Source organism: Limnohabitans sp. Jir72 (assembly GCF_003063575.1).
Classification (GTDB): domain Bacteria; phylum Pseudomonadota; class Gammaproteobacteria; order Burkholderiales; family Burkholderiaceae_C; genus Limnohabitans_A.
Genome location: NZ_NESC01000008.1, coordinates 56,160 through 112,077, shown reverse-complemented (window position 1 = coordinate 112,077; position 55,918 = coordinate 56,160). Strand labels below are relative to the sequence as shown.

Here is a 55,918-nt window from a genome sequence, read left to right as displayed (position 1 = left end):
CCGGGTGACCGGTTGACGGTAAGCGATGATGGCCAGGGTTTCAAGGGCCGCACGCGTGTATTTGGGCGGTTTTTCCGGGTGCAGGCGTTCCAAGTATTCGCGCATTTCGGGGCGGCTCTGGAAGCGCCAGCCACTGGCCACGGCCACCAGATCCAGTCCGCGTTGAGCCCAATCGAGTTCAAGGTCTTGCAGCAATTGCCGCAGGGTGTCGGCCCCGAGCGCATCGCCAAACAGAACGCGCATGTCGCGCAATGACAAAGGCTGGCCTGCCGTGAGCAAGGCCGTTTCTAGGACACGCTTGGCTTGCGCCATATTCATGGTGTCAATCTTTCGGGAAAAAGACGCCTCACGGCGTCGAAAGTGCAGAGATGATGGCCATGTTGGCCACCGCGTTCTGAGAGCTTGGGCAAAACTGCCCACTCTGGATTTGCTCAAACCGGCGTTGCCGACTCATGCTCCCTGTGTAGGCTCATTGTAACTGAGGCCCAAATCGGCCAAAGCGCGCGCCATGTCAACGGGTAAGGCAATGCGCAGGTCAATGGCCTTGCCTGTGATCGGGTGCTCGAACGCCAGATGCCAGGCGTGCAAGGCCTGCCGCGTCATGCCGCCCAAAGGTGCGCCACCGTAAACCGCATCGGCCAGCAAGGGATGACCCAAATGCGCCATATGAACCCGGATCTGGTGGGTGCGCCCAGTGTGCAAAGTGCACTGCACCAGACAGACCCGATCAGCCTGATCAAGCAAGTCGATGGTCGTCGCTGCCGTTTTGCCGGACTGGTGTGTCAAATCCACCACCGCCATGCGCAAACGGTTCGCTGGATCACGCCCAATGGGCGCATCGATGGTGCGCAGCGAAGGCCCCGTCCAGGCCTTGTGGGCCAAGGCGAGGTACTGGCGGTGCACCTCCCGCGCCGCAATTTTTTGCACCAAGGCATCCATGGCCTGACGCGTGCGAGCTACGACCATCAGGCCACTGGTGTCCTTGTCCAGTCGGTGCACGATACCAGCGCGTGGCACATCTGCCGCCATGGGGTCCAGGGCCAGCAAACCATTGAGCAGTGTGCCCTGCCAATTGCCCGGCGCAGGATGTACCACCAGACCTGCGGGCTTGTGGATCACACGCAAATGCGCATCCTCGTAGACCACATCAATGGGCATGACCTCTGGCACAAAAGCCCGGGACTGGGGTGTGGCGCGCAGCGTGACTTGAACAGCATGGCCCAAGCGCACTTTGGACGATGCCTTTGTGGTCACGCGCCCATCGACCAGAACATCGCCTTGCTCGATCAGTTGCTGCAGGTAATTGCGCGAAAACTCAGGCACCAGTTGCGCCAGCGCACGGTCCAAGCGTTGCCCATGCAAAGCCACAGGCACCTGACTTTGGCGAACCTCTTCCTCAGCAGCGTCACTGACTTGTAAAACATCGTCTTGAGCCAAGGCCTCAGACACGTCGATTTCGGGGGGGCTCGATATAATCAATTCGATTGAACAGTTCAAGGATGTCAGAGATGCAAAGCAACAGATTATCGATGGTTCCAGCCGGCTTGGTGTTGGCAACGGGCCTGATGCTGGCTGCATGCTCCAACACGCCCAAAGACATCACCGTGGGCTGGTCTCCCGAAAAAATTTACAGCCAAGCCAAAGATGAAGCCGACAACGGCGCATGGGACAAGGCCATTGGCCTGTTTGAAAAGCTTGAAGGTCGGGCTGCAGGCACGGTGTTGGCACAACAAGCCCAAATTGACAAGGCTTTTGCACAATACAAAACCGGAGAAAAGGTCCAGGCGGCAGCCACGCTGGACCGCTTCATCCGACTGCACCCCACCAGTCCAGCCGTGGACTACGCGCTGTACCTCAAGGGCTTGGTGAATTTCAATGACAACCTGGGCCTGTTTTCGTCCATCATCAACCAAGATCTGTCCGAACGTGATCAGAAAGCCGCCAAGGATTCCTATGAATCTTTCCGGGAATTGACCTTGCGGTTTCCTGAGTCCAAATACAGCCCCGAAGCTCGCCAGCGCATGACGTACATCGTCAACTCCCTGGCGTCCTACGAAGTCCATGTGGCACGTTATTACGCCAGTCGTGGTGCCCACGTTGCTGCCATCAACCGGGCCCAGCAAGCCATTGCAGACTACCCAGGTGTTCCTGCCAGCGAAGAAGCTTTGGCCATTTTGGTCAGTGCTTACGATGCCATGGGCATTGACTCTCTGCGCGATGATGCCAAGCGGGTGCTGGAAAAGAATTTCCCGAAATCAGCTTATCTTCAAGGCTCAGGCCTGACTAAATCGAAGAACTGGTGGCGTTTTTGGTGAGTTCTGCCACGGCGTCCACAAACGCCTGGTGATCACTCAGGCGGCGCATGGGCGGCAAGCCCCTGACCAATCTGCGGCCATAAGACATGCTGCTCAGTCGGCTGTCGCACACCACCAATATGCCCTGATCGCTCTCACTGCGGATCAAGCGCCCAGCCCCTTGCTTGAGAGTCACGGCAGCTTCGGGTAAAGCATGATCGGCGAATGCACTGCCGCCTTCTCGAGTGATGCGTTGGCTGCGTGCCTCAAACAGCGGATCACCCGGCGGAGGGAAGGGCAATTTGTCGATCACCACCAGCTGCAATGCCTCGCCAGGTACGTCAAACCCCTCCCAAAAAGAAGCAGAAGCCACCAGAATGCACCCGGCACGCCCTTCACTGGCCCCTTCTCGAAAACGCTCCATCAAGCGGCGTTTGGGGCTCTGGCCTTGAACCAGCACCTCGATATGGATGCTGCCATCCAGGCGCGACTGCAAATGCTCGCCAATGCTGCGCATGGCGTTCAAGGTGGTGGTCAAAACCAAGGTGCGGCCGCCCAAGGCAGTCACGGCCTCGGTGACCAGCTGCGCCACATGCTGCACATGGGAGGGATCGCCAGGCTTGGGGAAATGTTCAGGCACATACAGGCAAGCTTGCGATGCATAGTCAAAGGGACTGCTGACCTGAAGGACACGGGCCGATGTCAGGCCGCAGGGCTGGGTAAACCAGCGCAAACTCGGTTCATCACCCAAAGTGGCCGAGGTGAAGATCCATGCTTTTTGACCAATACCCCCCTCACCTGTCCGCTGCCCAGCTGATGCATCGCTGTCCATGGGCGTGGTGAATGGTAAATCGGCAAGCTGTTCATTGGGCTCAGGCGTGACCGCCACCGGTGATTGCGTCAGCTTGATAAAGGCATTGGCAATGTCCAGGGGCGACTCGACCATGCGCAGTTGCGCGCTGACTTCCAGCCAACGGACCCCTTCGGGATTGGGAACATCCGAAAAGATCGCCACGCGCTGCACCAACTCACGTGTCCGGTCGCCTAGGCGTTGAAAGTCCGGTGCCAACTCGGCCACCATGTCCAGGCCATCGCGCAAGGCCTCAAGGGCCTGCGTCAGCACCCGCATCGCTTGCAGCCACTCGCCCGGTTCCACGCCTTCGGGCAAAGCGTCTGTCCAACGCAGGCGAACGGCCCCGCGGTGCATGCCAGCGGCCAAACGCAAGTCACGCGACGCTTTTTCCAGCTGGCTGCTCAAAACCTGCCAATCCACCAGCCCTCGCGCCAATTGCAAGCCTGTGGCCAACACGTCACGAGACAGTTCCAGCAATTGCACCGTGGACAACTGTTGTCCCAGAAAATTGACACCAATTTCGTTGAGCTGGTGCGCCTCATCAAACACCGTGACACGCACCGTGGGCAAGAGCTCGGCAACGCCGGATTCGCGCACCGCCACGTCGGCGAAAAACAAATGGTGGTTGATCACCACCACGTCCGAGGCCATGGCCTCTTTGCGCGCCAAGTTCACATGGCAAGCCTTGTAACGCGGACAGGATGAGCCCAGACAATTGTCTCGCGTAGAGGTCACCAGCGGCCACAAGGATGACCGCTCATCCAGGCCCGGCAGCTCGGCCATGTCGCCGGTGCGGGTGGACTGGGCCCAGACCTCGATCTTGGCCAAAGCACGTTGAGCGCCGGGCTGCTCCGACTCCGGGTTGTGACGTGCCTGCTCCATGCGGTGCAGACACAAGTAATTCGAACGTCCTTTGAGCAATGCCACACGAATGGGCAAACCCAGCACATCCACCAGACGGGGAATGTCACGCGAAAACAGCTGGTCTTGCAAGGCTTTGGTGGCCGTGGAGATCAAGGCGCGCTGCCCACTGAGCAGCACAGGCACCAAGTAAGCATAGGTCTTGCCCACACCGGTGCCGGCCTCGACCACCAGCTGGCCACCTTCTTCGATGGTCTCGCTGACCGCCAAGGCCATGTCGGTCTGACCTTCACGGGGATGAAAGCCGGCAATGGCTTGCGCCAAAGTGCCCTGGCCTGACAAGGTCTGCATCACCTTTTGCGAGAGCAGACTCAAGCGGGCTCCTTGGGGTCCAGCATGGCTTGCAGGTGGACCATCTGATCACGCAAAGCCAAGCGGCGCTTTTTCAATCTGCGCAAACTCAATTCATCGAGAGACTGTGCGAACGCGCTGGCCTGATCGATCAGCGCGTCCAGATCGGCGTGCTCAATTCGCAGCCCGATCAATCGCCGCTGTGGCGAGCGCAAATCTTCAAACAGGGCATCCATCATGGCTTAGCTGTGCTTTCAGATGGCTTATTTTTCAAGCGTTCATCGCGTTGCTGCGTGCGCCATTGACGCTCCCGATCATTGAGCGCCAGTTCAGCTTGGCGAATGGGCTGCAGATCTGTACGGCGGATGCGGCGAGCCTGGATGATGCAATTGTTGACGGCAAACTTTTGCCAGCAGTCTTGCGACCGCTCTTCAAAAACATCCAACACCCTCTGGCGCTGCGCCGCCAAGTCCTCCCGCTCTTTGGCGATCACGGCAGACGTGTCAGCAGCCGTTTGTGCCAACGCACAAGCGCTGGCGCACCACAAGACAAGAAAAAATTTCTTCATGTCAATTGCGTGTCCACAGTGCGATGCTCCAGCGCTAGGAATTCACTGGACTGCATCTCGTGAAGCCGCGAGATGGTGCGAGGGAACTCGTGCGACATCGGTCCTTGCAAGTAAAGCGCCTCAGGCCCCACAGCGGCCGACAGGATCAGTTTGACCCGGCGGTCGTACAGCACATCGATGAGCCAAGTAAAACGGCGCGCCTCGGACGCCATGCTCACGGGCATCTGCGGCACATTGCTCAGCAAGACCGTGTGGAACTGGGTGGCGATTTCGAGGTAATCGTTTTGCGAGCGTGGACCACCACAAATGGCCATGAAATCGAACCAAACCACATCGCCAGAGCGGCGACGCGACTGGATCTTGCGCGATTCAATGTGCAGCACAGGGTCTTCGTCCGGGCCGGTGGCCAGGCGGTTGAAGGCGTCTTGCATTTCGGCATCGGCGTGCGCTCCCAAGGGCGAGTGGTACAACTTGACCATCTCCAGTGTGCGGCGACGGTAATCGGTGCCGTTGTCCACGTTCAGCACGTTCATCCGTTGGTTCAGCAAGGCAATGGCGGGCAGAATGCGGTCGCGGTGCAAACCGTTCGGGTACAAACCATCGGGCATGAAGTTGGACGTGGTCACAAAGCCCACGCCATTGTCGAACAGAGCCACCAGCAAACGGTGCAGGATCATCGCATCGGTGATGTCCGCCACGTGAAATTCGTCAAAGCAAATCAAGCGATAGCGCTTGGCCATTTTCTTGCCCAGCACATCCAAGGGGTTGACCGTGCCTTGGATAGCCGTCAGTTCGCGGTGCACCTCTCGCATGAACTCGTGAAAGTGCAAGCGGGTTTTGCGTTTGATCGGGACGGCTTCGTAAAAGCAGTCCATCAGGAAACTTTTGCCGCGACCTACCCCGCCAAACATGTAAACCCCCTTCGGGATTTCGGGACGGTTGATCAGCTTTTTTAAAGCATTGGAACGTTTGGCGCGGTAGGCCGCCCAATCGCTGGCGCATTGTTCCAGCGCCTCGATGGCGCGCAATTGAGCAGGATCGCTCTGAAAGCCGCGTTTGCGGAGTTCTTCTTCGTAAACAGCACGAACAGACATGGGCGGATCGATCTTCGACTACAAAACAAAACCCGGGACAAAGCCCGGGTTTTCAGGGATTCAGAACTTTAACCCAACTCGCCGCCCAACACAGCATGCGGCGACGCAAGGGCTTAGAAGTTCAAGGTGCGCTTGTCCACAGCCAAAGCGGCCTCTTTCGTCGCTTCGCTCAAGCTGGGGTGAGCATGGCAAATGCGGGCAATGTCTTCTGCGCTGGCGCGGAATTCCATGGCCACCACAGCTTCAGAAATCAACTCCGACACCTGTGGGCCCACCATGTGCACACCCAAGATTTCGTCGGTCGTGGCATCGGCCAAGAACTTCACCATGCCGGTGGTGTCACCCAATGCGCGTGCACGGCCGTTCGCGAGGAACGGGAATGTGCCCGCTTTGTACGCCACGCCGTCGGCCTTGAGCTGCTGCTCTGTGCGACCCACCCAAGCGATTTCGGGGCTGGTGTAGATGACCCAAGGAATGGTGTTGAAGTTGACGTGACCGTGTTGGCCAGCGATGCGCTCGGCCACGGCAACGCCTTCTTCTTCGGCTTTGTGCGCGAGCATCGGGCCACGCACCACATCACCCACCGCCCAGACGCCAGGCACATTGGTTTTGCAATCACCGTCCACCACAATGGCGCCGCGCTCGTCGAGCTGCAGGCCAATGGCTTCAGGGTTCAAACCAATCGTGTTGGCCACGCGACCGATGGAGATGATGAGCTTGTCAGCATCCAACACAACCGCTTCGCCTTTGGCGTTGGTGTAATTGACGGTCACACCCTTCTTGCCATTGACGATCTCGCCGACTTTCACGCCGAGTTCGATCTTCAAGCCTTGCTTGTCAAACGCCTTCTTGGCTTCTTTGGCGATTTGTTCGTCCACAGCGCCGAGGAATGTAGGCAGACCTTCGAGGATGGTCACGTCAGCGCCGAGACGACGCCAGACAGAACCCATCTCCAAACCGATCACGCCGGAGCCGATCAGGGCCAGCTTCTTGGGCACAGCACCCAAGCGCAAAGCGCCGTCGTTGGACAAGACGTTGACTTCGTCAAACGGTGTGCCGGGCAAGGCACGGGCGTTGGAGCCTGTAGCGATGATGACTTGCTTGGCGGTGATGGCCTCTTCGGTCTTGCCAGCCACGTTGATGGTGTAACCGCCTTCGGCCTTGCCAGCAAAGCTGCCGCGACCGTGGAAGAAGGTGACCTTGTTTTTCTTGAACAAGTACAAGATGCCATCGTTGTTTTGCTTCACAACGTTGTCCTTGCGCGCAATCATCTTGGCCACGTCCATCTTCACGCCGGTGGCGCTGATGCCGTGTTCTGCAAAGTGGTGGTTGGCATGGTCAAAGTGTTCGCTGGACTGCAGCAAAGCCTTGGAGGGGATGCAACCCACGTTGGTGCATGTGCCGCCAGGGGCTGGACCACCGGCTGCGTTTTTCCACTCGTCGATACAAGCGACTTGGAAACCGAGTTGGGCAGCACGAATGGCTGCGATGTAGCCACCGGGGCCACCGCCGATGACGACGACGTCGAATTGTTTGCTCATGGTATTTGTCTTATGGATGAAAAACGCCCCCTGGGCAGGGGGCATTCAAAACAAGGAGATTTAGATGTCGAACAGCAAGCGAGCTGGATCTTCCAGCGCTTCTTTCATCGCCACCAGACCCAAGACAGCTTCACGGCCGTCGATGATGCGGTGGTCGTACGACATGGCGAAGTAGTTCATGGGGCGAACCACGACCTGGCCGTTTTCAACCATGGCGCGATCTTTGGTGGCGTGCACACCCAAAATCGCAGATTGTGGTGGGTTGATGATCGGGGTCGACATCATGGAGCCGAAGGTGCCGCCGTTCGAGATGGAGAACGTGCCGCCGGTCATCTCTTCGATGCCCAACTTGCCGTCTTTGGCCTTCTGGCCGAATTCAGCGATCTTCTTTTCGATGTCGGCAAAGCTCATTTGGTCAGCATTGCGCAAAATCGGCACCACCAAACCGCGTGGCGAACCCACAGCGATACCGATGTCGAAGTAACCGTGGTAGACGATGTCGTTGCCGTCCACCGAAGCGTTGAGCACAGGGAATTTCTTCAAGGCGTGCACCGCAGCCTTGACGAAGAAGCTCATGAAGCCGAGCTTGACGCCGTGTTCCTTCTCGAAACGGTCTTGCATGCGCTTGCGCATGTCCATGACCGGGGCCATGTTGATTTCGTTGAAAGTGGTCAGGATGGCGTTGGTCGACTGCGATTGCAACAAACGCTCGGCCACGCGTGCGCGCAGGCGGGTCATGGGCACGCGCTGCTCTGGGCGGTCGCCAAGGTTCACGGCAGGTGCAGCCACTTGCGCCAAGGTTTTGGTGGGCACGCCTGTGGGGATCACCGCGGCAGTGGACTTGACGCCACCAGCCACAGCAGACAACACATCACCTTTGGTGACGCGACCGTCTTTGCCAGAACCAGCCACCGAGCCAGCGGCCAGGTTGTTGTCTGCCATCAGCTTGGCTGCAGCAGGCATGGCCACACCGGCCATGTTGCCACCAGTGGCAGCAGCTGCAGGCACTGGTGCAGCAGCAGGAGCGGCTGCGGCGGCGGGCGCAGCAGCTGCAGCACCGGCCTTGCCTTCGGTGTCGATCTTGGCGATCAGCTGCTCGGCAGCCACGGTGCCACCATCGGCCACGATGATTTCGGAGATCACGCCTGCAGCGGGTGCGGGGACTTCTAGCACGACCTTGTCGGTCTCGATTTCGATCAGGATTTCGTCAGCAGCGACCGCTTCACCGACTTTTTTCTTCCACTGCAGCATGGTGGCTTCGGCCACGGACTCGGACAGCTGGGGGACTTTGACTTCTACGATAGCCATTTTGAATTCTTTCTCAATGATTGAACGTCAGTTTGTTCTGGTGGATCACTTGGTCAGCACGAAGCCCTTGAGCTTCGAGAAGGCCGCTTCGATCAATGCTTTTTGCTGGTCTTGGTGCAGGTGTGAGTAACCCACCGCAGGTGATGCGGACGCTGCGCGACCGGCATAACCGAGCTTTTGACCATCGAGCATGTTCTCGTGGATGTTGTGCTGGATGAAGAACCAGGCACCCTGGTTCTGTGGCTCGTCCTGGCACCACACGATGTCGGTGGCGTTGGGGTACTTCTTGATCTCGGCTGCAAAAGCCTTGTGCGGGAAGGGATAGAGCTGTTCGACACGGATGATGGCCACGTCGTCGGCGCCCTTGGCTTCGCGGTGCTTGACCAGGTCGTAATACACCTTGCCCGAGCAGGCGATCACGCGCTTGACCTTGTCGGCCTTGATGTCCTTGGTTTCGCCAATGACGGTCTGGAAACTGCCTTTGGTGAATTCGGACACGGGCGATGTGGCGTCTTTGTTGCGCAGCAGCGACTTCGGCGTGAAGATGACCAGCGGCTTGCGCAGGTCACGCACCATTTGGCGACGCAGCACATGGAAGATCTGGCTGGCCGTGGTGGGCTGCACGATCTGCATGTTGGTGTCTGCAGCCAGCTGCATGAAACGCTCTACGCGGGCCGAGCTGTGCTCGGGGCCCTGGCCTTCGTAGCCGTGCGGCAGCATCAAGGTCAAACCGTTCACACGGCCCCACTTGACTTCACCGGAGGCGATGAACTGGTCGATCACAACCTGTGCGCCGTTGGCGAAATCGCCGAACTGGGCTTCCCAGATCACCAGGGTGCTGGGGTCATTCGATGCATAGCCGTATTCAAAGCCGAGCACAGCTTCTTCGGACAGGATCGAATCGATGACGACGAACGGGGCCTGCTTGTCGGAAACGTTTTGCAGGGCGACATAAGTGCCGGTGTCCCACTTCTCACGCTTTTGATCGTGGATCACGGCGTGGCGGTGTGTGAACGTGCCACGGCCGCAGTCTTCGCCCGACAGACGCACAGGGTAGCCGCTGGCCACCAAGGATGCGAAAGCCATGTGCTCGCCCATGCCCCAATCCACAGGCGTATCGCCACGGCCCATGGCGGCGCGGTCGTCATAGACCTTCTTGACCAGCTGGTGTGGAGTGACCGACTCGGGGATGGTCGTGATTTTCTCGGCCAAACGCTTCCAGTCGGCCAGGGGGATCGAGGTGTCACCGGCGTCAGTCCACTTCTTGCCCATGTAAGGCGCCCAGTCCACCGTGAACTTGGTCTTGAAGTTGGTCAGCACAGGCTCGGTGGTGTTCTTGCCTGCGTCCAGTGCGGCGCGATAGGCCTTGACCATGTCGTCACCCAAGGTCTCGCCCAGGCCTTGCGTGGCCAGCTTGTCGGCAAACAGCTTGCGGGTGCCGGGGTGAGCGCCGATTTTTTTGTACATCAGCGGCTGGGTCAGCGCAGGGGTGTCCTGCTCGTTGTGGCCCAGTTTGCGGAAGCAGACCACGTCCAGCACCACGTCCTTGCGGAAGGTCATGCGGTACTCGAGGGCCAGTTGGGTGGCCAGCACGACGGACTCGGGGTCGTCACCGTTGACGTGCAGCACAGGCGCTTCGACCATCTTGACGATGTCCGTGCAGAACACGCTGGAGCGCATGTCGCGTGGATCAGAGGTGGTGAAACCGATCTGGTTGTTGATGATGATGTGGACGGTGCCGCCTGTGGAATAACCACGGGTCTGGGCCAGCGCGAATGTTTCCTGGTTGACACCTTGACCGCCAAATGCGGCGTCACCATGCACCAGCACGGGCAGCACTTGCTTGCCCAGGGGGTCGTCGCGGCGGTCCATGCGGGCACGCACCGAGCCTTCGACCACAGGATTCACGATTTCCAAGTGTGAAGGGTTGAACGCCAGCGACAGGTGGACGGGGCCACCGGCGGTGTTCACGTCCGAGCTGAAGCCCTGGTGGTATTTCACGTCACCAGCGGGCAGGTCTTCAGGGGCGGTGTGGTCAAACTCGGCAAACAAATCCGCAGGCAATTTGCCCATGGTGTTGACCAGCACGTTCAGGCGACCACGGTGGGCCATGCCGATCACAACTTCCTGCACGCCCTGGGCACCCGCGCCCTGGATCAACTCGTCCATCGCCGCGATGAAGCTTTCGCCACCTTCGAGCGAGAAACGCTTTTGACCCACGTATTTGGTGTGCAAATAACGCTCGAGGCCTTCGGCTGCGGTCAAGCGGTCGAGGATCTGCTTTTTCTTGTCGGCCGTGAAATTGGGCTTGCTGCGGATGCTTTCGAGCTTTTGCTGCCACCAGCGCTTTTCAGCCTGCTCGGTGGTGTACATGTACTCGGCACCCAAGGTGCCGCAATAAGTCTCGCGCAGTGCATTGAGCAGCTCGCGCAAGGACATGTTGTTCTTGCCAAAGAAGGTGTTGCTGGTGTCGAACACGGTTTCCTGGTCGGCATCCGTGAAACCGAAGAAAGCAGGGTCGAGGTCAGGAATGTTGGGGCGCTCAGTGCGCTTGAGCGGGTCCAGATCGGCCCAGCGCTGACCGACGTTGCGGTAAGCGGCAATCAGCTGCTGCACCGCGGTGCGCTTGCGGCCCATTTCGACGTTTTCGCTGGCCATGACGACCTTGGTGCCGCCCGCTTTGGCGCGCTCTGCGAAAGCGTTGATGACAGGCAGGTGCGGCACGTCTTTGGCGTTGGAGCCATCGACTGCGGGAACATGCTGGAGGGCGTCAAAGTATTCGCGCCAGGAGTCGGGCACGCTGCCTGGATTGGCCAGGTAGTTTTCATACATCTCTTCGACGTATGGGCCGTTGCCTCCGAAAAGGTGGGTGTTGCCTGAGTAGGCAGCGTAGACGGAATTAGTCTCGCTCATGATTCGCTGACCTCCGTTTCCCTCTGGGAAACATAAGTTGGTTGATATTTACCTTCCGCGACACGGCTGGACCGGTTGGCGGATGCGACTGTGGCATGGGAAGGGCCTGAGTAACTTGCGCATTGTGCCATGGCTTGTCCGATGTCTAACTTACAGGTGCCAGAAGTACCGATGAAAAAAGACCTCGCCAACGGCGAGGTCCAGGGTCATCAGCCTTTGATCAGATCGACAATCTGCTGCAAGGCGGCGGGGTCGTCCATGGTGGTCAGGTCGCCAGGATCGCGTCCTTCGGCCACCGCCTGCATCGCACGGCGCAGCAGTTTGCCGCTGCGTGTCTTGGGCAACGCCGACACGAAAAATACGCGCGACGGACGGGCCACAGCACCCAGCTGCGAGTCCACCACTTTCATGACTTCTGCCTCCAATGCCTTGCGCGCCGCATCGTTGGTCAAACCCGATGCATCTTTGGCAATGGCAAACGCCATGGCCACCTGCCCTTTGAGCTGATCTGCAACGCCGACCACCGCCACTTCTGCCACATTGGGGTGGCTGGAGATGCTTTCTTCGATCTCGCGGGTGCCCAAGCGGTGACCGGCCACGTTGATCACATCGTCGGTGCGGCCCAGGATGAAGAAGTAACCGTCTTCGTCGCGCACAGCCCAGTCGAAGGTGCTATAGACCATCTTGTTGGGCACGGTGTTCCAGTAGGTGCTGACGAAGCGCTTGTCGTCGCCCCAGATGGTTTGCAGGTTGCCGGGCGGCAATGGGCCTTCGATGGTGAGCACCCCCTTCTGGTTGGCACCGGTCAGTTCTTCACCCGTCTGGTCGTCGACCAGCTTGACGTTGTAGCCGTAAATAGCCTTGCCTGGCGAGCCGAACTTGCTGGGCGCTTTTTCCACGCCGTTGCAAATGCTCAGGATTGGCCAGCCGGTTTCGGTCTGCCAGTAGTTGTCGATGATCGGCTTGCCGTTCAGGCCCTCGGAAATCCACTTGGCGGTGGGTTCATCCAAAGGCTCACCGGCCAGGAACAAGGCTTGCAGGCTGGACAGGTCGTATTTGGTCAACAACGCAGGGTCCTGCTTTTTCAGCACACGGATCGCCGTGGGTGCGCTGAACATGACGCTGACCTTGTACTTCTCGACCAAGCTCCACCAGATACCGCCGTCGGGGCGAATCGGCAGACCTTCGTAAAGAATGGTGGCCATGCCGCCGATCAGCGGGCCATAGATGATGTAGCTGTGCCCCACCACCCAGCCGATGTCGCTGGTGCAGAAGAACGTACCGCCGGGCTTTCCTTCAAAAATGTGCGGCATGCTGGCCGCCAAGGCCACGGTGTAGCCCCCGGTGTCGCGCTGCACGCCCTTGGGTTTGCCTGTGGTGCCCGAGGTGTAGAGCGTGTAGCTGGGGTGGGTGGACTCGACCCACTCGCAAGGCACCACGGTGTCCATGTGCTTGGCGCGCTCGGTGGCGTAGTCCACGTCGCGCCCAGCCACGGGCGTGAACGGGGCCAATTGGCGGTCCACCATGATCACGTTGGCAGGCTTGTGGGCGGACAACTTGATGGCTTCGTCCAGCAGTGGCTTGTAAGGCACGCCCTTGCCGCCGCGCGAACCGGCGTCGGCGCTGATGATGACCTTGGGCGAAGCGTCCTCGATGCGGGTGGCCAGCGAGTGCGAGGCAAAACCGCCAAACACCACCGAGTGGATGGCCCCCAAGCGCACACAGGCCAACATGGCGAATGCCGCTTCAGCAATCATGGGCATGTAAATCAGCACACGGTCGCCCTTGACGACGCCCAGGTCTTGCAAGATGGCGGCCATGCGTTGCACTTCGGCGTGCAGATCACGGAAGGTGTAAGTTTTTTCCTGGTCGGTTTCGGTCGAGACGAAGATCAGCGCAGCCTGGTCGCCGCGCTCGGCCAGGTGGCGGTCCACCGCGTTGTGGCACAGATTGGTCTGGCCGCCGACGAACCATTTCGCAAATGGCGGGTTGCTGTAGTCGCAGATTTGTTGGGGCTGGACTTTCCAGTCCACCAGTTTGGCCTGCTCGGCCCAGAATGCGTCGCGGTCGTTGATCGAACGTGCGTGAAAGTCAGCAAAGCTGCCCATGGAAGACTCCTCAATACCTGCCAATAAGAACCCGTGAGGCACCCTCGCCGCGAACAGCCAGAGGTCTCTTTATGAATTCTTAATTATGGATAAGGGACTTGCAAGAAGCTGACTTTGTCTCACGCAAGACAAGGCGGACTGGCCGCCCGAACTCACTTGAACAAGCTTTGCATCAACTTGAAGTCGGGGTGCTCTGCAGTGCGAATCCACTCAAAGGCCACCATCTCGGCCGTCACCAACTCGGCACCAGCACCGGCCAAGCGGTCGTAGGCCGCGTCGCGATTGCGTTCGGTGCGCGAACTGCAGGCGTCGGTCACCACCCACACATCGAATTCATCTTCCAGCAGATCCAGCGCCGTTTGCAGCAAGCAAATGTGGGCTTCACAACCCGCCAACACAATGGTTTTGCGCTCCTGACTTTCTGGCTGGGGCTTTTGCAAGTGGCGTGGCAAGCTGCGGGCATTGCCTCGGGGCGGCTGAGCAGGCGCAGGCTGCAGCCATTCGCCCAAGCCCTCTTCCACTGCACTGAACTGCATTTTGGCCAAGACCTTGCGGCAGTGGCTGCGCAGCTCAGGCGGCATTTCACCCAAACGTGACGGGTTTTGCTCGGTGCCCCACACGGGCACTTCCAGCGCAGCAGCCAGCTCAGCCAGCTTGGCCGCGTTGGACCAAACGGCTTGCGCATCCAGCATCACCGGCTTGAGCTTGGGCTGCAAATCCACCAGCACCAATTGACTCTCTTCAACATCGATCAACATAGACAAATCTCACTTCTTTCCAGATGAACCTATTGTCGCAGGAGCGCTTGGCAGTCTGTAAAGATCCAGATATTGAATCATTTGGCATGACACCGAATGCCCATGATCAGTTATGCTCGAAAGTTATGCGTCAGTTATTCCTCTCACTTTGCTGCCTGCTCTTGTCTTGTGCGGTCATGGCTGTGCCGACCGACGAAGAAGTGCTCAGACCTTTGATAGACAAAGGTTTGATGACGCAATTCGCGGACCAACTGAGCACCGCCAAAGACAAGGCCAGCGGGCAAGCCACCGGTCTGATCACGCACGCTATGGACTTGCTGGGCGTACCTTACCGCCGTGGCGGTAACGCCGAATCAACGGGTTTCGATTGCAGCGGTTTTGTGCGCCATTTGTATGAAAGTTCCGTAGGACTGCTGCTGCCCCGACGAGCTGAAGAACAAGCCAACAGCACAGAAGTCATTGACCGCAGCGAACTCAAGCCCGGTGACCTGGTTTTCTTCAACACCATGAAGCGCGCTTTCAGCCATGTGGGCATCTATGTCGGCGATGGCAAGTTCATCCATTCCCCTCGCACCGGCAAGGCGGTTAAAGTCGATGACATGCGCAGCGCCTATTGGCTAAAACGGTTCAATGGGGCGCGGCGCGTTCCCCTTGACTCCGAAACATCCAAACCATGACATCTCAAATCGACCACCTCGTGGTCATGGCCTCCACGCTCGAAGCGGGCGTGGCCTGGTGCGAAGCCACCCTCGGCATCACCCCTGCAGCTGGCGGCGAACACGAAAAATACGGCACCCACAACCGCCTGTTCAAAATCGCGTCCCCCAAGCACCCGCTGGCTTATTTTGAAATCATCGCCATCAACCCCGATGCCGTCACGGCCAAACGGTCCAACGTGGCCCGCTGGTTCGACATGGACGACAAGGCGCTGCAAAAAGCCGTGGCCCAGGAGCCTCGCTTGGTCACTTTTGTGGCCAGCACCGATGACATCAAGACTGCACGCCACACACTCAGAACCCAAGAGATCGAGCGCGGCCAGATCGTGCACGCCAGCCGCAAATCGAACAAAGGCACTCTCAACTGGCAAATCACTGTGCGCGAAGACGGCGAACGGCTGTTCAACGGTTGCCTGCCCACACTGATCCAGTGGGGCAAGCTTGATGCCGCAGAGCCTCTGCGCCTGCACCCGCGCAACAGCTTGCCCCGATCGGGCGTGACCCTTCAAAGCATTGCCATCAGCCACCCCAGCGGCCCCAAGCTGCAAGCGGCTTACGAGGCCATCGGCCTGCAAGGCATCGCCATCGAAACGGGTCCGGCCAACATCACCGCCACCTTGCAAACACCCAAAGGCCTGGTGCAACTGCACAGCCTGGGCATTTGAAGCCCCCGATTTGAACCCCCCTCAGCCCTGCTCCTCATCGGGCAAGGTCGCCAAAAGCGCCATGCCCGCCGCCATGACGCCTGCCGTGAGCCATAAAGCCCCCTTGAAAGTGCCCGTGGCTTGCGCCATGGCCCCAGCCACCACCGGCGCAATCACCTGCGCTGCGCCATAACTCAAAGTCAGACGGGCCATGGCCTTGCCGGGGTTTTGGGGGGCACGGCGGCCGACCAAAGCCAGCGTCAAGCTGACGATGCCGATGAAGGTCGCGCCGTAGCCGATGGCTCCACCCAAAGCAGCGGCGAGCGAGCCCGACAAGGCAGGCAAGATCACCGACAGCGTCTGCAAGCCAAAGGCCAACAACAAAGCCCTCGTATCGCCCCAGCGCCGAGCCAACTTGTCCCACAAGAACACCGCAGGCATGGCCGCCAAGCCCACCAGCGCCCAGGCCAAGGCACCCTGCCCGGCCAACGCCGGTTCACGCTCCACAATGGCCACAGTGAAAGTGGCACTGATCACAAAGCCCCAGCCCGCCGCAAAGTAGCTGCCCGCCATGGTCAGCATCCAGCGGCGCGAGACTTTGTTGGGCGCATCGGCTGCGCTGCTGGCCACAGGCGAAGGCGGCACAGGTGGACGCCAAGCCCAAGCCGGCACAAAAAACACCACACCGATCGCTGCCATGGCCAGCCATTGCGATGACCACAAAGCCCAGACATGCGAGACGGCCCACACGCCCAGGGCAGACACCACAATGCCCAAACCGATGCCAATGAAATGCAAGCCCAACTCGGGCCTTCGCCCCTGACGCATCAACCAGCCCAGCACCAACCCCGCCCCCAGCAACATGCCTGTGGCACCGCACAAACCGCCCAGGTAGCGCCACAGCGCCCAAGCCGGCATCCAGGTCGACAGCGCCATGCCCGCCACCGTAAGCAAGGACATCCACAGCCCCATGCTGTAAAGCCGGTGACGCCAGCGGACATCGTCGATCCAAGCCGCGGCCAGCGCGCCCGAAATGTAGCCCGCGTAATTGATGGCGGCTAATGCGCCCGCACTGGCGTCGTTCAAGCCAGTTTGCAATTGCAAGACGGGCAGCAAAGGGGTGTAAGCAAACCGGGCCAGGCCAATGCTGAGCACCAGGCCAAAAATGCCGCCGATGATGACCTGCCAGGGCCGCAGTGCAGAGGTGTCAGTGCTCATGATCGCTTGTGGTGCAGCAACTCGCGGTTGCAATGACTTGCATTGTGGCCTCATGGTCTGCGCCAGGCTGTAGCCACGAAGACAGTGCCCCTAAGGATCAGCACCAAGGCGACAGATAGTGCGCCCGCCATCGCACGCAAAAAGACCATTTTTTGATCTAATGAAACGCCACAACACAGGAGACTCTGTATGAACTCATGGAAACGATCCACCCTTGCGCTGGCCTTGACGGCATTGGGCATCACAACTTGGGCACAGGAAGGGACGCGCAAAGAACTCAGCCGAGTGGACCTCACGGGGGCACCGGGCATGGAAGTCGTCAGCTCGTTTGGCGAATACAAAACCGGTGACACCCTGCCCCGCCACTTGCACCACGGCATCGAAGCGGCCTACGTCATCCAGGGCACCAAAATTCAGCCACCTGGCAAAGACCCGGTCGAACTGACCACCGGAGCCCCCGTGCTCAATTTGCGCGACGTCATGCACGGCGGCTACAAGATCGTGGGCGAGCAATCGCTCAAGCTGTTCACCGTTCACATCGTGGACAAAGGCAAACCGCTGTACGACGCAGGCCATTGAGCCACCAGGGCCCGCCAGACGGGCCCTTTGAATTTTTGCTGGTCGCAATTTTGATCGCTGCTCTGGATGCGGTGCAGCAGTGGCTGTTTATCTGCGCCCACTGCCCGGCTTGGCGAATTCGGCATCCACCCACGCTTGGGCGGTCTGGCGGTTAAGCTTGAAGCCGGCCTCCACCTTGAACTCTGCCAAGGCATCGCCGCCCTCGTCTTGGGCGCTGAGCACCGCATAAGGGTTGTCATCGTCAGGCACGATGCGCAAGCACACCGTGACACGGCTGTCTTGGCCATTCACGGTCACGCTCTGATTCAACTGAGCGTGCAGTTGCTGTTCGCTGCGACGCACAAACTCGCTGGCTGTTTTCACCAAGGTGATGAAGGCCGTGCCATCCAAGGGCTTGGGGTTCTTTTTGTCACGACCCATGGTCCAGGGACCCACCAGCGCAGGCTCGGAGTCCCCGGCCTTGAACATCGCCACCGCCCAACCGTCGTCATCTTCATTTTTGATGACCTTGGCGGTCCAGCGCTCGTCTTGCCACAGGCGGGGTTCTTGCAGCAGCGGCGTGTCGTGTGTGTCGTCGGTCATGGTTCGTTAGAAAAAAGGAGGATGGCGATCATGCCTCATGAATTCAGCTTCTTGAAGTCTTGAGCATCAGGCATGGGATAAATTTTTTGCAGGAGCCCAAACCATTGACCGCATGGGGATTTTTTGTAGGAGCCCACCCCGTGGGCGATTTCACAAACACCACAAGGCAAGCCATCGCCTACAGGGATGGGCTTGCACAAATACAAAACCACCGGCTGCAGGGGGATTTTTTGTAGGAGCCCACCCCGTGGGCGATGCGCGTGGCTCATGCCCTGAAAACCATCGCCCACAGGGGTGGGCTCCTACATGGGCAAAACAATCGCCCACAGGGGTGGGCTCCTACATGGGCAAAACCATCGCCCACAGGGGTGGGCTCCTACATGGGCAAAACCATCGCTCACTGGGTGGACTCCCACAAGGTATCAGTTCAAGGCTGCAAATGCAAAGCCAATACAAGCACCTGGCTTGCGCCTTGCTCGCGCAAGAGCGCCGCTGCCACGGTGGCGGCCCAGCGGGTGCGCACTGTGCTGGCGATCAGCAGTACGGGACCGTTGGGCAGCTTCGCATCGTCAGCCAAACGAATGGCCGACTCCAAATGCGCCACCACCGGGGTCGAGGCGGTGTCGTCGGGCGCTGGCCCACCGCGCCAGCTGAACACATCGTGCAGCGGCAAGCGCCCCTTGCGCGCAATGTGCTCGGCCAGCACGCGGTTGGCGGCCATGTCGGGCGCAGGCAGCGGCACCACACACACCGGACGCGCAGGCCAGGTCTTGGCCCAGCGCCCCAAGGTGGCGACCGCGCCCGCCAGCAGTTCGGCCGGCACATCACCCGGTGCGGCGGTCCGCAGGGCTTGCAGCTCGGCCACCCAGCCCGGATCGTCGGCAAACGAGACCGCACGGCCCACATCAAAGCCCTGAATGCTGCCTTTGCGGCGCACCCCGGCTGGCCAGCGCTTGCGCGGTTCGATGTCCACGTCCACACCGCGCAAGAAGTTGCGGGCGGCCAACAATTTGTCTTGGGATGGCATAAGCCCCGGAAGCGGCACATGCCCCGTGCAGACCGAACACCGCCCGCAAGGCGCAGGCGACGGGTCGTCCAGCGCGGTTTGCAAATACGCCATCAGGCAACCCGCACCGCGCGCGTACTGGCGCATGATGCCCGCCTCTTGCTGGCGCACCTGGGCCAGCGCCGTCCACTTGGCCGTGTCGTGCACATAAGGCACACCGGTGGCGCGCCAGGCTGAGCCGTCTTTGTCCACCACGCCTTCGACCGCCAAAATTTTGAGCAGCGCCTCCAAACGCCCTCTTCGCACGCCCGTGTCGGCTTCGATCTCGATCAGGCTGCGTGAATCACCCCCCAGACTTTGCAACACCTTGGCCGCCGTTTGCGGGTCAGGAATCGACGCGGTGGCAAAGTAATCCCAAATCCGCTCGTCCGCATCGGACGGCAGCAACACCCCTTCGGCATGCGCCACCGCCCTGCCCGCCCGGCCAACCTGCTGGTAATACGCCACCGGGGTGGACGGCGAGCCCACATGCACACAAAAACCCAAGTCGGGCTTGTCGTAGCCCATGCCCAGCGCCGAGGTGGCCACCACCGCCTTGACATGGTTGTGGCGCAAACGGTCTTCCACCTTCAATCGGGTGTCGGCGTCGATCTGCCCGCTGTAGGCATCGACCGCATGGCCACAGCTGCGCAAAAACGCCGTCAACCGCTCGGCCTCGGCCACCGTCAGCACGTACACAATGCCCGAGCCGGGCAGCTGCTCCAGCGCGTCAGCAATCCAGGCGTAGCGCTGCAAGGGCGACAAACCCGGCACCACCGACAGCGTGAGCGAGGTGCGCGCCAGCGTGCCGCGAAAAGTCACCGTGCCCGCACCCAACTGCTTGCCAATGTCGTGCGTCACCCGCTCGTTGGCTGTGGCCGTGGTGGCCAACACGCTGGCGGTGGGCGTAGACAAGAGCGCCCGCGCCAGCCGCTGGTAGTCAGGTCGGAAGTCAAAACCCCAATCGCTGATGCAATGGGCCTCGTCGATCACGATCAGGCCCACCCGGGCCAGCAAAGCGCCTAGCCGCGCCGCAAAGCGCGGGTTGCCCAGCCGCTCCGGCGAGACCAGCAACACATCGATGGCATCCTCGTCCAGCCGTTGGAACACCTCGTCCCAATCGTCGATGTTGGTGGAGTTGACCGTGGCCGCCTTCAGCCCTGCCCGCTCGGCAGCACTCACCTGGTCGCGCATGAGGGCCAGCAGCGGCGACACGACCAGCGTGGGCCCAGCGCCTGTGCTGCGGATCGCATGCGTCGCCGCCCAGTACACCGCCGACTTGCCCCAGCCCGTGGCCTGCACCACCAGCACGCGGGACGCGGGCTGCAGCACGGCATGCACCGCGTCCACCTGGTCGGGGCGCGGCGTGGCACCGGGCCCGGCCAAGCGGGCCAGCACGGTGTTCATGTGGGTTTGCGCAAAGGCGCGGTCTGTGGCGTGGCGGGTGTGCATGGCGTTCTCCCTGGGATTTTGTTTGTGGCATTTTGCGGCCAAGTGGCACCGCCGGGAAGTCGACGACAATCACTTTCTTCGACACATCTGGTCTTCAGCAGCTCTCTATGGCGATTCAATGGTTCCCCGGACACATGCACCTCACGCGCAAGGCGATCGGGGAGCGCATCAAAGAGATTGACGTCGTCATCGAAATGCTGGACGCCCGCCTGCCCGGCTCGAGCGCCAACCCCATGCTGGCCGAGCTGATCAAGGGCAAGCCCGCGCTCAAGATCCTGAGCAAACAAGACCTGGCCGACCCGGCCCGCACCACGCAGTGGTTGGCCCACTACAACGCCCTGCCCGGCGTGAGCGCCATGGGCTTGGACACCAGCATGGTGTCGCCCACCAAGGCCTTGATCGACGCTTGCCGCCAACTGGCCCCCAACCGGGGCGGCATGGTCAAGCCCATGCGCGTGCTGATCTGCGGCATCCCCAACGTGGGCAAGTCCACCCTGATCAACACCCTCAAGGGCAAACGCGCCGCCAAAACCGGCGACGAAGCCGGTGTGACCAAACAAGAGCTGCGCATCGCCCTGGCCGACGACTTTTACCTTTACGACACCCCCGGCGTGCTGTGGCCGCGCATCATCGTCGAGCAAAGCGGCTACAACCTGGCCGCCAGCGGCGCGATCGGCGTGAACGCGTTTGACGAAGAAGAAGTGGCGCTGGAGCTGCTGAACTACCTGATCCCGCATTACCCGCAAGCGCTGGCCGAGCGCTACAAGATCACCGACGTGGCCAACCACACCGACGAAACCCTGCTCGAAGCCATCGGCCGGGTGCGCGGGGCCATGCAAAGCGGCGGACGCGTCAACACCACCAAAGCCGCGCACATCGTGATCCACGACTTCCGATCGGGCGCTCTGGGCCGCGTGACCATCGAAACCCCCGAACAATTTGCCCAATGGCTGGCCGAAGGCAAAAAAGCCGACGCCGAACGCGCCGTGCGCAAAGAAGCCACGGACAAGACCAAAAAATCGCCCCGCAAATGACCGATCGCTGGACGGCCACGTCGCCAGCGCCCGGCCATGAGAGCCATTGCGCTCTTCGCGCCGACACAGCCTCAAGCGTGACACGGCAGTCTTGGTTTTTCCTCTAGGATTCTTCGAGGCAGATCCACTGCCCAGGAGACGCTCCGTGAAAACTTCGCTCAAACATTGGCTGGCTGGACTGGCCTTGGCTGCCAATGCCGCGCAAGCGGCCTACCCCGACAAGCCGATCAAGCTCGTGGTGGCCTTCCCGCCCGGCAGCTCCACCGACATCGTGGCTCGAGCTTTGGGGCAGCCCCTGTCCGAGGCCATGGGCCAACCGGTCCTGATCGAAAACCGCCCCGGCGCTGGCGGCAACATCGGCACCGTGGCCGTGGCCCGATCGGCCGCAGACGGCTACACCCTCCTCATGCACAGCGTGGCTTATTCGGTCAACCCATCGCTCTACAGCAAAGCGGGTTACGAAGTGGGCAAGGAGCTGACCGGCGTGGCCATGGCCGCTGTCTCGCCCAACATCATTTACGTGCACCCCTCTGTGAAAGCCAACAGCCTCAAAGAACTTTTGGCTTTGGCCCCCACCGAAAAACTCAGCTACGCCTCTTCGGGCAACGGCACCACCACCCACCTGGGCGCTGAACTGTTGTTCCGCAACCTGGCCAAGGTGGACATCTTGCATGCGCCCTTCTCGCCGGCCGCAGCGGCCAATGCGGTGGTCAGCGGCCAGGTGCCGGTGGGCTCCACCTCCATCCCGCCCGTGGTGCAACTGGCCAAGGCTGGCAAAGTGCGACCCCTTGCAGTGACCAGCAGCAAACGCAGCGGCGCCCTGCCCGATGTGCCGACCGTGGCCGAGCTGGGTTACCCCGGCTTTGAAGCCAACACCTGGTTTGCCATGATGGCCCCGGCAGGCACGCCCAAAGAAGTGCTGGACCGGCTCAACACAGAGGTCAACAAAATCCTGCAGAACAAGGCCTTGAACGACGGCTTTGCCGCGCAGTCGCTGGAGACCGTGCGCATGGACCGCCCCACGCTGGACACCTACCTGGGTGCCGAAGCCAAAAAATGGGGCCAGGTCGTGCAACAGACCGGCGCCAAGGTGGACTGATCCACTTTCACCCACATCCCCACTGAATCACAGAAAGAAGCCATGAGACTCATCAGCTACACGCACGACCACTTCACCCGCTACGGCGTATTGCAAGGCCAGGGCGTGGTCGACATGCGCCACTGCATGGACAAGGCCCCCGACAACATCAACGACTTTTTCGCACAAGCCAGCGGCAACGCGGCGCTGATGGCCAGCATTGCACAGCGTGCGGCCAACGCCGCCGCCACGCCGCTGGACCAAGTCAGCCTGCTGCCCTGCGTGCCCCGCCCCAGCAAGATCATCTGCCTGGGCGTGAATTACCACGACCATGCCGCCGAAGGCGGCAACAAGGTGGCCGACTACCCAACCATCTTTTTCCGTGGCCCATCGTCTTTGCTGGCGCACGGCGGCACCATCCCGATCCCGCCGATTTCCACATCGCTCGACTACGAGGCAGAGCTGGCCCTGGTGATCGGCAAGACCACCCGCAACGTGAGTGAAGACCAAGCGCTCGACTCGGTGTTCGCCTACGCCTGCTTCAACGACGCGACCTTCCGCGACTACCAGCGCAAAACCACCCAATGGACCGTGGGCAAGAACTTTGACCAAACGGGCGGCTTTGGCCCCTGCTTGGTCACCGCCGACGAATTGCCCCCCGGCTGCGTGGGCCTGCACATCGAATCGCGCTTGAACGGCCAGGTCATGCAAAGCGCCTCCACCACCGACATGGTGTTCCATGTGGCGCCGACGATTGCCATGATGTCGGCCTGCATGACGCTCGAGCCCGGTGACGTGATCGTGATGGGCACGCCTGCTGGCGTGGGCTATGCGCGCAAGCCCCCGGTGTGGATGCAGCCGGGCGACACCATCGAGATCGACATCGAAGGCATCGGCATTTTGAGCAACCAGATCGGCCTGCTGGCCCGCTGAACCGGACACATCACTTCATGACGCAAACCCTCAAGGTCGATGTTCTGATTGCGGGCGGTGGGCCTTGCGGCCTGATGCTGGCCATCGAGCTGGGCAAACGCAACATCCGCTGCCTGCTGGTGGACGCCAAGCCCGGCACCGCCTTCAACCCGCAAGCCAATGCCACGCAAGCTCGGACCATGGAGCATTTCCGGCGCTTGGGGTTTGCGCATGAAATCCGCAGCATGGGCTTGCCGCCCGACCACCCGACCGACATCGCCTACCTGACCCGTTTTGCGGGCACCGAGCTGGCCCGCTTGCGCTTGCCCACCGCCGCAGCAGCGCCACAAGCGGTCAAAAACATGTCGGGCTCTTGGAGCGCCGCCGAATTGCCGCACCGGGTGTCGCAAAAGTTTGTCGAAGTCAGCTTGCACCGGCATGCGCAGCAGCAAGCCAGCGTCGAGATGCGCTATGGCTGGCGCCTGCAGGCCTTCAAGGACACCGGAGATGGCATTTCAGCGGTCGTTCAGTCGGTGGACGGCGGCGAAGCCTTGAACGTGCAAGCCCAGTACATGGTAGGGGCCGATGGCGCCCGCAGTTTTGTGCGCCACGAGCTGGGCATTGCCTGGGGCGGGGCCACGGGATTCAAACGCAAATTCATGGGCGGCAAGATGCTGGCGGTCTACCTGAAGGCCCCCGATTTTTATGCCCGCAACCCGAACGACCGGTCCTGGATGTACGTGGTGGTCAACCCCGAGTTGCGCGCTTTCATCATGTCGGTCGACGGCGTGAGTGAATTCGCCTTCCACATCCAGATGGCCGACGACGACGCCACCGAGGCCCTGACCGAAGCCGACGCGCGGCGTCTGTTTGCCCAAGCTTATGGGCAGAGCATCGACATCGAGATTTTGTCGATGGCCACCTGGATGGCAGGCCACGCGCTGGTGGCCGAATCCTTTCAACAGGGCCGCGTGTTTTTGGGCGGCGATGCCTCGCACCTGTTCACACCCACCGGCGGCTTGGGCTACAACACAGCGGTCGAAGACGCGGTCAACCTCAGCTGGAAACTCGCCAGCGTGCTCAAAGGCCAGGCCCCAGCCGCCTTGCTGGACAGCTACCACCTAGAGCGCCACCCGCTGGCTGTGCGCAACACCGGCTATGCAAGGCAGTTTGCCGACTCGATCGGACTGTTCGAGGCCGCGCCCGAGCTGGAAGAGAACAGCCCGCAAGGCGAAGCGGCACGGACCCTGGCCTCGGACTACCTGAACGGCCATGTGCGCCGTGAGTTCAACATCCCCGGCGTGACCTTTGGCGGGCGCTACGACACCAGCCCCATCATCGTGGGCGACGGCACCACCGCCCCGCCCGATGCAGCCAACACCTATGTGCCTTGCGCTACACCGGGCGGCAGGCCCCCGCATGCGTGGCTGTCCGATGGCCGCTCGCTTTACGACAGTTTCAACTTTGAATGGACGCTGTTGGTCTTGGGCCCCAATGCGCCCGATACCCAAGCGTTCGAGCACACCGCGCAGACCATGGGGCTGGATTTGAAAGTGGTGCGCCATGCAGACCCGGCTCTTTTGGCGCTGTATGAAGCGCCTTTGGCCCTGATCCGTCCTGACCAGATCCTGGCCTGGCGGGGTCACCACGCCACCCAGGCCCAAGCCATCCTGGCGCAAGTGCTGGGATATGGCGATACAGTCCATGGCTCGACCACGGACACCGCCACCACCGCATGAACACCCGCCACGCCACACCCGACAAAGACGCCATCGCCCTGCTCCCACCCTTTGAAAGGCTGGGGCTGGACCGCATCACACTGGTGAGCGCAGGCCCTCAAGCCCAAGAGGCACAAGCGCAATTGCTCAAAGCCACGGCCTGGGGCTTTGACACCGAGTCCAAACCCACCTTCAAGGTCGGCGAGCAGTCAGACGGGCCCCATGTGCTGCAACTGTCCACAGCCGAGCGGGCCTGGGTGTTTCAGCTGCACGACCCTGAATGCCGCGCCGTGGCGGCAGCGCTGCTGGCGCATACGGGCATCGTCAAAGCCGGGTTTGGTCTGGGCGATGACCGCAAACGCATCGTCCACAAACTGGGCATCGAACCCCAGGGCATTCTGGAGCTCAACACCCTCTTTCACCAACGCGGTTACCGCAAGGACATGGGCGTCAAAGGCGCGGTGGCTGTGCTGTTCAATGAGCGCTTCATCAAGTCCAAAAAAGCCGCCACCAGCAACTGGGCCAATGCCCACTTGAGCGAATCACAGCTGGTGTATGCCGCCAACGACGCCTATGCGGCCATCCGGGTCTGGCAAGCGTTGGGGCTGTGAGGTCGAACAACGACACACGCACCAGAGAGGAAGAAATCATGGCGAATCAGAAGCCAGCAAGCTCGCCAGGGCAAGGTGATTGCCTTCGCGGGCAAGCGCTTGTGCGGTTTTGCCTCGGTTGTCCTTGGCTGTGCGCTCTGCCCCTTGGGCCAGCAAATACCGCACGGCCTCTTCTTGGCCGTAGGCTGCGGCCCACATTAGCAAGGTCAGATCGTTTTCCAGCTTGGCATTCACATCGGTTTGCGCTTTGACGAGTTCTTGCAAACAGGCGGTGCAACCGTGTGCTGCGGCATAGGTAGCGGCATTTTTCTTCACACGGTCCAAAGGTTCGGTCTTGGCACCTGCGGCCAACAAGGCCCGAAACGACTGCGCATCGGCCATGAAGGCGGCCCCCATGAGGGGTGTGACGCCTGACAAGTTGCCCAGATTGACATCGGCACCGGCCTTGATCAAGACCTGAACCAGCTCGGTATTGCCCTTGGCGGCAGCCATGTTGAGCGGCGTGTCGCCATTGCGATCGCGCGAATTCACCTGCGCACCTTGGTCGAGCAACGCTTGGACGCGTTCGACCTTGCCCACACGGCCAGCCATCACAAACTGGCCATTGATGTTGATCTGGTCCATGCCCTTTTGAGCGTAAGCCACGCCTTGGGCCAACAGCAAGGCCACGATGATCAAAGCGAGTTGGTGGGTTTTTTTCATGCGTCGTCTCCTTGTAACGGTCCCATCATGCAGGAATTTTTCGCACACGCTTGACCGTAGATGTCGCGGTAGTTACTGGATTAAATGAACATTTAAGAGTAAATTGAATGCGCAGTAATCGTTTTTTTGCACTCATCTGCAACACCCCTCCACTTCCTAGGATCAACGCATGAAACGCATTTTCACAACCAAGCGAATCGCAGCGGCATCGGCGCTGTTGTTCTTGACCGGCATGGCCGTTGGTGAAGAAATTCAAGGCCAAAAAGGCATGAACGCCAGCGGAGCCAACATCGACAAAGGCATCAACGTCACGCAAGACCAGCTCAACAAAGCAGGCGGTCAAACGACCAACTGGTTGCACACCAACGGCGACTACGAACAAACGCGCTTTTACAAAGGCACGCAAATCAACGCGGGCAACGTGAAGAACATGCGCCCTGAGTTCACCTTCCAAACGGAAGTGCGCGAGTCCATGGAAACCGCCCCCATCGTGGTCGACGGCATCATGTACATGACGACCTCTTACAACCACGTGTACGCCCTCGATGCCGTGACCGGCAAAGAGTTCTGGCACTACAAACACAAGATGGGCCCCATCACCACGTTCTGCTGCGGCCCCAACAACCGCGGTGTCGCGGTCGAAGGCGGTAAGCTGTTCATGGGCACGCTCGATGCACGCTTGGTCGCTTTGGACGCCAAAACCGGCAAGCTGCTGTGGGACACCGAAATCGCTGACCCAGAAAAAGGCTACAGCGAAACCATGGCCCCCACCGTGGTGGACGGCAAAGTGCTGATCGGCACCAACGGCGGTGAGTACGGCATTCGCGGTTTCGTCAAAGCCTTCGATGCCAACACCGGCAAACTCGCTTGGACCTTCCACACCATTCCCGAAAAAGGCCATGAAGGCGTGTGGGCCGTCAACGACGCCACAGGTCGCAACATGCACCGCGACATTGCCGCTGAAAAAGCAGCGTTTGCGCGCGACAGCTCCTTCTTCCAAACCTTGGGTGGCGGCGTGTGGATGAACCCTGCGGTGGACGTCAAATCACGCACCATTTTCTTTGTGGTCGGCAACCCCTCGCCTGACCTCTATGGTGCTGAGCGTCCTGGTGACAACCTTTACACCGACTCGCTCGTGGCTGTGAACCTCGACACCGGTGCCTACAAGTGGCATTACCAATACATCGCCCACGACGTGTGGGACTTGGATGCTGTCAGCCCGCCCATCTTGATGGACGTGAAAGACAAAAACGGCAAGATGGTGCCCGGCGTGATCCACGGCGGCAAAACTGGCCATGTGTATGTGCACCACCGCGACACCGGCGAGCTGATCCGTTTCTCTGAGGCCATGGTGCCCCAAGAAAACATGTGGGTGCTGCCCACAGCCCAAGGCGCTCGCATGCTGCCTGGCGCGAACGGTGGCGTGGAATGGTCACCCATGGCCATCAACCCCAAGCTGCGCATGGCTTACGCTTTGAACCTGCACCAGCCCATGACTTACCACGTCGAGGCGGCCAAGTACCCCGGCGGCAAACTGTGGTTGGGCGGTGCCTTCAAGGTGATCGAGGGTGAAAAGCAATGGGGCCGCTTGGCTGCCGTGAACGTCGACACCGGCAAAATGGCTTGGAAATTTGACACCGAACAACCCCTGATCGGCGGCGCTTTGGCCACGGCAGGCGACTTGGTGTTTTACGGTGAAGGCAACGGTTTGTTCCGCGCCCTCGATGCCCGCAACGGCAAAAAACTGTGGGAATACAACTGCGGCGCAGGTGCCAACGCCATGCCCGTGTCCTACACCGTCAAAGGCCGTCAATACGTCGCCATGGGTTGCGGTGGCAACACCCAACTCGACTTCAAGCGCGGCAACTCGATGGTCGTGTTTGCATTGCCTAAGTAATCTCACTGATCTCACTGAAGCTCAGCCTTGAAAATGGCCACCCTTTGTGGTGGCCATTTTTTCATTTTCAAAACTTGCCACATACCGCCATGAATTTGCGCATCACCTCTCTGCTCTTGTGGGCCCTGTCTGCTTTGACGTTTCAAGCACAGGCCCAGCCCTCAGAACAAGACATTCAAAACGGCAAAGCCAAAGCCCAAGTGTGTGCCGCCTGCCACGGGGTCGATGGCAACTCAAGCCATGGCGAATTTCCAAATTTGGCGGGCCAATCGTGGCGCTACATCTATGTTCAGCTCAAAGACTACAAAGAAGGCCGCCGCAACCATGCCGTCATGACCGCCATGGCGTCGCCCTTGAGCCGTCAAGACATGATCGACATCGGCAACTACTTTGCAGCACAAAAAGCCAAGCCCTCCACCTACAAAACCGACGACGCCAAGATCGCCCTCGGACGCGCCAAAGCCGATGAAACCCTGTGCGCCATGTGCCACTTGGGTGGCTTTGCGGGCCAAAACGAAATTCCACGCGTGGCGGGTCAGCAATACGAGTACATCGTCAAACAGATGACCGATTTCAAAGCACGCACCCGCACCAACGACGCTGGCAACATGACCAGCGTGGCGCAAACCTTGTCCGAAAAAGACATCGAAAACCTCGCGCACTTCATCACCAGTCTGCGTTGATCTACGCACCTGAAAGCTGGCCCTTCAATTGAAGTGAGACAGGCCAAAAACGCCAGCTAAAACACATTCAACGCCGCATTGGAAGCTGTACCTGGTCAGGCGGCCAATGCTCACGACGTGACCTGAGCGACGAATCACGCACCTGAACTGTCCCCAAAGTCCGTGCCCAAAGGTGTGGACAAGTGCAGGGATAAGCTGCAAAAACCACGCCCCGCTTGGGCTGGCGGGGCGTGCTTAAAAATTAAGCAAGAAGGGGGCTCTGCTTCAACCCGTCACTCCACCCGCGTCACGCGGTTCGGCTTGAAGCCCAAGTCCGCCACGCGGCCCTTTTTGGCCCGTGCCGCTTTGGCGTTGTTCAGGCTGCGGATTTCCAGCGTTTCTTCGCGCTCTTTGCCGCCTCGGCCAATGCCTTCGATCTTCACGCTGCGGGTGTAGGCCGCAGCACCGGCCAAAGTGTCTTTGGCTTCCAAGTCGATGAGCATGAGGCCCCGGCCGCCTTTTTCCATGGTCTTGAGTTCGCTGATCTCAAACGTCAACACACGACCGCCGGTGCTGGCGCAGCAGACGCTGGTGGCAGCGGGCATGGGCTGCTTGTCGGCAGGCACGGTGGCACTGCTGCCACTCACATGGCTGGGGGCGCACACGGTTTCACCCTCGCCCAGGCTGATGAAGGCTTTGCCCGCTTTGTTGCGCGAGATCATGTTCTCGACCGAGGCCATGAAACCATAACCGCCGGAGCCGCTGAGCAGCAGCGTGGCGTGGGCCGGGCCTGCAAAGTAGTGGGCTGGCTGAGTGCCGGTGTCCAGGTCGATGAGCGTGGTGATCGGCTGGCCATCGCCGCGTGCGCCGGGCAGTGTGGCCACGGGCACGCTGTAGATGCGGCCTGTCCCATTTTTGGCCGTGCCGAAGATCAGCAGCGTGTCCACCGTGCGGCACTCGAAGGTGCCATAGAGGCCGTCGCCCGCCTTGAAGGCAAAGCTCGTGGCGTCGTGGCCGTGGCCAGTCCGAGCGCGCACCCAGCCTTTTTCCGAGACGACCACCGTCACCGGCTCGTCCACCACCTTGACTTCGGCCACGGCTTTTTTCTCTTCCTGGATCAGCGTGCGGCGTGGGTCGGCAAAGGTTTTGGCGTCCGCTTCGATCTCCTTGATCATGAGGCGACGAAGCGCGGCGGGGCTGCCCAAAATCTCTTCGAGCTTGCCTTGCTCTTCGCGCAGCTCGCTCAGCTCTTGTTCGATCTTGATGGCCTCCAGCCGGGCCAATTGGCGCAGGCGAATCTCCAGGATGTCTTCGGCCTGGCGGTCGCTGAGTTTGAAAAATTCGATCAGCGCAGGCTTGGGCTCGTCGCTCTGGCGGATGATGCGGATCACCTCGTCGATGTTGAGCAAGACCAGCTGGCGGCCTTCCAGAATGTGGATGCGGTCCAGCACTTTGTTCAGGCGGTGCTGGCTGCGGCGGGTGATGGTGGTCTGGCGGAAGCTGATCCACTCCAGCAGCATCTGGCGCATGGATTTTTGAATCGGTTTGCCGTCAATGCCGACCGAGGTCATGTTGATGGGCGCAGACGTCTCCAGGCTGGTGTGCGCCAGCAAGGCGGTGATGAGTTCTTGCTGTTCGATGCGGCTGGTCTTGGGTTCGAACACCAGGCGCACGGCAGCGTCTTTGCTCGATTCGTCGCGCACCACATCGAGGACGGCCAACATGCTGGCTTTGAGCAACACCTGGTCGGCGCTGAGCGCTTTTTTACCGGCTTTGACTTTGGGGTTGGTGAGTTCTTCGATCTCTTCGAGCACGCGCTGCGAACTGACGCCTTGCGGCAGTTCGGTCACGACCAGCTGCCATTGGCCACGGGCGAGTTCTTCGATCTTCCAGCGGGCGCGCACTTTGAGGCTGCCGCGCCCCGTGCGGTACGCGTCGGCAATGTCGCTGGCCGGACTGATGATCTGGCCGCCACCGGGGTAATCGGGGCCGGGGATGATGGCCATCAACTCGCTGTCGCTCAGCTTGTCGTTGCGGATCAAAGCGACACAGGCATCGGCCACTTCGCGCAGGTTGTGGCTGGGGATCTCGGTGGCCAAACCCACGGCAATGCCGCTGGCGCCGTTGAGCAAGCTGAAGGGCAAACGGGCGGGCAGCTGGCGCGGCTCTTCGGTCGAGCCGTCGTAGTTGGGGATGAAGTCGACCGTGCCCATGTCGATCTCATCCAGCAGCAAGCTGGTGATGCGCGACAAGCGCGCTTCGGTGTAACGCATGGCGGCAGCGCCATCGCCGTCACGGCTGCCAAAGTTGCCCTGCCCGTCGATGAGTGGGTAGCGCTGCGAAAAGTCCTGCGCCATGCGCACCAGAGCGTCGTATGCGGCGGTGTCGCCGTGCGGGTGGTAACGGCCCAGCACATCGCCCACCACACGGGCGCTTTTGACCGGCTTGGCGGCGGTGTTGTTGTTGGGGCCGCTGTAAGACAAACCCATGCGGTCCATCGAATACAAAATGCGCCGCTGCACCGGCTTTTGACCGTCGCACACATCGGGCAAGGCGCGGCCTTTGACGACGGACAGCGCGTATTCCAAATAGGCCCGCTGGGCGTAAGCGCCCAAATGGTCGCCTTCGGGGGCGGCGGTGGTTTCGGGGGTTAAGAGGTCAGTGGTCATCAGGTTCTTTCAGGGTAGGAGCCTGCCTGCGGGCGTTGGATTTGCTCAGACATTTCGCCCACGGGGTGGGCTCCTACGGGGAATTCGTCACACGTCAATTTCGATGCTGTCGCCGTGCAGTTCCATCAACTCGCGGCGGGCGGCGGCTTCGCCTTTGCCCATGAGCTGGGTCATCAGGCTTTCGGTGCCGGCGTTGTCCAACGGGCCCAGCTCGATGGGCAGCAGGCGGCGCGTGTCGGGGTTGAGCGTGGTGTCCCACAGCTGCTCGGCGCTCATCTCGCCCAGGCCCTTGAAGCGGCTGATGCTCCAGCCGCCTTCTTTCACGCCGTCTTTGCGCAGCTTGTCGATGATGGCGGTGAGTTCACCCTCGTCCAGCGCATAGGCTTTGGACGCGGGCTTTTTGCCGCGAGCAGGCGCATCGACCCGGAACAAAGGAGGCCGCGCCACATACAGGTGACCCGCTTCGATCAGCTTGGGGAAATGGCGGAAGAACAGCGTGAGCAGCAAGACCTGGATGTGCGAGCCGTCCACGTCCGCATCAGACAAGATGCAAACCTTGCCGTAGCGCAGGTTGCTCATGTCAGGGTTGTCATGGGGCCCGTGCGGGTCCACGCCGATGGCCACCGAAATGTCGTGAATTTCGTTGTTGGCAAACAAGCGATCGCGGTCGACCTCCCAGGTGTTGAGCACCTTGCCGCGCAGGGGCAAGATGGCTTGGCTCTCTTTGTTGCGGCCCATCTTGGCACTGCCCCCGGCCGAGTCGCCCTCGACCAAAAACACCTCGTTGTGCAAGATGTCTTTGCTCTCGCAGTCGGTCAGTTTGCCGGGCAGCACGGCCACGCCCGAACTCTTGCGTTTTTCGACCTTCTGGCCCGCTTTTTGGCGGGTTTGTGCGGCCTTGATGGCGAGTTCAGCCAGTTTTTTGCCGTAGTCCACATGCTCGTTGAGCCACAACTCCAGCGCCGGGCGCACGAAGCTCGAAACCAACCGCACCGCGTCGCGCGAGTTCAAGCGCTCCTTGATCTGGCCTTGAAACTGCGGGTCCAGCACCTTGGCGCTCAGCACATAGCTGGCGCGGGCGAACACGTCTTCGGGCATGAGCTTGACGCCCTTGGGCAGCAGACCATGCAGCTCGATGAAGCTCTTGACGGCGGTGAACAGGCCATCGCGCAAGCCGCTGTCGTGTGTGCCGCCTGCGCTGGTGGGAATCAGGTTGACGTAGCTCTCGCGCACCGGTGCGCCGTCTTCGGTGAAGGCCACGGCCCACGAAGCGCCCTCGCCTTCGGCAAAGCTGTCGTGGTTGGCATCGGCAAAGCCTTCGCCTTCAAACAGCGGGATGACCGGGTCGCCGTTCAGCGTTTGCGTCAGGTAGTCGCGTAGACCGGCTTTGTACTGCCACTGCTGGGTTTCTTTGGTTTTCTCGTTCACCAAAGTCACCGTGACGCCCGGCATGAGCACGGCTTTGCTGCGCAACAGGTGCGTCAGCTCATGCATGGGCAGGTTGCTGGATTCGAAGTATTTGGCGTCGGGCCAAGCACGCACGGTGGTGCCTTGTTTGCGGTCGCCTTCGCCTGTCGCACGGGCCACCAGCGGCTCGATCACATCACCCGCTGAAAACGCCAGCGTGGCCACTTTGCCTTCACGGTAACTGGTCGCTTCCAGGCGCTTGGACAGCGCGTTGGTCACGCTCACGCCCACGCCGTGCAGGCCGCCCGAGAAGCTGTAAGCCCCGCCCTTGCCCTTGTCAAACTTGCCACCCGCGTGCAGGCGGGTGAACACCAGCTCGATCACGGGGGCGTTTTCTTCGGGGTGCAGGCCAAAGGGGATGCCCCGGCCATCGTCTTCGATGCTGACCGATCCATCCAAGTGCAAGATGACTTTGATCTTTTTGCCGTAACCCGCCAACGCCTCGTCGGCGGCGTTGTCCAGCACCTCTTGAATGATGTGCAGCGGGTTGTCAGTGCGGGTGTACATGCCCGGGCGTTGTTTGACGGGCTCCAGGCCCTTCAAGACGCGGATCGAGCCTTCGGAGTACTCATTGGAAGTTTTGACAGTAGATTGGGTGGCCATGGTGGCGGATTGTAGTGGGAATTGCGCCGCGAAGCTGGATGAATAAACAGTATTCATGCCGGTCTTTTGCGGGACGACGGCTTCTGGCGGGATTGGTTACAGTCCAAGGATGCAACACAAACCCCTTTCTTTGTTCCAGGTGCTGGCTTGCGGCGCCGCCATCGTCACCCTGTCCATGGGCATCCGCCACGGCTTTGGCCTGTGGCTGCAACCGGTCACCCAATCCCAGGGCTGGGGGCGCCAGGAATTCGCCATGGCCATGGCCATCCAGAACCTGGCTTGGGGTTTCATGGGCATTTTTGCGGGCATGGTGGCCGACCGGTTTGGCGCTTTCCGCGTGATCATTGTGGGCGCCCTGCTCTATGCGGTGGGCCTGGTGGGCATGTCGCAAGCGACCACGCCTTGGCTGTTTGCTTTGTTCACCGGTGTGATCATTGGCACCGCCCAAGCAGGCACCACTTACGCCGTGATTTACGGCGTCATCGGGCGCAATGTACCGGCCGAGCGGCGCTCGTGGGCCATGGGCATTGCGGCGGCGGCGGGCAGCTTCGGGCAGTTCCTGATGGTGCCGGTCGAAGGCATATTGATCAGCAACGCAGGCTGGCAAAGTGCTTTGCAGATTCTGGCAGCGGCCACCTTTTTGATCATTCCGCTGGCTTGGGGCTTGCGTGAACCCGCCCTCCATGCGCCCGGGCAAGTCAAACGCGAGCAGAGCATTGGCCAGGCACTGGCGGAGGCCTTCAAATACCCCAGCTTTCAGCTCTTGATGGCGGGCTATTTTGTGTGCGGCTTCCAAGTGGTGTTCATCGGCGTGCACATGCCCAGCTACCTCAAGGACCACGGTTTGCCGCCCCAGGTGGCCAGTTATGCCTTGGCGCTGATCGGTTTGTTCAACGTCTTTGGCACCTACATCGCGGGCACGCTGGGCCAGAAGATGGCCAAAAAGAAAATCCTGGCGACGATTTATTTCTCGCGTTCGGTGGCGATCGTGCTGTTCCTGCTGGCCCCCCTCACGCCCACCAGCGTGTACCTGTTCTCGGCCGTCATGGGCTTGCTGTGGCTGTCCACCGTGCCGCCCACCAACGCGGCGGTGGCGCAGATTTTTGGCGTATCGCATTTGTCCATGCTGGGCGGCTTCATCTTCTTCAGCCACCAGATCGGCTCTTTCATGGGCGTGTGGCTGGGCGGCTACCTGTATGACAAGACGGGCAGCTACGACATCGTCTGGTACTTGGCCATTGCGCTGGGTGTGTTTGCCGCACTGGTGAACCTGCCAGTACTCGAGAGCGCGATTGTGCGCAAGCCCCTTCAGGCGGCTTGAGGCGCATGCACCACACCCCCAAGCCCATCTGGCGACGCGCCTTGGCATGGACGGCGCTGACCGTGGTCATGGCCGGCGTGGTTTGGCTTTACCAGCGCCCGGACATGCTGATCATGCTGTCCGAACAGCTGTGGGCTTGTTTTTGAATGAATTGACGATGCACGGCACTGAACATCCTTCTGCCTGGGTCCAGCGTTGGGCCCATTTGATCCGCCTCCAAGGCCGTGTGCTGGATGTGGCCTGCGGCGCGGGCCGCCACATGCGTTTTTTGGCGGCACTGGGCCACCCAGTCACCGGCGTTGACCGCAACGAAGCGGCTTTGGCCCTGGCCGCCCCCACTGGCCAAACGGTGCTGGCCGATATCGAAAACGGTCCTTGGCCTTTTGCGGGCCAGACTTTCGACGCCGTGGTGGTGACGAATTACCTGTGGCGGCCCCTGCTGCCCGCCCTGGTGCACAGCGTGGCCGAAGGCGGCGTGCTGATTTACGAAACATTCACCACAGGCAACGAAACGGTCGGCAAACCTTCTCGGGCCGACTTTTTATTGCAACCGGGTGAGCTGCTCAGCGCCACGGTGGGTTTGCGCACAGTGGCCTACGAGGACGGTTTTGAAGCCTCGCCAGACCGATTTGTGCAACGGATCGCGGCTGTGCGTGCTGCCCCGTCGGGTGAACCGGTGCGTTGGCACCTGGCCTCTCACTGAACCGTCGCCTGAATGCGCCGTCACTTCTGGTGACATCCGGGGCCTTGACCGCCCGAAAATTCTGCGCACTGTCGTTAGAATGTCCTTTTTCGCTCAGAACACCCTGACATGACCACCGAATTTCGCCCCATCAAAGGCAGTATTCCTGCCCTGATCACCCCCATGCTGGAAGACGGCAAAGTGGATTACCCCACCTTGCGCAAACTGATCGACTGGCATGTGGCCGAAGGCACCGACTGCATTGGCGTGGTCGGCACCACGGGCGAATCCCCCACGGTCAATGTCGAAGAACATTGCGAGATCATCCGTGTGGCCGTCGAGCAGTCGGCGGGCCGCGTGCCCATCATGGCCGGTTGCGGCGCCAACTCCACCTCCGAGGCCATCGAGCTGGCCAAGTTCGCCAAGAAGGTCGGTGCCGATTGCCAGTTGCAGGTCGTGCCCTACTACAACAAGCCCACGCAAGAAGGTCAGTACCTGCACTTTCGCGCCATCGCCGAGGCCACGCCCGATCTGCCGGTGATCCTCTACAACGTGCCCGGCCGCTCGGTCGCTGATCTGCAACACGACACCGTGTTGCGCCTGGCTCAGGTGCCCGGCATCGTCGGCATCAAAGAAGCCACCGGCAACATCGAACGCGCCCAATGGCTGATCCGTGACTTGCCCAAAGAATTCGCTGTGTATTCGGGCGATGACCCGACTGCTGTGGCCTTGATGCTCTGCGGTGGCGCAGGCAACGTGAGCGTGACGGCCAACGTGGCCCCACGCCTGATGCACGAGTTGTGTATGGCCGCCATCCGTGGCGACATCGCCGAGGCGATGCGCATCCAGTTCCAGCTGATGCCGATGCACAAAAATCTGTTTGTCGAGGCCAATCCAATTCCTGTGAAATGGGCCATGAACCGCATGGGCCTGTGCGGCCCCACATTGCGCTTGCCCATGACAGAGCTGTCAGAGTCGCTGCGCCCCGTGGTCGAGGCCGCTATGAAGGCCAGTGGCCTGATTTGAATTCTTCCGAAGGATCCTTTGTGAACCGTTTCCCCAAGTCCAAATTTTTGACAATCCAACGCAGAACCACTGTGGCGGCGGTGGCCATTTTGCTCAGCGCCTGCGGCGTTCTGGAAGAAGACAAGATCAACTACAAAAGTGCCAGCAAAGCCAGTACGCTCGAGGTCCCTCCGGACTTGACCCAATTGCGCAAGGAATCACGTTACACATTGGAGAGCACGTCAGCCACAGCGTCTGGCTTTCAAAGCGCTGCAGGCAAAGTGAACGATGCAGGCACCGCCACCAACGTGATGGGTGACGTGAAGATGGAACGCCAAGGCAACCAACGCTGGTTGGTTGTGGCTCGCCCAGCCGACAAAGTTTGGGAACCCATCATTGAGTTCTGGAAAACCAACGGCTTTTCATTGGTGACAGAAGCCCAAGATGTGGGCATCATCGAAACCGATTGGGCTGAAAATCGCGCCAAACTGCCGCAAGACTTCATTCGCCGCAACTTGGGCAAAGTATTGGACGGCTTGTATTCAACCGGTGAGCGCGACAAGTTCCGCACACGCATTGAACGCAATGCACAAGGCGCTGTCGAAATCTACATCACACACCGCGGCATGGTGGAAAACTATTCCAACGCCCAGAAGACCACCACCATCTGGCAACCACGCGCCAGCGATGCTGAGTTGGAAATTGAATTCCTGCGCCGTTTGATGATCAAACTGGGTGCAACACCCGACGCAGCAAAAACAGCCATTGCGGGTGACATCAAGGCGACCGGAACACCCGTCACGACGATCGATGGGCAACCCGGGATTGCATTGAATGACAGCCTCGACCGTGCATGGCGTCGCACGGGTGTGGCACTGGACCGCAGCGGCTTCACAGTAGAGGACCGCGACCGCGCCAAAGGGGTTTATTTCGTTCGTTATGTTGCACCTGGCACTGCGGGACAAGAACCGGGCTTCTTTGATCGCTTGTTCAGCAGCAAAAAAGAAGTCACTGCTTTGTCACGTTACCGCGTCACATTGACATCCAAAGCTGAAAATTCGAGTCAAATCCAGGTGATGGACGCCAACGGCCAAGCAGAAGAAGCCAGCAATGCTGAACGCATCTTGAAATTGATTGCCAACGAACTTCGTTGAACAAAAAAACCAGGCCATGAAAACGGTCTGGCCATAAAAAAACCCCGCAATGCGGGGTTTTTTTTGCATTCCCGACCGTTGCCGGGAAAGCTTTGCGCAATTACTTGGCGGCAGATGCGTCAGCAGCTGGTGCAGATGCGTCAGCAGCTGGTGCAGAAGCTTCAGCAGCAGGAGCAGCCACAGGAGCAGCAGGAGCAGCGGCTTCTTCTTTTTTACCGCAAGCGGCCAAAGCTGCAGCAGCGATCACAGCGGCCAAAACGAAAGACTTGTTCATGATGATTTTCCTATGAGGGGTTAAAACAATTTCCGGAAACTGCCTTAACAACCGATGCGGTTGATAAGACCGAGACAAAAGCACTCGAGCTCTTTTGCGCTCAGCTTTCTATTATAGCGTTTTCCATTCGCCATACAAAACTGACATGAAACCTTCAGTAACAAGCCAACAAGGGAAGATCCTCAGAGGGTTTTCAACCACCCGGCCGACATCCAGTCCTCGAGCGCCTCGCGGGCCGCATCGCTCATCTTCGATACATGGGCCGCAGGCAACTGACGGTCATTGGCCAACTGGCGCAGACAACGCGCATCGCTGCCCGCGACCCTAAAACTCTCGCCATTGATGAAGACATGGCGTTCGTCGTACATCATTTTGGTGCGGCGATCGAGCTGCACACCTTGCGCCACATTGGGTTCGGCCTCGACAGGGTCAAACCAAACGTTCGATTTGGGCTCGGTCATGTACTCACCGAGCAAACTGTCCAACAAGTGCGGATCTTTGAGCGCTTTGGCGATCGCCTCTCGGGCAAACTCACCCAAGGCTGCGGGCATGGCGGCGGGTTGGCTCACAGCGGCTTGCTTGGGGTCGCGGTACAAGGCCTCGCCCACCCCATCAAACGCTTCGTCGGCCAGGCCCAGCAAGATTTCCCGGGCCAGCTCGCCTTGAGGGGGTGATCTGAACCCGATTGACCAGGTCATGCACTCGCCCTCGGCAATGCCGTCGTGCGCGTATTTGGGCGGCAGGTAGAGCATGTCGCCGGGGTTGAGCACAAACTCTTCTTCGGCTTCAAAGTTCTGCAAAATCTTGAGGGGGACACCGGGCTGCAGCGTCTGGTCTTTGTTGCGGCCAATGCGCCAGCGGCGCTGGCCGTGGGCTTGCAACAAAAACACGTCGTAACTGTCAAAGTGCGGGCCCACGCCGCCGCCATCGGTGGCATAGCTGATCATCAGATCGTCCAGCCGTGCATCGGGCACAAAACGGAACTGCTGCATCAAAGCATGCACACCGTCGTGGTGCAAGTCCACGCCCTGCACCAGAAAAGTCCATTTCTTCTGACTGAAAGGCGGCAAGCTGCGTTTGGCAAGCGGGCCGTGCTTCATCTTCCAACCCTTATCGGAATCGATGATGAGGCGCGACTCCACGCCCTCAATCCCTGCCAGGGCCACCAATTCGGCGCGGTTCACACAAGGCACAAAACCAGGCATGGCATTGCGCACCAACAGCGGCTTTTTCTGCCAATGGCGTGTCATGAATTGGCTGGGCGTGAGGCCGCCGAGCAAGGCCAGTGGTTGTTCTGTGTTCATGTTCCGGTTCCGTGAGAAGCACTGTGGCAGCGCTTCTTCCATGCCAAGGCGGCCAAAACAGGCCGCCAAACTGCGACAATTGTCCTATGGAAATCAAGACACCTTCTGTGGTCGCACTGACCTGGACACTCAAAGACACCCTGGGCGAAACGCTGGACACCCTGGACGAGCCCGTTGAATTCTTCATTGGCGGCAAAGATTTGCTGCCCAAGATCGAAGAAGCCCTGCACGGCCACGAAAAAGGCGCCAAGGTTGATCTGCACCTGGAGCCCGAAGACGCTTTTGGCGACTTCGACGAGAACCTGCTCTTTCTGGAACCGCTCGCCTTGTTCCCGGCTGGCCTGGAAGAAGGCCTGACCATCGAGGGCACGGCATTGCCTGAAGGTTGCCACCCCGATGCCCCGCGCAACGTGCTCTACACCGTGACCGAAATTTACCCCGAACACGTGGTGCTGGATGGTAACCACCCCCTGTCGGGCATTGCGCTGCGCCTGAGCCTGAAAGTGGAATCGGTGCGCGAGCCCACCGAAGCCGAAGTGGGCAACGGCAGCTGCGGCACCGGTTTTTTCAAAATCGAAGTGGGCGATGAAGGCACGCCGACAGGACCCACACTGCACTGATAGGGTGGTAGGTCGGTGGCTTTAGCCCCGACACGCCTCACGGATTCGCAACGTCTCAGCTGAAGCTCCGACCTGCGGGCGCAGACTTATTTTTTGCCGGTCGAGCCGTAACCGCCTTCACCACGCTCACTGGGCGCGTCAAATTCGTCCACCACATTGAAGCTGGCCTGCACCACTGGCACGATCACCATTTGCGCGATGCGCTCCATGGGCTCGATGGTGAAAGCCACATCGCTGCGGTTCCAGGCGCTGACCATCAATTGGCCTTGGTAGTCGCTGTCGATCAAACCCACCAGATTGCCCAGCACGATGCCGTGCTTGTGGCCCAGGCCCGAGCGGGGCAAAAGCATGGCGGCATAACCCGGGTCTTTCAGGTGGACCGCAATGCCGGTGGGCACCAGTTGCCATGCATTGGGTTGCAAGGTCAAAGGCGCGTCCAGACAAGCACGCAAATCCAAGCCTGCGCTGCCAGGCGTGGCGTAAACGGGCAATTGTTCGGCCATGCGGGCGTCGATGATTTTGAGGTCGATGTTCATGGGTTGTCCAAATTGAAGCGCATGGCCAATCAGGCCATGTCACGCGGAAGAATCATTTCAAACGGCGGGCAATGTCTGCGATGAGTTGCTCAGCCAAGGCCTGTTTGCTGGCATGAGGCAATTCACGGGCACCGGCATCGTCCACCAAGAGCAAGGCGTTGTCGTCCTGCCCAAATGTGGCCGGACCAATGTTGCCGACCAAAAGCGGCACCCCTTTGCGGACACGCTTGGCGGTGGCATGGGCCAGCAGGTCGTGGCTTTCTGCGGCAAATCCGACACAAAACAGGGCACCAGACTGGGCTCGGGTCGATTGCGCCACCGTGGCCAAGATGTCGGGGTTTTCCACAAATTTGAGCGCAGGGGTCTGACCCGAACCGTCTTTTTTGATCTTCTGATCGGCCTGCGTGTCAGGCCGCCAGTCGGCCACAGCGGCAGTGGCCACAAAGACCGAGGCCTTGTCCACCTGGGCCTGGACCGCGTCCAGCATCTGGCGAGCCGAACGCACGTCGATGCGCTGAACACCGCGCGGCGTGGGCAGATGCACTGGCCCCGCGACCAAGGTCACATCGGCCCCCGCCATGCGAGCCGCGCGGGCAATGGCAAAGCCCATTTTTCCACTCGACAAATTGGTGATGCCGCGCACCGGGTCAATCGCTTCGTAAGTGGGACCGGCCGTGACCAGTACTTGCTGGCCCGCCATGGTTTTGGGCGCAAAAAACGCCTGCAAATCTTCCAGAATTTCTTCGGCTTCGAGCATGCGGCCATCGCCCGTTTCGCCGCAAGCCTGATCGCCCTGCCCCACATCCAGCACATGGATGCCGTCGGCTTTGAGCTGCGCCACATTGCGCTGGGTGGCCGGGTTGGCCCACATTTCGCGGTTCATGGCCGGGGCAACGATCAGCGGCACCTTGTCCAGCGGACGCGCCAGGCACATGAGGCTGAGCAGTTCATCGGCGCGGCCGTGCAACAGCTTGGCCATGAAGTCTGCGCTGGCAGGCGCCACCACCATCGCATCGGCCTCACGGCTCAAGTTGATGTGGGCCATGTTGTTGGCTTCGCGGGTGTCCCACTGCGAGGTGTAGACCGGCCGACCCGACAAGGCCTGCATGGTCACCGCGGTCATGAATTGCTCAGCCGCCTCGGTCATGACGACCTGCACGGTGACGCCCGCCTTGACCAAGGCGCGGCAGAGCTCCGCAGACTTGAACGCAGCGATGCCGCCCGACAAGCCCAGAACGATGTGTTTTCCAGCCAATGTGCTCATGCCGGGGAATGTAGCAGACGCGACTGTCTATAATCACGATTTCCACCTACCGGGAGCTCAAGGCTCCCGTCTTGGACATGACCAAATTCGTCTTCGTCACCGGCGGTGTGGTGTCTTCCCTGGGCAAGGGAATCGCCTCCGCCTCTTTGGCTGCATTGCTTGAATCGCGCGGCCTCTCTGTCACCCTCATCAAGCTCGATCCCTACCTCAACGTCGATCCCGGCACCATGTCGCCGATCCAGCACGGCGAAGTGTTTGTGACCGACGATGGCGCCGAAACCGACCTGGACCTGGGCCACTACGAGCGCTTCATCAACACCCGGATGAAGAAGGCCAACAACTTCACCACCGGCCAGATTTACAAAAGTGTGCTCGAAAAAGAGCGCCGTGGCGACTACTTGGGCAAGACCGTGCAGGTCATCCCCCATGTCACCAATGAAATCCAGGACTTCGTCAAACGCGGCGCGGGTTACGGCACGGCCGAAGCGGTGGACGTGGCCATCGTCGAGATCGGCGGCACCGTGGGTGACATCGAGTCCCTGCCGTTTCTGGAAGCCGTGCGCCAACTCAGTCTGCGCTTGGGGCCCAACAACGCTGCCTTTGTGCACCTGACCTACGTGCCGTGGATAGCTGCCGCAGGCGAGCTCAAAACCAAGCCCACCCAGCATACGGTGCAAAAACTGCGCGAGATCGGCATCCAGCCCGATGCGCTGCTGTGCCGCGCTGACCGCTACATTCCGGACGACGAGCGCGACAAGATTTCGCTGTTCACCAACGTGCAAAGCTGGGGCGTGATCTCCATGCCCGATGTGGACACCATCTACAAAGTGCCCCGCGTTCTGCACGAGCAAGGTCTGGACGGTCTGATCTGCGACAAACTGCGTCTGAACACGCCACCGGCCAACCTCAAGCGCTGGGACGACCTGGTGTACGAGACGGCCAACCCCAAGGGCGAAGTGACGATCGCCATGGTGGGCAAATATGTGGAGCTGACCGACAGCTACAAATCGGTCAACGAAGCGCTGCGCCATGCCGGCATGCGCAACCATGTGCGCGTGAAAATCGAGCACATCGACTCCGAAACCATCACCCCCGAAACCGTGGCCACCCTGGCTCACTTCGACGGCGTCCTGGTGCCCGGCGGCTTTGGCAAGCGCGGCGTGGAAGGCAAGATCGAAACCGCGCAATTCGCCCGCACCCACAAGGTGCCCTACTTGGGCATTTGCTTAGGGATGCAGGTCGCCACCATCGAATACGCCCGCCACATGGCCGGCATGAAGAACGCCAACAGCACCGAGTTCGAGCCTGAGACGCCCTTCCCTGTGATCGCCCTGATCAACGAGTGGAAAGACGCCGACGGCTCCATCCAGGTGCGCGACGCCAACTCCGACTTGGGCGGCACCATGCGCCTGGGCGCACAAAGTTCTGACGTGGCCAAAGGCACACTGGCGCACCAAATTTATGGCGACGTGGTCACCGAGCGCCACCGCCACCGCTACGAGGCCAACGTGAATTACCTGGACGAGCTGCGCAAAGCCGGTCTGGTGATCTCGGCCCTGACCCAGCGTGAGCAGCTGACCGAAATCGTCGAGCTGCCGCAAACCGTTCACCCCTGGTATGTGGGCGTGCAATTCCATCCGGAATTCAAGTCCACCCCGTGGGATGGTCACCCGCTGTTCAATGCCTTCGTGAAGGCGGCCATCGCACATCAGGCCAAAGCCTGATTAACCCCCACAGGAGCCCCCATGAAACTCTGCGGATTTGACGTTGGCCTGAACCAGCCCTTTTTCCTGATCGCGGGCACCTGCTCCATCGAAGGCCTGGAGATGTCCATCGATGTGGCAGGTCAGCTCAAGGAAATCTGCGCGAGTCTGGGCATCCCCTTGATCTACAAGGGCTCTTTTGACAAAGCCAACCGCTCGTCGGGCAGCACCCAACGCGGCGTGGGCATCGACGCAGGCCTGAAAATCCTCGATGAAGTGCGCCGCCAGATTGGCGTGCCCATCCTCACCGATGTGCACGACGAGTCGCAGGTGAAAACCGTGGCCAGCGTGGTTGACGTGCTGCAGACCCCCGCCTTCTTGTGCCGCCAGACCGATTTCATCCGCGCCGTGGCCCAATCGGGCAAACCGGTGAACATCAAGAAGGGCCAGTTTTTGGCCCCCTGGGACATGAAAAACGTCATCGACAAAGCCCGCAGCGCAGCACGTGAAGCGGGTCTCCCCGAAGACAACTTCCTGGCCTGCGAGCGCGGTGTGAGCTTTGGCTACAACAACCTGGTGGCCGACATGACCAGCCTGGCCGAAATGCGCAAAACCGGTGCCCCGGTGGTGTTTGACGTGACCCACTCGGTGCAAAAGCCGGGCGGTCAAGGCACCAGCAGCGGCGGTGCCCGCGAGATGGTGCCGGTGCTCGCCCGTGCGGGCGTGGCCGCTGGCGTGGCGGGTCTCTTCATGGAAACCCACCCCAAGCCCGCAGACGCCTGGTCCGACGGCCCCAACGCTGTGCCACTGGGCAAAATGAAGGCCTTGCTGGAGACGCTGGTGGAGCTTGATGCCGTCACCAAAAAGAACCCTTTTTTAGAGGACAACTTCGCATGAGCGGCTACATCATCGCCAATGCCCAAGTGACCAACCCCACCCAGTACGAAGAGTACAAAAAGTGGTCCACCGCAGCCATGCAGACCACTGGCGCTGAAGTCTGTGTGCGGGGCGGCAAGGTGGAAGTGCTGGAAGGCGACTGGTCGCCCGAGCGCATCGTGATTTTGAAATTCCCGACCTTTGAAGCGGCCAAGGCCTTTTATGAAGTGCCCGAGTACTTCAAAGCCCGTGAGGCCCGCGCTGGTGCGGCCATCATGCGCATGGTCGTGGTCGAAGGTCTTTGACCGGATATTGAAACCCCCTTTTATTTTTCAATTGAGAGAGTCTGAAAATGAGTGCAATCGTAGATATCGTCGGCCGTGAAATCCTCGACAGCCGTGGCAACCCCACCGTGGAATGCGACGTGCTGCTGGAGTCCGGCGTCATGGGCCGCGCCGCGGTGCCGTCTGGTGCATCGACCGGCAGCCGCGAAGCCATCGAGCTGCGCGATGGCGACAAGAGCCGTTACCTCGGCAAAGGCGTGCTCAAGGCCGTCGAGCACATCAACACCGAAATTTCCGAAGCCGTGCTGGGCCTCGATGCCTCCGAGCAGGCCTTTTTGGACCGCACCCTGATTGATTTGGACGGCACCGACAACAAGAGCCGCCTGGGCGCCAACGCCATGCTGGCCGTGTCCATGGCCGTGGCCCGCGCCGCTGCCGAAGAATCCGGCCTGCCCCTGTACCGCTACTTTGGCGGCATGAACGGCAACCAGCTGCCTGTGCCCATGATGAACGTCATCAACGGCGGTGCACACGCCAACAACAACCTGGACTTGCAAGAGTTCATGATCATCCCCGTGGGCGCACCGTCGTTCCGCGAAGCCGTGCGTTGGGGTGCAGAAGTGTTCCACGCGCTCAAGAAAATCATCCACGACAAAGGCATGAGCATTGCCGTGGGCGACGAAGGCGGCTTTGCTCCCAACGTCGACAGCCACGAAGCGGCCATCCAGATGGTGCTCGACGCGATTGCTGCGGCCGGTTACACCGCTGGCGAACAGATCGCCATTGGCCTCGATTGCGCAGCCAGCGAGTTCTACAAAGACGGCAAATACGTCTTGGCCGGCGAAGGAGGCATCAGCCTGACGTCTGAGCAGTGGACCGACATGCTGGCCACTTGGGTAGCGAAATACCCCATCATCAGCATCGAAGACGGCATGGCCGAAAACGACTGGGCGGGCTGGAAAGTGCTGACCGACCGCTTGGCCAAGAACGTGCAAATCGTGGGTGACGACCTGTTCGTGACCAACACCAAGATCTTCAAGGAAGGCATCGACAAGGGCATCGCCAACTCGATCCTGATCAAGATCAACCAGATCGGCACCCTGACCGAAACGTTTGAAGCCATCGAAATGGCCAAGCGTGCCGGTTACACCGCCGTCATCTCACACCGTTCAGGCGAGACCGAAGACAGCACCATTGCCGACATTGCTGTCGGTTTGAATGCGGGTCAGATCAAGACCGGTTCCATGAGCCGCTCGGACCGCATGGCCAAGTACAACCAGCTGCTGCGCATCGAAGAAGACTTGGGCGACGTGGCCGTGTACCCCGGCCGCAGCGCGTTCTACAACCTGCGTTAAATTTGGCGCATGGGCAACCGCCTCGTCCCGTTTGTGCTGATCACTTTGCTGGTGATCTTGAATGCTCAATTGTGGTTTGGGCGAGGCAGTTTGCCCAATGTGGCCAAGCTCGAACGGGAACTCAGGCAGCAACAAGCCGCCAATGAGGAAGTCCGGCGCAGCAACGAGCAGCTCAGCGCAGAGGTCAATGACCTCAAGGAAGGCCTGAACATGGTCGAAGAACGTGCACGTCAAGAACTGGGCATGGTCAAAGCCAACGAGATCTTCGTTCAGATCGCCAAATGATGATCGCCACCCCGTCCACTGGCCGTGTGCCGGGCTCGGTGATGCGCCTGCACTGCTGTCCATCCGATATGTCAACCGCAGTGCCATGAATGGCCTGCGCATCGCCATCGTCGGTGCCGGGCGCACAGGCAAATCCTGGCTGACGCAATCGCTGGCCGAGGTGATCCGCCTGCGCGGCGACGCGGCATACACCGTGGACGAGGTCTTGCGCGCCTGGTGTGACCGCGAAGGCCGCACGCCCGAGCCCCTCGAGCAATTGGGCATTGCGCAAGCCCAAGCCATGGCTCTGGAACAAGCTGTTCAACAAGACGCCCAAGCGTGGGTGATTTCAGACACCACCCCGATCATGACGGCGGTTTACAGCCACATGCTGTTTGCCGATGAAAGCCTGTACCCCATGGCCTTGGCGCATCAGAAACACTACGACATCACGCTGGTGACGGGCCTGGACTTGCCCTGGGTCGCAGACGCTTTGCCACGCGATGGCGCCCATGTGAGTGGCCCCGTAGACACACTGGTGCGCCATGCGCTGGAGCGCTCAGGCATCCATTACCGCGTGGTCTATGGCCAAGGGCCACAACGCCTGAACAACGCGCTGCTGGCTTTGGGTCTGCAAGGTGAAGATGAACAAGCCAGGCAATTGCGCGAACAGGCCCAATTTGCCATCAATCAGGGGCGCACCACATGGCAATGCAACGAGTGCAGCGACCCCGAATGCGAACACAAGTTGTTCACGGGGCTCCTGAAGCAACGGTCTACGTCACTGTAGGTCGGAGCTTCAGCTCCGACACTGTTCTGTTGATGTTCATGCATTTGTCGGGGCTAAAGCCACCGACCTGCCCCATCTTGTTCAGTGGACCGACCCGCCTGACAGATCAGGCACAAGACCCGTGAACAGCCCGGCTGCATCGACCGGATCGAATTGGTATTCGGCCCCGCAGAAATCGCAGCCCACATCCACCTGACCGCGCTCGGCGATGATGCTTTCCACCTCTTCGGTGCCCAAGCTGCGGATCATGTTGCCCACGCGCTCACGGCTGCAACGGCAAGCGAATCGAGGACCGGTTTCACCGATGAGCGGCTCAAAACGGGCCAGCGGCTCTTCCCAATACAGGCGGTGCAAGATGGTTTCGGCGTCCAGCGTGAGCAACTCCTCGCGCTTGAGGCTCTTGCTCAGGATGGCAATGCGGCTGAAGTCCTCGCTTTGACCCAGCGCCGCTTCGCGCTCCACCGAGTCGGCTCGGCCCGCCAGATTGCCCTGGCCCTCGATCGGCAGGCGCTGGATCAACAAGCCTGCGGCGACCTTGTCGTCGGCTGCCAGCACCAGCACGGTGTCCAGCTGCTCGGATTGCAGCATGTAGTGCTCCAGCACTTCGCTGATGTTCTCCAGTTTTTCCCCCTGATCGCCGAACAAGGGAACCACCCCTTGGTATGGCTGCTGGCCGGGCAAACGGTCTTGTGGGTCCAGCGTGATGGCGCAGCGCCCCTGGTTGTTCACGTTGACCATCTGGCTCAAGGTGGCGTCTTCGGCCACATCGCCCACCTGTGTGCAGGTGGCCCGCAAGCTGAAATCGGGCTGCACTTCAACCACGCCCAACTTGACTGGTCCGTCACCAAAAATCTGCAAGACCAAGGCCCCGTTGAACTTGATGTTGCCCTGCATCAGCACACCCGCAGCAGCCATCTCGCCCAGCAACTGGCGCACGGGTGCGGGGTAGGCACCGGTTTCTGAGTTGGCAGCGCGGCGGGCCAGGATGTCTTGCCAGGCATCGGTCAAGCGCACGAGCATGCCACGCACCGGCAGGCCTTCAAAAATGAATTTATGGAGTTCGGACAAAGTCAATTCACCGGCCTGTCGGCCAATCCTCAAAAGATGGAGTTCAAAAATTTCAGCCGATTTTCTTCAAACCGGCCTTGAAGCGCTGCGCATTTTCAACGTAATGGCGAGCGCTTTGGCGCAAGCCTTCAATCTGTTCAGGGCTCAATTCGCGCACCACCTTGGCAGGCGAGCCCATGATCATGGAACCATCGGGAAACTCTTTGCCCTCGGTCACCAAGGAACCTGCGCCCACCAGGCAGTTCTTGCCGATCTTGGCACCATTGAGCACCACGGCGCCGATGCCGATCAACGATTCGTCGCCAATGGTGCAGCCGTGCAGCATGACCATGTGGCCCACCGTCACATGTTTGCCCACAACAATGGGCTTGCCGTGGTCGGCGTGCATCACGCTGCCGTCCTGGATGTTGCTGCCCTCACCGATGGTGATGGTTTCGGTGTCGCCGCGCACAGTGACCCCAAACCAAACGCTGGCGTCTTTGGCGATCTTGACCGCGCCCATGACCTGCGCAGAGTCGGCGACCCAGGCGGAATCGGCCACTTCAGGGGTGTGTGCATCGAGTTGGTAAATGGCCATGTCTGTCTCCTCGGGGAATATCGGCTTGCCTGATCGGCGAAACCTACAATTGTAGGGAGGCTCAAGGCTGGTCTTGAACCTGTGGCCGTCATTTCCCCTGTGCATCGGGCTTTCTGACGGCTCATCCATTTTGCTGCTCTGTTGTTGCCAAGCATGTCTTCTTTGCGTACCGCCGCCCTGGGGCCTTGGGCTGAAGCCGACCCCGTTTTGAAAGCCCAAGCCACCTTGGCGCTGGACTTGCACGCGCCCGTGCGGGCCCAGGAGCAGCTGCAAGCGCCCTGCCCCCTGCCTGGCAGACCCGCTAAACCCGCGCTGCTGCCGCACACGCACATCAAGGCCAAGTCGCTCACCACGCCAGAGGGCCGCGCCATCTTGCTGCACTCGATCACCCACATCGAGCTCAACGCCATCGACCTGGCGCTGGACGTGGTGTGGCGTTTTTCGGGCATGCCCGATGCGTTCTACACCGACTGGGTGCGCATTGCCCAAGAAGAAGCCAAGCACTTCACCTTGCTGCGCAACCATCTGGTGAGCATGGGCTTCGACTACGGCGATTTCCCGGCCCACAACTCGCTGTGGGACATGGCCGAACGCACCCAGGGTGATCTGTTGGCCCGCATCGGCATCGTGCCGCGCACCATGGAAGCACGCGGGCTGGACGCGTCTCCTGGCGTTAAAAACAAATTGGTGAGCGTTGGTGACCATGCTGCCGGCCAGATCCTGGACATCATCTTAGAAGAAGAAATCGGTCATGTGGCCGCTGGCAACCGCTGGTACCGCTACCTGTGCGCGCAACGGGGCTTGGACCCGGTGCGCACCTATGCCGAGCTGATCGCTCAACACGACGCCCCCAAACTGCGTCCCCCCTTCAACATGCCCGCCCGGCGTCTGGCGGGGTTTGACGAAGTGGAGTTGGCAGCCCTGACCTGAGGATGACCTCAGGAACGGATCAGGTGGTCAAAAGCACTGAGCGCGGCCTTGGCACCGTCGCCTGCGGCGATCACGATCTGCTTGTAAGGCACCGTGGTGCAGTCACCCGCCGCGAACACCCCGGGCACATTGGTGTGGCCCTTGGCATCGATCATGATTTCGCCGAACTTGCTCAGCTCGACCGTACCCTTCAAGAACTCGGTGTTGGGCACCAAGCCGATTTGCACGAACACACCCGCCAATTCAACATGGTGCTCGGTGCCGGTGGCGCGGTCTTTGTAACGGATGCCGTTGACCTTGCTGCCGTCACCGGTGATCTCGGTCGTCTGCGCGTTGGTGTGCACCGTCACGTTGGGCAGGCTGTGCAGCTTGTTCACCAGCACGGCGTCGGCCTTGAGCTGCTCGGCAAATTCGATCACGGTGACGTGCTCCACGATACCGGCCAAGTCAATCGCCGCTTCGATGCCGGAGTTGCCGCCGCCAATCACCGCTGTGCGCTTGCCCTTGAACAGTGGGCCGTCGCAATGCGGGCAGTAGGCCACGCCCTTGTTTTTGTACTCGGCTTCGCCGGGCACGTTGACGTTGCGCCAGCGGGCACCGGTGGACAAGATCACGGTCTTGGCCTTGAGCGTGGCGCCGTTTTCCATCTGGATGTGCACCAAGCCATCGGCACCAGCGGGGGTCAATTTGTCCGCCCGTTGCAGGTTCATGATGTCCACGCCATAGTGGCGCACTTGGGCCTCCAGAGCAGCCGAGAACTTGGGGCCGTCGGTCTCCAGCACCGAGATGTAGTTTTCAATCGCCATGGTGTCGTTGGTCTGACCGCCAAAGCGCTCGGCCGCCACGCCCACGCGGATGCCCTTGCGAGCGGCATACACGGCAGCCGCCGCACCTGCGGGGCCACCGCCCACGATCAACACTTCATAGGGGTCTTTGGCGTCCAACTTGGCCGCTTCGCGGGTGGCAGCACCCGTGTCCAGCTTGGCCACGATTTCTTCCACGCTCATGCGGCCCGAACCGAAAACCTGGCCGTTCAAGAAGACCATGGGCACGGCCATGATCTGGCGCTCTTCGACTTCTTTTTGGAAAGCACCACCTTCGATCACCACGGTCTTGACCTTGGGGTTGAAGATGGCCATGAGCGACAGGGCCTGAACCACGTCGGGGCAGTTGTGGCAGCTCAAGGACATGTAAACCTCGAAGCTGAAGTCGCCGTCCAAGCCCTTGATCGCGTCGATCACTTCAGGCTCGACCTTGGGCGGGTGACCGCCAGTCCAGAGCAAAGCCAAGACCAAAGAGGTGAACTCGTGGCCCAAAGGCAAACCGGCAAAGCGCACGCCGTCTGATTCACCCGAACGTGCCACCACAAAAGAAGGCTTGCGCGCATCGTTCCCCGATGTGTCCAGCGTGACCTTGTCGGACAAGCCCACGATGGTTTCCAGCAGGCTCTTCATGTCCGTGCCGGTTTCGCTGTCATCGAGCGATGCGATCAGCCGGATCGGCTGGCGCAGCAAGGCCAAATATTGCTGCAATTGCGCTTTGAGGGTGTCGTCAAGCATGGTTTTCTCCTGTTTCGGGCTGCACACATCCAGGACCTCGCTTGTGGCGGGGCCTCGGAAAAAGGGGTTTTGGGGGAATCGTTGAGGACAGCGCACACCCGGCTTGTGGCCTTGTTGCGCTGTGCTCAACGCCCTGCGTGGCAGGGTGTTAGCAGCCCTGTAGAACAGGGCTTGGAGTCAAGATTTAGATCTTGCCGACCAGGTCGATGGAAGGAGCCAAAGTCTTGGCGCCTTCTTTCCACTTGGCGGGGCACACTTGGCCTGGGTTGGCGGCGGTGTACTGGGCAGCGGTCAGCTTGCGCAGGGTTTCCGACACGTCACGGGCGATTTCGTTGGAGTGGATTTCCAGGGTCTTGATCGTCAACTCGGGGTTGATGATGAAGGTGCCGCGCAGTGCCAGGCCTTCTTCTTCGATGTGCACGCCAAAAGCGCGTGTCAGGGCGTGAGTCGGGTCGCCAACCAATGGGAACTTGGCTTTGCCCACAGCAGGCGAAGTCTCGTGCCACACCTTGTGCGAGAAATGGGTGTCGGTGGTGATGATGTACACCTCGGCACCGGCTTTCTGGAAAGCTGCGTAGTTGTCAGCAGCGTCTTCGATTTCGGTGGGGCAGTTGAAAGTGAAAGCGGCTGGCATGAAGATGAACACGTTCCACTTGCCTTTGAGGCTGGCTTCGGTCACTTCGATGAACTTGCCGTTGTGGAAGGCTTGGGTTTTGAAGGGCTGAACTTGAGTGTTGATCAGGGACATGGTGTTTCCTTGGGTTGGTTGAAAAAAACTATCGAATGAGAAAACTCATTGGGTTGAATCATAAATCGAATCCATCCCCGCAGGCAGCTCGAGGCCATTGGAAGTTTCAATGGGTGTCATAGCCAGGACGCAACGCCCCCACGGCCAAGAGCAGCCAGGCCGCGATCCAAGCGCTACCACCCCAGGGCACCAGGGCGCGCAGGGCGTCAAAACCCAACAGGGCTCGGGCGTAAATGTTGAAGCTGAACAAGGCCATGCCCAACACCATGAGCCAACCCGAGGCCCGCCACCAACGCGACGGTCCACGCCCGCTCAAGGCCAGCCCCACCAGGATCAAGCCCAGAGCGTGGAACTGCTGCTGGTTCAACGCGGTTTGCACCATGGCCGGGATGCCGTTGGCGAATGCGGCCAGATGGGCGAATGCGGCACTGAACACCACACTCGATGAGGCGCACAAGGCACCCAGGATCAAAAAAAATCGGGAAGAAGGCATGGCAGATCAGCAAGATAAGTTTGACAAAGGTCAGAGGCAGCAAGGATTGGCTCGCGGCGCTTGACACAGACCAGGCCAAGTCTGACAGATTGGCGCACAGTGAAGACCTCTCCCCTTGCAAGGACCTGAAATGAAAATGCTGATGGGCTTGTTCTCTAGCGACTATGGCCTGATGAGTGTGGGCGTGATCGTGTTCATGCTGCTGATGACCGCCTTCTTCCTGCGCAGGTTTGTGCACAAGATGAACACCAACGAATAAGGCACCTGCTGCGCTCAGGCCAACGGTCGGCGGTAACCGCCCGACTGCCCCCGGGGCGAGAAGACCACCTGCCAAAGCTGGTTGTCCCGTGACCTGAAGGTGCCCGCGCAGCACAACAGGTAGTAGCGCCACATGCGGTAAAAGCGCTCGCCATATTTTTCTTTCAAAACAGGCCAAGCCCCTTCAAAACGCTCATGCCAAGCCATCAGGGTCTTGTCATAGTCAGTGCCAAAGTTATGCCAGTCTTCCATGACAAAGTCCTGCTCGCTGTAATAACCGACTTCGGACACAGAGGGCAAGACGCCATTGGGGAAGATGTACTTTTCAATCCAAGGGTCAATCCCCCAAGCTGGTTTGTTTTTGCCAATGGTGTGCAGCAAAAACAGGCCATCACCGCGCAGGCAGCGCCGCGCCATGTCAAAAAAACTGCGGTAATTCTTGTGCCCCACATGCTCGAACATACCCACCGAGGCGATGCGGTCAAAGCGTTGCGTTCCCTGCAAATTGAATGCCCTGTAATCGGCCAACTCAAATCGCACAGGCAAATCACCCGCCTTGATCGCGCCCAAATGCGCCTGCTCTTTAGAGACCGTCAGGCCCACACACTGCACGCCGTAATGCCGGGCCGCAAACAACATCAGACTTCCCCATCCACACCCAATGTCCAACAGCGTCATACCGGGGCGCAGTTGTAACTTCTGGCAAATCAGCTCCAGCTTCGCTTCCTGAGCAAGCTGCAAATCGGTGGCCTGTGCCCAATACCCACAGCTGTAGGCCATGGAAGGGTCCAGCATGGCTTCATACAAGTCGTTGCCCAGGTCATAGTGCACCTCGCCCACTTGCCAAGCCCGGTGCTCGGACTGCAAATTGGTCAACCGCGCCCGCAGGGAGGCCCAAATCCAGCCTGCACGCCCGACTTGTTCATCCAAGCGTGAGGACAAAATACGGGCAATCAATTCGTCCACCGCCTCGCAGTCCCACCACCCATCCATGTAGCTCTCACCCAGCCCCAAACTGCCCTGGGTCAGTATGCGGTCAAAGGTCGCCGGATGGTGCACCTGCATATCCCAAGGCTTGTCGCCGCCAACCGTGATGCCGGCCAAGGACAACAACTCAGTCGCCTTGCGCCAGTTCTCGTCGTTTTGTACCCAGCGCTCTGTGCCCAATGCGTCCCTTGAACCCATGCATTTCTCCCCATCAGAGTTGGCCGGACGCAACAGCCCGGTGAATGACCATCCTAGGCACACAAGCGGCACTTGGGAATCTGCCTTTTGATGTAACCAATTACCGTAAAACCATTAATCAATAAATGCCATATCTGCCCCATCAGCCTGTGAATGTGCATAATTGACGTTTACGTAACGTCAACTGAAACAGGAGTGAGACATGGACATTCAAGGCAAGGTTTTCATCGTCACCGGCGGCGCATCGGGCCTGGGCGAAGGCACGGCACGCATGCTGGCGGCCAACGGCGGCAAAGTCGTCATTGCCGACATGCAGGCTGAAAAAGGCGAAGCCATCGCCAAGGAACTGGGCGGCGCCTTCGTCAAGTGCGACGTGAGCAACGAGGCCGATGGTCAGGCCGTGGTGGCCCAAGCCGTGTCGATGGGCAAACTGATGGGCCTGGTCAACTGCGCAGGCATCGCCCCCGCCGAAAAGACCGTGGGCAAGAACGGCGCGCACAGCCTGGCCGTGTACACCAAGACCATCATGGTCAACCTGGTGGGCACCTTCAACATGATCCGCCTGGCCTCTGAAGCCATGAGCAAAAACGAACCCGAAGCCACAGGCGAGCGCGGCGTGCTGATCAGCACCGCCAGCGTGGCGGCGTATGACGGCCAGATTGGCCAAGCAGCCTACGCCGCGTCCAAAGGCGGCGTGGTCGGCATGACACTGCCGATTGCCCGCGACCTGTCGCGCAACGGCATCCGCAACATGACGATTGCCCCCGGCATCTTTGGCACCCCCATGCTGTTTGGCATGCCGCAAGAAGTGCAAGACGCGCTGGCCGCAGGCGTGCCCTTCCCCAGCCGCCTGGGCACTCCCCAAGACTACGCCAAACTGGCCAAACACATCATCGAAAACGACATGCTCAACGGCGAAGTGATCCGCCTGGACGGCGCGATCCGACTGGCACCGAAATGATCTGAGCGGACAGCCCATGCGACAGGCCCTTCTGGGCCTGTCGTCGTTTGGGCGCTAGCATTCGCCATCTGGAGAGCATATGAAAACCCCATTGAGCCTGATCACTCTCGCCCTGCTCAGCGCTTGCGCCGCACCACCGTCAGCCCCCAGCTTGCGCTACAGCGCGCCCGAGCAGCCCGAGGCCGCCAGCGGCGTCACCGCCAAGCCGGGTTGGGCGTATGGCCGTCAGGCGGTGGCAGCGGCCAATCCGCTGGCCACCGATGCCGGTTTGCAGATCTTGCGTGCTGGAGGCTCGGCGCTCGATGCGGCCATTGCGGTGCAGATGGTGCTGGGGCTGGTGGAGCCGCAGTCAAGCGGCATTGCGGGCGGGGCTTTTTTGTTGCACTTTGACGGAGCGCAGCGCATTCAAGCGTTTGATGGCCGTGAAACGGCACCCGCTGATGCATTTTCAGGCACCTTTTTGAGCGAC

The 55,918-nt window shown here is 60.2% G+C and carries 54 protein-coding genes (2 of these 54 only partly in view); 27 read left to right on the top strand and 27 right to left on the bottom strand.

What is annotated here, in order from left to right; all coding sequences use genetic code 11:
- Both scpB and B9Z52_RS12645 read right to left on the bottom strand, forming a co-directional pair.
- A protein-coding gene (scpB, locus tag B9Z52_RS12650) for an SMC-Scp complex subunit ScpB (protein WP_108414207.1) crosses the window boundary here: on the bottom strand, positions 1 to 318 show its 5' end (the start). It extends 447 nt beyond the left edge of the window; 318 of the gene's 765 nt are visible here — the first part of the coding sequence; the start codon lies at positions 316 to 318; its stop codon lies beyond the left edge, outside the window.
- 132 nt (positions 319 to 450) lie between these two features.
- On the bottom strand, positions 451 to 1,497 hold the full coding sequence (locus B9Z52_RS12645) for an RluA family pseudouridine synthase (RefSeq protein ID WP_369907916.1): 1,047 nt from the start codon (positions 1,495 to 1,497) through the stop codon (positions 451 to 453).
- 32 nt (positions 1,498 to 1,529) lie between these two features.
- On the opposite strand from B9Z52_RS12645, the gene B9Z52_RS12640 reads away from it, so the two are divergent.
- A complete protein-coding gene (locus B9Z52_RS12640) occupies positions 1,530 to 2,315 on the top strand; it encodes an outer membrane protein assembly factor BamD (RefSeq protein WP_108414288.1) in 786 nt (261 codons plus the stop codon).
- Here B9Z52_RS12640 and B9Z52_RS12635 read toward each other — a convergent pair.
- From B9Z52_RS12635 to B9Z52_RS12595, 9 genes are all read right to left on the bottom strand, one after another.
- A complete protein-coding gene (locus tag B9Z52_RS12635) occupies positions 2,284 to 4,359 on the bottom strand; it encodes an ATP-dependent DNA helicase (protein ID WP_369907919.1) in 2,076 nt (691 codons plus the stop codon). The two genes, B9Z52_RS12640 and B9Z52_RS12635, sit on opposite strands and share 32 nt — an antisense overlap.
- 20 nt (positions 4,360 to 4,379) lie before the next feature.
- Positions 4,380 to 4,598, bottom strand: a complete 219-nt coding sequence (locus B9Z52_RS12630) for a YdcH family protein (RefSeq protein WP_369907915.1) — start codon at positions 4,596 to 4,598, stop codon at positions 4,380 to 4,382.
- Positions 4,595 to 4,927 carry a hypothetical protein gene (locus tag B9Z52_RS12625; protein ID WP_108414205.1) on the bottom strand — a complete coding sequence of 111 codons (333 nt, stop codon included), beginning with the start codon at positions 4,925 to 4,927 and terminating at the stop codon, positions 4,595 to 4,597. The genes B9Z52_RS12630 and B9Z52_RS12625 overlap by 4 nt, the downstream gene beginning before the upstream one ends.
- Positions 4,924 to 6,021, bottom strand: coding sequence for a cell division protein ZapE (gene zapE, locus B9Z52_RS12620; RefSeq protein WP_108414204.1), 1,098 nt, complete (start codon positions 6,019 to 6,021; stop codon positions 4,924 to 4,926). The genes B9Z52_RS12625 and zapE overlap by 4 nt, the downstream gene beginning before the upstream one ends.
- 113 nt (positions 6,022 to 6,134) lie before the next feature.
- Positions 6,135 to 7,562 carry a dihydrolipoyl dehydrogenase gene (gene lpdA, locus B9Z52_RS12615; RefSeq protein WP_108414203.1) on the bottom strand — a complete coding sequence of 476 codons (1,428 nt, stop codon included), beginning with the start codon at positions 7,560 to 7,562 and terminating at the stop codon, positions 6,135 to 6,137.
- 60 nt (positions 7,563 to 7,622) lie between these two features.
- Complete coding sequence (odhB, locus tag B9Z52_RS12610) at positions 7,623 to 8,870, bottom strand: 2-oxoglutarate dehydrogenase complex dihydrolipoyllysine-residue succinyltransferase (RefSeq protein ID WP_108414202.1); 1,248 nt, start codon at positions 8,868 to 8,870, stop codon at positions 7,623 to 7,625.
- Positions 8,871 to 8,915: 45 nt separating this feature from the next.
- Positions 8,916 to 11,783 (bottom strand): 2-oxoglutarate dehydrogenase E1 component, encoded by a 2,868-nt coding sequence (locus tag B9Z52_RS12605; protein ID WP_108414201.1) that lies wholly within the window; start codon positions 11,781 to 11,783, stop codon positions 8,916 to 8,918.
- Positions 11,784 to 11,992: 209 nt separating this feature from the next.
- Entirely contained in the window at positions 11,993 to 13,891 is a 1,899-nt protein-coding gene (locus B9Z52_RS12600; protein ID WP_108414200.1) for a propionate--CoA ligase, read from the bottom strand.
- Between the two features lie 152 nt (positions 13,892 to 14,043).
- Positions 14,044 to 14,649 (bottom strand): isochorismatase family protein, encoded by a 606-nt coding sequence (locus tag B9Z52_RS12595; RefSeq protein WP_108414199.1) that lies wholly within the window; start codon positions 14,647 to 14,649, stop codon positions 14,044 to 14,046.
- Between the two features lie 176 nt (positions 14,650 to 14,825).
- On the opposite strand from B9Z52_RS12595, the gene B9Z52_RS12590 reads away from it, so the two are divergent.
- The gene (locus B9Z52_RS12590) at positions 14,826 to 15,326 is read left to right on the top strand and encodes a C40 family peptidase (protein ID WP_233251955.1); all 501 of its coding nucleotides are present in this window, start codon (positions 14,826 to 14,828) and stop codon (positions 15,324 to 15,326) included.
- Positions 15,323 to 16,030, top strand: a complete 708-nt coding sequence (locus tag B9Z52_RS12585; protein ID WP_108414197.1) for a VOC family protein — start codon at positions 15,323 to 15,325, stop codon at positions 16,028 to 16,030. Before B9Z52_RS12590 ends, B9Z52_RS12585 begins: the two co-directional genes overlap by 4 nt.
- A gap of 21 nt (positions 16,031 to 16,051) precedes the next feature.
- Here the strand turns inward: B9Z52_RS12585 and B9Z52_RS12580 are convergent, their stop codons facing one another.
- Positions 16,052 to 17,227: a YbfB/YjiJ family MFS transporter gene (locus B9Z52_RS12580; RefSeq protein WP_108414196.1), complete on the bottom strand. Its 1,176-nt coding sequence runs from the start codon at positions 17,225 to 17,227 to the stop codon at positions 16,052 to 16,054.
- A gap of 189 nt (positions 17,228 to 17,416) precedes the next feature.
- On the opposite strand from B9Z52_RS12580, the gene B9Z52_RS12575 reads away from it, so the two are divergent.
- The gene (locus B9Z52_RS12575; protein ID WP_233251951.1) at positions 17,417 to 17,806 is read left to right on the top strand and encodes a cupin domain-containing protein; all 390 of its coding nucleotides are present in this window, start codon (positions 17,417 to 17,419) and stop codon (positions 17,804 to 17,806) included.
- An 87-nt stretch (positions 17,807 to 17,893) separates the two neighbouring features.
- On the opposite strand, the gene B9Z52_RS12570 is transcribed toward B9Z52_RS12575, so the two are convergent.
- The gene (locus tag B9Z52_RS12570; protein WP_108414195.1) at positions 17,894 to 18,388 is read right to left on the bottom strand and encodes a hypothetical protein; all 495 of its coding nucleotides are present in this window, start codon (positions 18,386 to 18,388) and stop codon (positions 17,894 to 17,896) included.
- A gap of 427 nt (positions 18,389 to 18,815) precedes the next feature.
- Positions 18,816 to 20,885: an ATP-dependent DNA helicase RecQ gene (locus B9Z52_RS12560; protein WP_233251950.1), complete on the bottom strand. Its 2,070-nt coding sequence runs from the start codon at positions 20,883 to 20,885 to the stop codon at positions 18,816 to 18,818.
- Positions 20,886 to 20,992: 107 nt separating this feature from the next.
- Here B9Z52_RS12560 and ylqF point away from each other — a divergent pair, with 107 nt between their 5' ends.
- From ylqF to B9Z52_RS12535, 5 genes are all read left to right on the top strand, one after another.
- Positions 20,993 to 21,919 (top strand): ribosome biogenesis GTPase YlqF, encoded by a 927-nt coding sequence (ylqF, locus tag B9Z52_RS12555; protein ID WP_108414193.1) that lies wholly within the window; start codon positions 20,993 to 20,995, stop codon positions 21,917 to 21,919.
- Between the two features lie 145 nt (positions 21,920 to 22,064).
- Entirely contained in the window at positions 22,065 to 23,018 is a 954-nt protein-coding gene (locus B9Z52_RS12550; RefSeq protein ID WP_108414192.1) for a tripartite tricarboxylate transporter substrate binding protein, read from the top strand.
- A gap of 42 nt (positions 23,019 to 23,060) precedes the next feature.
- Positions 23,061 to 23,930, top strand: a complete 870-nt coding sequence (locus B9Z52_RS12545) for a fumarylacetoacetate hydrolase family protein (protein ID WP_108414191.1) — start codon at positions 23,061 to 23,063, stop codon at positions 23,928 to 23,930.
- Positions 23,931 to 23,947: 17 nt separating this feature from the next.
- Positions 23,948 to 25,648, top strand: a complete 1,701-nt coding sequence (locus B9Z52_RS12540; protein WP_108414190.1) for an FAD-dependent oxidoreductase — start codon at positions 23,948 to 23,950, stop codon at positions 25,646 to 25,648.
- Positions 25,645 to 26,238 (top strand): 3'-5' exonuclease, encoded by a 594-nt coding sequence (locus B9Z52_RS12535; RefSeq protein ID WP_108414189.1) that lies wholly within the window; start codon positions 25,645 to 25,647, stop codon positions 26,236 to 26,238. Before B9Z52_RS12540 ends, B9Z52_RS12535 begins: the two co-directional genes overlap by 4 nt.
- 36 nt (positions 26,239 to 26,274) lie before the next feature.
- Here B9Z52_RS12535 and B9Z52_RS12530 read toward each other — a convergent pair whose 3' ends face one another.
- Positions 26,275 to 26,940 (bottom strand): ankyrin repeat domain-containing protein, encoded by a 666-nt coding sequence (locus B9Z52_RS12530; protein WP_108414188.1) that lies wholly within the window; start codon positions 26,938 to 26,940, stop codon positions 26,275 to 26,277.
- A gap of 169 nt (positions 26,941 to 27,109) precedes the next feature.
- On the opposite strand from B9Z52_RS12530, the gene B9Z52_RS12525 reads away from it, so the two are divergent.
- The gene (locus B9Z52_RS12525; RefSeq protein ID WP_108414187.1) at positions 27,110 to 28,837 is read left to right on the top strand and encodes a PQQ-binding-like beta-propeller repeat protein; all 1,728 of its coding nucleotides are present in this window, start codon (positions 27,110 to 27,112) and stop codon (positions 28,835 to 28,837) included.
- A gap of 89 nt (positions 28,838 to 28,926) precedes the next feature.
- Entirely contained in the window at positions 28,927 to 29,520 is a 594-nt protein-coding gene (locus B9Z52_RS12520) for a cytochrome c (protein WP_108414186.1), read from the top strand.
- 272 nt (positions 29,521 to 29,792) lie between these two features.
- On the opposite strand, the gene parC is transcribed toward B9Z52_RS12520, so the two are convergent.
- Positions 29,793 to 32,168 carry a DNA topoisomerase IV subunit A gene (parC, locus tag B9Z52_RS12515; protein ID WP_108414185.1) on the bottom strand — a complete coding sequence of 792 codons (2,376 nt, stop codon included), beginning with the start codon at positions 32,166 to 32,168 and terminating at the stop codon, positions 29,793 to 29,795.
- 87 nt (positions 32,169 to 32,255) lie between these two features.
- Complete coding sequence (locus B9Z52_RS12510; RefSeq protein WP_108414184.1) at positions 32,256 to 34,238, bottom strand: DNA topoisomerase IV subunit B; 1,983 nt, start codon at positions 34,236 to 34,238, stop codon at positions 32,256 to 32,258.
- A gap of 109 nt (positions 34,239 to 34,347) precedes the next feature.
- Here B9Z52_RS12510 and B9Z52_RS12505 point away from each other — a divergent pair, with 109 nt between their 5' ends.
- From B9Z52_RS12505 to bamC, 5 genes are all read left to right on the top strand, one after another.
- Positions 34,348 to 35,559, top strand: a complete 1,212-nt coding sequence (locus tag B9Z52_RS12505) for an MFS transporter (RefSeq protein ID WP_108414183.1) — start codon at positions 34,348 to 34,350, stop codon at positions 35,557 to 35,559.
- 5 nt (positions 35,560 to 35,564) lie between these two features.
- Positions 35,565 to 35,705, top strand: coding sequence for a hypothetical protein (locus B9Z52_RS17900; protein ID WP_158270563.1), 141 nt, complete (start codon positions 35,565 to 35,567; stop codon positions 35,703 to 35,705).
- Between the two features lie 11 nt (positions 35,706 to 35,716).
- Entirely contained in the window at positions 35,717 to 36,262 is a 546-nt protein-coding gene (locus tag B9Z52_RS12500) for a bifunctional 2-polyprenyl-6-hydroxyphenol methylase/3-demethylubiquinol 3-O-methyltransferase UbiG (RefSeq protein WP_108414182.1), read from the top strand.
- A gap of 108 nt (positions 36,263 to 36,370) precedes the next feature.
- The gene (gene dapA / locus B9Z52_RS12495) at positions 36,371 to 37,267 is read left to right on the top strand and encodes a 4-hydroxy-tetrahydrodipicolinate synthase (RefSeq protein WP_108414181.1); all 897 of its coding nucleotides are present in this window, start codon (positions 36,371 to 36,373) and stop codon (positions 37,265 to 37,267) included.
- Positions 37,268 to 37,287: 20 nt separating this feature from the next.
- Positions 37,288 to 38,400: an outer membrane protein assembly factor BamC gene (gene bamC / locus B9Z52_RS12490; protein WP_233251949.1), complete on the top strand. Its 1,113-nt coding sequence runs from the start codon at positions 37,288 to 37,290 to the stop codon at positions 38,398 to 38,400.
- Between the two features lie 100 nt (positions 38,401 to 38,500).
- On the opposite strand, the gene B9Z52_RS18010 is transcribed toward bamC, so the two are convergent.
- On the bottom strand, positions 38,501 to 38,674 hold the full coding sequence (locus tag B9Z52_RS18010; protein WP_199222092.1) for a hypothetical protein: 174 nt from the start codon (positions 38,672 to 38,674) through the stop codon (positions 38,501 to 38,503).
- Between the two features lie 182 nt (positions 38,675 to 38,856).
- Entirely contained in the window at positions 38,857 to 39,978 is a 1,122-nt protein-coding gene (locus B9Z52_RS12485; RefSeq protein WP_108414284.1) for a cupin domain-containing protein, read from the bottom strand.
- Between the two features lie 86 nt (positions 39,979 to 40,064).
- Here B9Z52_RS12485 and B9Z52_RS12480 point away from each other — a divergent pair, with 86 nt between their 5' ends.
- Entirely contained in the window at positions 40,065 to 40,598 is a 534-nt protein-coding gene (locus B9Z52_RS12480; protein WP_108414180.1) for a peptidylprolyl isomerase, read from the top strand.
- Positions 40,599 to 40,684: 86 nt separating this feature from the next.
- Here the strand turns inward: B9Z52_RS12480 and dut are convergent, their stop codons facing one another.
- Together dut and coaBC are read right to left on the bottom strand one after the other, a co-directional pair.
- Complete coding sequence (dut, locus tag B9Z52_RS12475; RefSeq protein ID WP_108414179.1) at positions 40,685 to 41,134, bottom strand: dUTP diphosphatase; 450 nt, start codon at positions 41,132 to 41,134, stop codon at positions 40,685 to 40,687.
- 52 nt (positions 41,135 to 41,186) lie between these two features.
- The gene (gene coaBC, locus B9Z52_RS12470; RefSeq protein ID WP_108414178.1) at positions 41,187 to 42,398 is read right to left on the bottom strand and encodes a bifunctional phosphopantothenoylcysteine decarboxylase/phosphopantothenate--cysteine ligase CoaBC; all 1,212 of its coding nucleotides are present in this window, start codon (positions 42,396 to 42,398) and stop codon (positions 41,187 to 41,189) included.
- Positions 42,399 to 42,475: 77 nt separating this feature from the next.
- Here coaBC and B9Z52_RS12465 point away from each other — a divergent pair, with 77 nt between their 5' ends.
- The 6 genes from B9Z52_RS12465 (at position 42,476) to B9Z52_RS12440 (ending at position 47,670) form a co-directional block, all read left to right on the top strand.
- Entirely contained in the window at positions 42,476 to 44,122 is a 1,647-nt protein-coding gene (locus B9Z52_RS12465; RefSeq protein ID WP_108414177.1) for a CTP synthase, read from the top strand.
- Positions 44,123 to 44,143: 21 nt separating this feature from the next.
- Positions 44,144 to 44,998: a 3-deoxy-8-phosphooctulonate synthase gene (kdsA, locus tag B9Z52_RS12460; RefSeq protein WP_108414176.1), complete on the top strand. Its 855-nt coding sequence runs from the start codon at positions 44,144 to 44,146 to the stop codon at positions 44,996 to 44,998.
- A complete protein-coding gene (locus B9Z52_RS12455; protein ID WP_108414175.1) occupies positions 44,995 to 45,282 on the top strand; it encodes a DUF1330 domain-containing protein in 288 nt (95 codons plus the stop codon). The genes kdsA and B9Z52_RS12455 overlap by 4 nt, the downstream gene beginning before the upstream one ends.
- A 47-nt stretch (positions 45,283 to 45,329) precedes the next feature.
- Positions 45,330 to 46,616, top strand: a complete 1,287-nt coding sequence (gene eno, locus B9Z52_RS12450) for a phosphopyruvate hydratase (RefSeq protein ID WP_108414174.1) — start codon at positions 45,330 to 45,332, stop codon at positions 46,614 to 46,616.
- 9 nt (positions 46,617 to 46,625) lie between these two features.
- Positions 46,626 to 46,901 carry a septum formation initiator family protein gene (locus tag B9Z52_RS12445; RefSeq protein ID WP_108414173.1) on the top strand — a complete coding sequence of 92 codons (276 nt, stop codon included), beginning with the start codon at positions 46,626 to 46,628 and terminating at the stop codon, positions 46,899 to 46,901.
- 85 nt (positions 46,902 to 46,986) lie between these two features.
- Positions 46,987 to 47,670, top strand: coding sequence for an AAA family ATPase (locus B9Z52_RS12440; RefSeq protein WP_108414172.1), 684 nt, complete (start codon positions 46,987 to 46,989; stop codon positions 47,668 to 47,670).
- Positions 47,671 to 47,751: 81 nt separating this feature from the next.
- On the opposite strand, the gene B9Z52_RS12435 is transcribed toward B9Z52_RS12440, so the two are convergent.
- Together B9Z52_RS12435 and B9Z52_RS12430 are read right to left on the bottom strand one after the other, a co-directional pair.
- Positions 47,752 to 48,738 (bottom strand): Hsp33 family molecular chaperone HslO, encoded by a 987-nt coding sequence (locus tag B9Z52_RS12435; protein ID WP_108414283.1) that lies wholly within the window; start codon positions 48,736 to 48,738, stop codon positions 47,752 to 47,754.
- A gap of 52 nt (positions 48,739 to 48,790) precedes the next feature.
- Entirely contained in the window at positions 48,791 to 49,315 is a 525-nt protein-coding gene (locus tag B9Z52_RS12430) for a gamma carbonic anhydrase family protein (RefSeq protein ID WP_108414171.1), read from the bottom strand.
- A gap of 153 nt (positions 49,316 to 49,468) precedes the next feature.
- Here B9Z52_RS12430 and B9Z52_RS12425 point away from each other — a divergent pair, with 153 nt between their 5' ends.
- Positions 49,469 to 50,245, top strand: a complete 777-nt coding sequence (locus tag B9Z52_RS12425) for a ferritin-like domain-containing protein (RefSeq protein WP_108414170.1) — start codon at positions 49,469 to 49,471, stop codon at positions 50,243 to 50,245.
- A gap of 8 nt (positions 50,246 to 50,253) precedes the next feature.
- On the opposite strand, the gene ahpF is transcribed toward B9Z52_RS12425, so the two are convergent.
- The 3 genes from ahpF to B9Z52_RS12410 form a co-directional block, all read right to left on the bottom strand.
- Positions 50,254 to 51,804 (bottom strand): alkyl hydroperoxide reductase subunit F, encoded by a 1,551-nt coding sequence (ahpF, locus tag B9Z52_RS12420; RefSeq protein ID WP_108414282.1) that lies wholly within the window; start codon positions 51,802 to 51,804, stop codon positions 50,254 to 50,256.
- Positions 51,805 to 51,988: 184 nt separating this feature from the next.
- A complete protein-coding gene (gene ahpC, locus B9Z52_RS12415) occupies positions 51,989 to 52,552 on the bottom strand; it encodes an alkyl hydroperoxide reductase subunit C (RefSeq protein ID WP_108322837.1) in 564 nt (187 codons plus the stop codon).
- 106 nt (positions 52,553 to 52,658) lie between these two features.
- On the bottom strand, positions 52,659 to 53,045 hold the full coding sequence (locus tag B9Z52_RS12410) for a DUF423 domain-containing protein (RefSeq protein ID WP_108414169.1): 387 nt from the start codon (positions 53,043 to 53,045) through the stop codon (positions 52,659 to 52,661).
- A 130-nt stretch (positions 53,046 to 53,175) separates the two neighbouring features.
- On the opposite strand from B9Z52_RS12410, the gene B9Z52_RS12405 reads away from it, so the two are divergent.
- Positions 53,176 to 53,304 carry a DUF3149 domain-containing protein gene (locus B9Z52_RS12405; protein ID WP_199222091.1) on the top strand — a complete coding sequence of 43 codons (129 nt, stop codon included), beginning with the start codon at positions 53,176 to 53,178 and terminating at the stop codon, positions 53,302 to 53,304.
- A 14-nt stretch (positions 53,305 to 53,318) separates the two neighbouring features.
- Here the strand turns inward: B9Z52_RS12405 and cfa are convergent, their stop codons facing one another.
- Positions 53,319 to 54,488 carry a cyclopropane fatty acyl phospholipid synthase gene (gene cfa, locus B9Z52_RS12400; protein ID WP_108414168.1) on the bottom strand — a complete coding sequence of 390 codons (1,170 nt, stop codon included), beginning with the start codon at positions 54,486 to 54,488 and terminating at the stop codon, positions 53,319 to 53,321.
- Between the two features lie 202 nt (positions 54,489 to 54,690).
- Between cfa and B9Z52_RS12395 the strand changes: the two genes are divergently transcribed.
- On the top strand, positions 54,691 to 55,449 hold the full coding sequence (locus B9Z52_RS12395; protein WP_108414167.1) for a 3-hydroxyacyl-CoA dehydrogenase: 759 nt from the start codon (positions 54,691 to 54,693) through the stop codon (positions 55,447 to 55,449).
- A 79-nt stretch (positions 55,450 to 55,528) separates the two neighbouring features.
- Positions 55,529 to 55,918: the beginning of a gamma-glutamyltransferase family protein gene (locus tag B9Z52_RS12390; protein WP_108414166.1), read on the top strand. Its footprint extends 1,416 nt past the window's final position; only the first 390 of its 1,806 coding nucleotides appear in the window; it begins with the start codon at positions 55,529 to 55,531; the stop codon falls past the right edge of the window.

Bases quoted from the DNA above. Each gene is read 5' to 3' on its own strand.
- B9Z52_RS12640 (WP_108414288.1), top strand. From the start codon at position 1,530: ATGGTTCCAGCCGGCTTGGTGTTGGCAACGGGCCTGATGCTGGCTGCA.
- B9Z52_RS12635 (WP_369907919.1), bottom strand. From the start codon at position 4,359: ATGCAGACCTTGTCAGGCCAGGGCACTTTGGCGCAAGCCATTGCCGGC.
- B9Z52_RS12630 (WP_369907915.1), bottom strand. From the start codon at position 4,598: ATGATGGATGCCCTGTTTGAAGATTTGCGCTCGCCACAGCGGCGATTG.
- B9Z52_RS12625 (WP_108414205.1), bottom strand. From the start codon at position 4,927: ATGAAGAAATTTTTTCTTGTCTTGTGGTGCGCCAGCGCTTGTGCGTTG.
- zapE (WP_108414204.1), bottom strand. From the start codon at position 6,021: ATGTCTGTTCGTGCTGTTTACGAAGAAGAACTCCGCAAACGCGGCTTT.
- lpdA (WP_108414203.1), bottom strand. From the start codon at position 7,562: ATGAGCAAACAATTCGACGTCGTCGTCATCGGCGGTGGCCCCGGTGGC.
- odhB (WP_108414202.1), bottom strand. From the start codon at position 8,870: ATGGCTATCGTAGAAGTCAAAGTCCCCCAGCTGTCCGAGTCCGTGGCC.
- B9Z52_RS12605 (WP_108414201.1), bottom strand. From the start codon at position 11,783: ATGAGCGAGACTAATTCCGTCTACGCTGCCTACTCAGGCAACACCCAC.
- B9Z52_RS12600 (WP_108414200.1), bottom strand. From the start codon at position 13,891: ATGGGCAGCTTTGCTGACTTTCACGCACGTTCGATCAACGACCGCGAC.
- B9Z52_RS12595 (WP_108414199.1), bottom strand. From the start codon at position 14,649: ATGTTGATCGATGTTGAAGAGAGTCAATTGGTGCTGGTGGATTTGCAG.
- B9Z52_RS12590 (WP_233251955.1), top strand. From the start codon at position 14,826: ATGGCTGTGCCGACCGACGAAGAAGTGCTCAGACCTTTGATAGACAAA.
- B9Z52_RS12585 (WP_108414197.1), top strand. From the start codon at position 15,323: ATGACATCTCAAATCGACCACCTCGTGGTCATGGCCTCCACGCTCGAA.
- B9Z52_RS12580 (WP_108414196.1), bottom strand. From the start codon at position 17,227: ATGAGCACTGACACCTCTGCACTGCGGCCCTGGCAGGTCATCATCGGC.
- B9Z52_RS12575 (WP_233251951.1), top strand. From the start codon at position 17,417: ATGAACTCATGGAAACGATCCACCCTTGCGCTGGCCTTGACGGCATTG.
- B9Z52_RS12570 (WP_108414195.1), bottom strand. From the start codon at position 18,388: ATGACCGACGACACACACGACACGCCGCTGCTGCAAGAACCCCGCCTG.
- B9Z52_RS12560 (WP_233251950.1), bottom strand. From the start codon at position 20,885: ATGCACACCCGCCACGCCACAGACCGCGCCTTTGCGCAAACCCACATG.
- ylqF (WP_108414193.1), top strand. From the start codon at position 20,993: ATGGCGATTCAATGGTTCCCCGGACACATGCACCTCACGCGCAAGGCG.
- B9Z52_RS12545 (WP_108414191.1), top strand. From the start codon at position 23,061: ATGAGACTCATCAGCTACACGCACGACCACTTCACCCGCTACGGCGTA.
- B9Z52_RS12540 (WP_108414190.1), top strand. From the start codon at position 23,948: ATGACGCAAACCCTCAAGGTCGATGTTCTGATTGCGGGCGGTGGGCCT.
- B9Z52_RS12535 (WP_108414189.1), top strand. From the start codon at position 25,645: ATGAACACCCGCCACGCCACACCCGACAAAGACGCCATCGCCCTGCTC.
- B9Z52_RS12530 (WP_108414188.1), bottom strand. From the start codon at position 26,940: ATGAAAAAAACCCACCAACTCGCTTTGATCATCGTGGCCTTGCTGTTG.
- B9Z52_RS12525 (WP_108414187.1), top strand. From the start codon at position 27,110: ATGAAACGCATTTTCACAACCAAGCGAATCGCAGCGGCATCGGCGCTG.
- B9Z52_RS12520 (WP_108414186.1), top strand. From the start codon at position 28,927: ATGAATTTGCGCATCACCTCTCTGCTCTTGTGGGCCCTGTCTGCTTTG.
- parC (WP_108414185.1), bottom strand. From the start codon at position 32,168: ATGACCACTGACCTCTTAACCCCCGAAACCACCGCCGCCCCCGAAGGC.
- B9Z52_RS12510 (WP_108414184.1), bottom strand. From the start codon at position 34,238: ATGGCCACCCAATCTACTGTCAAAACTTCCAATGAGTACTCCGAAGGC.
- B9Z52_RS12505 (WP_108414183.1), top strand. From the start codon at position 34,348: ATGCAACACAAACCCCTTTCTTTGTTCCAGGTGCTGGCTTGCGGCGCC.
- B9Z52_RS17900 (WP_158270563.1), top strand. From the start codon at position 35,565: ATGCACCACACCCCCAAGCCCATCTGGCGACGCGCCTTGGCATGGACG.
- B9Z52_RS12500 (WP_108414182.1), top strand. From the start codon at position 35,717: ATGCACGGCACTGAACATCCTTCTGCCTGGGTCCAGCGTTGGGCCCAT.
- dapA (WP_108414181.1), top strand. From the start codon at position 36,371: ATGACCACCGAATTTCGCCCCATCAAAGGCAGTATTCCTGCCCTGATC.
- B9Z52_RS18010 (WP_199222092.1), bottom strand. From the start codon at position 38,674: ATGAACAAGTCTTTCGTTTTGGCCGCTGTGATCGCTGCTGCAGCTTTG.
- B9Z52_RS12485 (WP_108414284.1), bottom strand. From the start codon at position 39,978: ATGAACACAGAACAACCACTGGCCTTGCTCGGCGGCCTCACGCCCAGC.
- B9Z52_RS12480 (WP_108414180.1), top strand. From the start codon at position 40,065: ATGGAAATCAAGACACCTTCTGTGGTCGCACTGACCTGGACACTCAAA.
- dut (WP_108414179.1), bottom strand. From the start codon at position 41,134: ATGAACATCGACCTCAAAATCATCGACGCCCGCATGGCCGAACAATTG.
- coaBC (WP_108414178.1), bottom strand. From the start codon at position 42,398: ATGAGCACATTGGCTGGAAAACACATCGTTCTGGGCTTGTCGGGCGGC.
- B9Z52_RS12465 (WP_108414177.1), top strand. From the start codon at position 42,476: ATGACCAAATTCGTCTTCGTCACCGGCGGTGTGGTGTCTTCCCTGGGC.
- kdsA (WP_108414176.1), top strand. From the start codon at position 44,144: ATGAAACTCTGCGGATTTGACGTTGGCCTGAACCAGCCCTTTTTCCTG.
- B9Z52_RS12455 (WP_108414175.1), top strand. From the start codon at position 44,995: ATGAGCGGCTACATCATCGCCAATGCCCAAGTGACCAACCCCACCCAG.
- eno (WP_108414174.1), top strand. From the start codon at position 45,330: ATGAGTGCAATCGTAGATATCGTCGGCCGTGAAATCCTCGACAGCCGT.
- B9Z52_RS12445 (WP_108414173.1), top strand. From the start codon at position 46,626: ATGGGCAACCGCCTCGTCCCGTTTGTGCTGATCACTTTGCTGGTGATC.
- B9Z52_RS12440 (WP_108414172.1), top strand. From the start codon at position 46,987: ATGAATGGCCTGCGCATCGCCATCGTCGGTGCCGGGCGCACAGGCAAA.
- B9Z52_RS12430 (WP_108414171.1), bottom strand. From the start codon at position 49,315: ATGGCCATTTACCAACTCGATGCACACACCCCTGAAGTGGCCGATTCC.
- B9Z52_RS12425 (WP_108414170.1), top strand. From the start codon at position 49,469: ATGTCTTCTTTGCGTACCGCCGCCCTGGGGCCTTGGGCTGAAGCCGAC.
- ahpF (WP_108414282.1), bottom strand. From the start codon at position 51,804: ATGCTTGACGACACCCTCAAAGCGCAATTGCAGCAATATTTGGCCTTG.
- ahpC (WP_108322837.1), bottom strand. From the start codon at position 52,552: ATGTCCCTGATCAACACTCAAGTTCAGCCCTTCAAAACCCAAGCCTTC.
- B9Z52_RS12410 (WP_108414169.1), bottom strand. From the start codon at position 53,045: ATGCCTTCTTCCCGATTTTTTTTGATCCTGGGTGCCTTGTGCGCCTCA.
- B9Z52_RS12405 (WP_199222091.1), top strand. From the start codon at position 53,176: ATGAAAATGCTGATGGGCTTGTTCTCTAGCGACTATGGCCTGATGAGT.
- cfa (WP_108414168.1), bottom strand. From the start codon at position 54,488: ATGGGTTCAAGGGACGCATTGGGCACAGAGCGCTGGGTACAAAACGAC.
- B9Z52_RS12395 (WP_108414167.1), top strand. From the start codon at position 54,691: ATGGACATTCAAGGCAAGGTTTTCATCGTCACCGGCGGCGCATCGGGC.